Origin of the sequence: Pseudomonas sp. 28 E 9 (assembly GCF_900004785.1) — a bacterium.
GTDB classification, from domain to species: Bacteria; Pseudomonadota; Gammaproteobacteria; order Pseudomonadales; family Pseudomonadaceae; genus Aquipseudomonas; species Aquipseudomonas orientalis_A.
The window spans coordinates 1-56,852 of sequence record NZ_CVTK01000055.1 but is presented as its reverse complement, the minus strand read 5'-3'; the positions used below and the strand labels follow the sequence as shown (position 1 = coordinate 56,852).

Below are 56,852 nucleotides of genomic sequence, written 5' to 3'. Positions count from 1 at the left end.
TTCTGGCGCAGGATATAAATCGTCACCAGCACCGCGCTGGTCAGCATGAACCCGCGTGCCCACGGCAACGGCACCAGGTAGCAGGACACGGTAATGCTCAGCCACATCAAGCCGATGGCGTAGACCTTGCCCTTGAGCGGGATGCCGTTGCCGTCCAGGTAATCACGGATCCAGGGGCCCAGGCGCGGGTGTTCCACCAGCCAGTGGTAGAAGCGCGGGGAGCTTCGAGCGAAGCAGGCGGCAGCCAGCAGGAGAAAGGGGGTCGTCGGCAATACCGGCAGGAAAATGCCGATCACCCCGAGCGCTACGCTCAGCCAGCCGATGGCCAGCAGCGCGTAACGCAGGAGCGGCGAGCGCTTGCCCATGGGGTCCACGGGCTAGCGACTCAGTGGTGACGTGGCTTGAGGATCGCCGGTTTTTCGTCAGGCGCGTTGCACAGCAGGTACAGCGCGGTGAGGGCTTCCGGGATCTGCACGATCATGTCGTCCATCAGGTTGGCGTCGGCGGCGATATCGGAAAACTCGGCTTCTTCTTCAAAAAGCCCCGAACCGACCATGATCGGCAGGAGCATTTCGCTGACTTCTTCCTCGGCGGTTTCGAACCAGGCGGCTTCGCGCAGGAACACGCCTTCCATGAAGCCGATGCACCAGCCGCGCAGGTCGGAGTCGTCCGGATCGTCGCCCAGGTCCAGTTCGCACGGCAGCTCGAACTCTTCATCGGAAGCCAGTTGGCGACTGATGTGGGCCTTGAGCGCCAGCAGGGTGGCTTCGATTTCTTCGCGCTGGGCGTCGTCGGCGTAATGGGGTTCTTCGGCGAACAGCGCGTCGATCCACTCACGGTCGGGGACGACTTCGGAGCAGATCGACAGCGCGGTCAGGTAGCCGTGGGCGGCCACATAGTCCAGCGCCTCGTCATGCAGCTCATCGGCGTCGAGGAAGGCTTGCAGGCGGGTTAGTTGCTCAGCGAAGGACATTGAAGAATTACCTTGGGAATAAACGATGCTGAATTCTAGGCGTTCTTGAGCGCCCAGGCCAGCCGCACGGCATATTTGCCTGGTTTTAAACAGCGGTGGTCTATTCGTCAGTCACGCCCTTTGCCGACGAACGCTCGGGTATACTGCCGCGTTTTGTGATGCCCCTGCAGGCCATGCGGCAATCCGGGAAAACTTCGCTTACGGATTATTTTCCATGAAAGCGGGTTTTTTCGGCCAGCCTGTACAGAGGGATTTGCGCACCATTTTGGAGTTTTACATGCTCGAGCAGGCTCAACGCGTCCTCAAGGACATCTTCGGCTACGACAGTTTTCGTGGCCGCCAGGGTGCGATCATTGAGCGCGTGGCCAGTGGCGGCGATGCCCTGGTCCTGATGCCTACCGGCGGCGGCAAGTCGTTGTGCTTCCAGGTGCCGGCGCTGTTGCGCAATGGCCTGGCCGTGGTGGTGTCGCCGCTGATCGCATTGATGGACGATCAGGTCGCCACCCTGGAAGAGCTGGGTGTCGCCGCCGCTGCCTTGAACTCCACCCTCAGCGCCGAGCAGCAGCGCGACCTGGCGGCGCGGATCAAGCGCGGCGAAGTGAAGATGCTCTACCTGGCGCCGGAGCGGCTGGTGCAGCCGCGCATGCTGGCGTTCCTGCAGAGCCTGGAAATCGCCCTGTTCGCCATCGACGAAGCCCACTGTGTGTCGCAATGGGGCCACGATTTCCGCCGCGAATACCTGCAGCTCGGTCAACTGGCGGAGCTGTTCCCCGATGTGCCGCGTATCGCCCTGACCGCCACCGCCGACAAGCGTACCCGCGAAGAAATCGTCGAGCGCCTGCATTTGCAGAACGCCGAGCGCTTCCTGTCGAGCTTTGACCGCCCGAATATTTTCTACCGCATCGTGCCCAAGGAGCAGCCGCGCAAGCAGTTGCTCGCGTTTCTCTCCGAGCGGCGCAGCGATGCGGGCATCGTTTATTGCCTGTCACGCAAGAAGGTCGATGAAGTCGCCGCGTTCCTCTGTGAGCAAGGTTATCCGGCGCTGCCTTATCACGCCGGCCTGCCCAATGAAACACGCTCGGCGCACCAGAAGCGCTTCCTCAACGAGGAAGGCCTGATCATGGTGGCGACCATCGCCTTCGGCATGGGTATCGACAAATCCAACGTGCGTTTCGTGGCGCACATGGACCTGCCCAAGTCCCTCGAGGCCTATTACCAGGAAACCGGCCGCGCCGGCCGTGACGGCCTGCCGGCGGATGCCTGGATGGTCTACGGCCTGCAGGACGTGGTGATGCTCAAGCAGATGCTGCAGAACTCCGAAGGCGATGAGCGCCACAAGCGCCTGGAGCAGCACAAGCTCGACGCGATGCTCTCGCTGTGTGAAGAGACCCGCTGCCGCCGCCAGACGCTGCTGGCGTATTTCGATGAAGACATGCCGCAACCCTGCGGTCACTGCGATAACTGCATCGATGGCGTGCAGACCTGGGACGCCACCGAGCCGGCGCGCCAGGCGTTGTCGACGATCTACCGCACCGGCCAGCGCTATGGCGTCGGTCACTTGGTGGATGTATTGCTGGGCAAGGACAACGAAAAGGTCCGCAGCTTCGGCCATGAGAAACTCTCGGTCTACGGCGTCGGCAAGGCCCGCGCCGAAGGCGAATGGCGTTCGCTGTTCCGCCAGATGGTCGCGCGCGGGCTGGTCGACATCGATATCGAGGGCTACGGTGGCCTGCGCCTTAACGACAGCTGCCGGCCCTTGCTCAAGGGCGAAGTCAGCCTGGAACTGCGCCGCGACCTCAAGCCGCAGACCACCGCCAAGAGCAGCACCAGCCAGGCCAGCCAGCTGGTGCGTGGCGAGGAGCGCGAACAGTGGGAGGCCTTGCGGACCCTGCGGCGCAAGCTGGCGCAGGAGCACAGCGTGCCGCCCTACGTCATCTTCCCCGACTCGACCTTGCTCGAGATGCTGCGCGAGCAGCCCACCAGCATGGCCGAAATGGCCAGGGTCAGCGGCGTGGGCGCACGCAAGCTGGAGCGTTATGGCCAGGCCTTCCTCGAGGTGCTCGGCGGTCAGGCCGAAGCACCGAAGGAAATCGCCGATATCCGCCACGAACTGATCAGCCTGGCCCGCGCTGGCATGACTCCGATACAGATCGCCGGCCAGCTGCAATGCTCGGAAAAGAATGTGTATACGTTGCTGGCCGAAGCCATCGGCAAGCAGCAATTGTCCCTGGAGCAGGCCCTTGATTTGCCGGAGGATTTGCTCGGCGAAATCCAGGATGCCTTTCTCGACGGAGAGGGCGAATTGCCACCTGTCGCGGAGATCGCGCCCCTGTTTGCCGGACGGGTTCCCGAGGGTGTTTTGTACTGTGTACGGGCCGCTTTGCAGTCGGAATTCGAAATTTAGTGTGGCGATTACGACAATGTAACGAATCAGTACATACCGGGCCTTGCCTCCTGGCATGGCTCATGCTTAGCTGACTAATAATTAGCCACACTTTATTTTCAGTCTAAATCATGAGTTTTTTATGCCGTTAACCGATCAACACCGTTTTGGCATGCAGTTGGCGCAAATGTCCCGAGGTTGGCGCGCCGAGCTGGACCGCCGCTTGGCGGGGCTGGGCTTGTCCCAGGCGCGATGGCTGGTGCTGCTGCACCTGGCCCGTTTTACCGAAGCACCCACCCAGCGTGAACTGGCACAAAGTGTCGGCGTGGAAGGGCCGACCCTGGCGCGTCTGCTCGACAGCCTGGAAGGTCAGGGCCTGGTGCAACGCCAGGCCGTGGTGGAAGACCGCCGCGCCAAACGTATCCTGCTGTGTGACACGGCGCGCCCGTTGATCGACCAGATCGAGACCATCGCCACGGCGTTGCGCCATGAACTGTTCGTGGGGGTGGACGAAGAGGATCTGCGCGTATGCATGCGCGTCCATGGGCACATCCTGGCGAATCTGGAAAAGTCCTGATTCCAGGTTCAGTGAAGATCAAAAATGTGGGAGGGGGGCAGTTGGAGCATTTTTGACTGATACACCGCCATCGGGGGCAAGCCCCCTCCCACATTTACTGTGCGTTGTGTCAGAAAGTTTGGCCCAGGTTCAGGTACACCGCCTTCTGGTTGTCATCATTGAACCCATAGCTGAAATTCAACGGCCCCAGCGGCGTATCAAAGCCGAGGAATATGCTCGCCGCGTTGATGTAGCCGCTGTCGAACGCATTGTCGTTGTTCCACGCCCGGCCCCGTTCCACCGAGGCCCCGAGGTACAGCGGAAAATCCAGCGGCAGGTACGAGCGCGGCGTCAGGCGGCGGTAGTACACCGCGCGCATCAGGCTGATGTTCTGGGCCGAGATCGCATCCTCGCGAAAGCCTGACAATTGTCGTGCGCCGCCCAGCAGGAAGCTGGACACCACCACATCCGAATCATCCAGGGTGCGTCCGTAGCGGCCACCGAGGATCAGGGTGTCGGGGCCGTGGCTCATGGCTTTGTCCAGCTTGAACTCCCATTGGCGGTAGCGCTGGTCCGAACCCAGTCCGGGTGCGAACTCACGGAAGGCCAGTCCGATGTCTTCGCCGGTGTGCGGGAAGTAGACGTTATCGAAAGAGTCGAACGAGTATTTCAACTCATAGAAACCCTCGCTGAAGCTCATGCTCGGCAGGTTGCGATCGCCGATGCGCACGTCCGCCTTGCCCCAGGCTTCTCCCACGCCGAAGCGGATTTCACCGCTGTTGCCGATCTGCCGTCCGACGTTCAGGCCGAAACCGTAGCGCTCCAGCCGGTATTCAGAAACGGGGTCGTTGTCCAGGGTCAGCTCGACGTTCTGCGCCTGAGCCCTGATATAGGGCGCGACAAAATAGCGCGAACCGGTGTCCATCGGTTGATAGAACTCGCTGTACAACTCCTGGCGATCACCGATCTGCACCCGCGTCAGCCATTCGGCGCCGAGGCGGTTGATACCGTTCACCCGGTAGCTGGCGCCAAGGTTGAAGGCGCTGTCGCCGCGCATGTCATCCGACAGGTTCAGCCCCAGGCGCAGGTAGTCGGTACCGCTGCGCTTGCCGCGCGCGCTGATGACCAGGGTATTGTCCTTGCCCTTTTTCACCACGCGGTATTGCACCTGCTCGAAGTAGTCCAGGCCGTACAGCGTACCCATGTCCGATTGCAGGCGGCCCAGGTTGAGCGGTTCGCCCAGCGTCTGGCGGATGTAATAGCGGATTACGTCGTCGCTGACCTTGGAGTCGTTTTCCACGTCGATCGCGGTAATGATCGGCGTGCGTTCGCCCGGCGTGCGGGCGGCGGTCAGTTGCGCATCGACCGGCTCAGCGGGGCGCAGGTGTGCCAGGCGCAGGTCGAGGGCGCGGGTGGCGCGGTAGCCGGCATCGATCATGTCCCTGGCGCGTCCGAAGTCCGTCACGCCGTAGGCGGCCAGGGGCGGTTGGATCAAGACGTCCCTGGGGTGCAAGGCCTTGAGTTGTTCCTCGGAATTGCGCCGGGTCATCAGGGTGATGGACTGATTGAGCACATCGACCACGGTCGCCAATTGCTTGCGTGAGCGCAGCGGTGTGCCGATGTCCACCACGATGGCGATGTCCACGCCCATGTCCCGTGCCACATCCAGGGGAATGTTGTCGGTCATGCCGCCGTCGACCAGCAGCCGCCCATCCAGCTCCACCGGCGCGAACACCGCGGGGATCGACATGCTGGCGCGTATCACCTGGGGCAGGTGGCCCTTGCTGAACACGACTTTTTCGCCGGTGGTGATGTCGGTGGCCACGGCGCGGAACGGAATCGGCAGTTTGTCGAAGTTACGCGTGTTGCTGCTGTGGGCGAACATGCTTTCCAGCAGCAGCGCCAGGTTCTGGCCCTGGATCACCCCCAACGGCAGGCCGAGGCTGCCGTCGTCGCGGAAGCTGAGTTTCTGCTTGACCAGGAAATCGCGGTCATCCTGCTTGCGCCTGAACGGCACGTCTTCCCGGGGCGGTGCGTCGGACAGGGCCTGTTGCCAGTCGATACTGAGGGCGAGTTTTTCCAGCTCGTCGATCTTGTAGCCCGAGGCGTACAGCCCGCCGATCACCGCGCCCATGCTGGTGCCGGCAATCGCGTCGACCTGGATGCCTTGTTCTTCCAGCGCCTTGAGCACGCCGATATGCGCCAGGCCACGGGCGGCGCCGCCGGACAGCACCAGGCCGATTTTCGGGCGCGGGCTTTCAACGGCGTCGGCGAGAAGGGGAAGCAGGCACAGGAACAGGCAGGACAACAAGCGGCGCATCATGAATCTCGAGGCTGGGCGATAAAGGCCGGTATTATAGCCACTCGATCCACTGACGCCGTCACCCAGGAGCCTTTCACGTTATGTCCGCCAGCAAACCCGAGATCGTGATCACCTATTGCACCCAGTGCCAGTGGCTGTTGCGTGCCGCGTGGCTGGCCCAGGAATTGTTGAGTACGTTTGCCGAGGACCTGGGCAGGGTGTCGCTGGAACCGTCAACCGGCGGCGCGTTTCGTATCACCTGCGACGCTGTACAGATCTGGGAGCGCAAGGCCGATGGCGGTTTTCCGGAAGCCAAGGTGCTCAAGCAGCGTGTGCGCGATCAGATCGACCCGCAGCGCGACCTGGGGCATAACGACCGCACGCAGTGACGTCAGGTCGCCACAGGCTGTTTGGCCTGGCTCGCGCTGCCCATCAGGCCGGACAGCACGATGGCGACGATGATCAATGCGCCACCCAGCAGCATGCGCAGGGTGGGCGTTTCGGCAAACAGCAGCCAAGCCACGGTGATGCCGTAGACCGGTTCCATGGCAAACACCACCGAGGCGGTGCGCGCCTTGATCACGGCCAGGCTGGCGACGAACAGGCTGTGGGCCAGGCCGGTACAGAACACCCCGAGCAGGCCGATCCACAGCCAGTCCAGTGCGCGCACATCCGCCAGCCCCGGCGCCGCCACGGGCAACAGGCAGACCGCGACCACCACGTTCTGGCACAGCGCGGCCTGTACCGCCGGAATACGTCCGGAGCTGGCGCGGTTGTTCAGTGACAACAAGGCGAACAGCAGCCCCGATGCGATGCCCCAGAGCAAGCCGCCCGTGGCGTCGCTGGCCAGGTTGAAGTCCGGGGTCACCAGCACCAGGCCGATGCTGACCAGCGCTACCAGCACCATTTCATTGGCGCGAATCCGCTCGCGGAAGATCAGCCCTTCAAGGATTACCGTAAAGGCCGGGAAGGCGGCGAACCCCAGGGTCGCCACCGCCACCCCGGCGACCTTGACGGCGATGAAGAAGGTCACCCAGTGCGTGGCAAGCAGCACGCCGCTGACCAGCAAGCGGCGCCAGTCGCGCATCTGCAGGTGTTTCCACGGCGCATTGCTGGCAAAGCGCGCGAACACCGCCAGGGCAATCACCGCGAACGCGGCACGCCCGAATACGATGATGGACGGTGAGGCGGCCGCCAGTTTGCCGAACACGCCGGTAAGGCCGAACATCAATGCGCCGATATGCAGGGCGCCGAGGGCTGAGCGGGGAGTCATTACGATGCCTACCAACGAAAGTGACCACCAGTCTAGAGGTTGGGTGAAAGGGATGTCTGTCGTGCGGCTCGCGATGTTTAGCGCGAAACTCTTCCTATGACGTTCGCCGCATTGTGCCCGGCGAGGCGCCAAACTCGCGCAACATGGCGGCAGCGAAGGCACTTTGCGAGCGGTAGCCCACGCGGGCGGCGATCTCACCCACGGGCAGCGGCGTCTCGCGCAGCAGCGTCAATGCCATTTGCAGGCGCTGGTGGCGCACGTAATCCATGGGGGTCTGCCCGCATTCGAGCATGAAGCGCGCGTGCAGGCGCGCCACCGACAGGCAGGCAATCCGGGCCAGGTCCGCGACATGCAGCGGATGAGCGGCGTGGCGTTCGATATGCGCGTTGAACGCGGCGAAAGGCAGGCGCCGCCCCGGTGGTGGCATCGCCTGCGGATGATTGAGGCTGGCGAGCAGCAGCAGCGCGCCTTGCCGGGCGATCAATGGATCCTGTATCGGGCTGCCGGCCAGCCATTGCACCAACTGGTGCTGGCGCGAATCCAGCGCCAGCCGGGCCGGCCGGTCGAGCAGGCGGCGACTGGCATCGGCGTGGTCACCCAGTGTCTGCAGCAGCCAATGCTCGGTTGGCACATCCAGCACCAGGCAGCGGCTACCGTCGCGGCTGCCGCAGGCGTGGTGAGCGGCAAACGGCAGGATCATCACGCTGCTTTCCTGCACCTGATCAGCGCAGCCATCCACTTCGAAATCCAGGCGCCCGGACAGGCCAAACACCAATTGTGCATGGTCATGGCTGTGGGCGATGGGGGCATCGGTGTACTGGCGAAGCGTAAGACTGGGGCTCATTGCGCTCTCCTGGGCGGCAAGTCCCCAGTCTACATCGCTCAGGGGCGGCCAAGCGTTGTCATCAGACTGACGCGCAGTTGTCATGGGCTATTAACCGCCAGGGCGCAAGCTCGCGAAAACAGCGTCGAGGGACCCCCATGACCCGTGCCGAATTCGCCAAACCCAGCCGCAAGCAACGGGTGCGAACCCTGTGGATTTCCGACGTGCATCTGGGCACTCGGGACTGCCAGGCCGAGCATCTATCGCAGTTTCTCAAGGGTTACCACGCCGACAAGGTGTACCTGGTGGGCGACATTATCGATGGTTGGAAAATGCGTGGCGGCATGTACTGGCCCCAGGCTCACACCAACGTGATTCGTCGCCTGCTGACCATGGCCAAGCGCGGCACCGAGGTGATTTATGTCACCGGTAACCATGACGAATTTCTCAGGCGCTATTCCAAGCTGATCCTGGGCAATATCCAGCTGGTGGACGAGGCGGTGCATGTCACGGCGGACGGTCGTCATCTGCTGGTGATTCACGGCGATCAGTTCGACGTGATCACCCGTTACCACCGCTGGCTCGCCTTCCTGGGGGACTCGGCCTACGAATTCACCCTGACCCTGAACCGCTGGCTCAATCATTGGCGGGCGCGCTATGGCTACGGTTATTGGTCGCTGTCGGCGTACTTGAAGCACAAGGTGAAAACCGCGGTGAGTTTTATCAGCGATTTCGAAGAGGCCATCGCCCACGAGGTGACCAAGCGTGAGCTGCACGGGGTGGTGTGCGGGCATATCCATCATGCGGAGATCCGCAAGGTGGGCGAGGTGGATTACCTGAACTGCGGGGATTGGGTGGAATCGTGCACGGCGTTGATCGAGCACTGGGATGGGCATATCGAGTTGTATCGGTTGGCGGATGCGCAGGCCAAAGAGGCGCTGCTTAAGGCTGAGATGGTCACAACCTGAAGTCTTGACTGGGTCAAATGTGGGAGGGGGCAAGCCCTGATGCCTGTAGGAGCGAGCTTGCTCGCGAAAAACGTCAACGACAACGCGTGCTTCCTGAATGAACGCGTTGCCTGTGAGTTTTTCGCGAGCAAGCTCGCTCCTACACATGTTAGGGCAAGCCCCCTCCCACATTTGGCCTCGGTTTCGTCAGCTTGAGACGTCGGCGATGGCTTGGGCCAGTAGCGTCAGCCGTGTGGCATCAACCCCGGCCACATTGGCCCGGCCCGAACTGACCATGTACACACTGTGCTTCTCCCGCAGTTGCCTGACCTGCTCGGCACTCAAGCCGGTGTAGGAGAACATCCCGCGCTGGGTGCCGATATGGGCAAACTGCTCGGCCAGGCCGTGGGGCGCCAGCGCTTCCACCAGTCCGGCGCGCAGTTGCGCAATGCGTGAACGCATGGCTTCGACTTCGTCGCTCCACTGCTGCTTGAGCTCGGCGTCGCCAAGGATGGTCGCCACCACGGCTGCACCATGATCCGGCGGCGTCGACCACAGGTTGCGCGCCGTATTGGCGAGCTGGCTGCGCACGTCCGTGAGCTTCTCGGCATCCGCCGCACACACGATCAGTGCACCCACGCGGTCGCAATACAAACCGAAGTTCTTCGAGCACGAACTGGTGATCAATACTTCCGGCAGCTCGGCGGCAAACAGGCGCACCGCCCAGGCGTCCTGCTCCAGGCCGTCGCCGAAGCCCTGGTAGGCGAAGTCGATCAGCGGCAGCAATTGGCGCTCGCGCACAATCTGCAGCACCTGGCGCCAGTCATCCCGGGACAGGTCGAACCCGGTCGGGTTGTGGCAGCAGGCGTGCAGCAGCACCACATCGCCCTTGGGCACAGTGTTCAGGGTGGCGAGCATCGCGGCTACGTCCAGGCGATTGTCGCTGCCCACGTACGGGTAATGGCTGACCTTGAGCCCGGCCTTGGCGAAAATGGATTCGTGGATCGGCCAGGTCGGATTGCTCAGCCACACGCCACGGCCAGGCAGGCTGTGGGCGATAAAGTCGGCGCTCAGGCGCAGGGCGCCGGTGCCCCCTGGCGTCTGGGTGGCGCCGGCACGGCGTTCGGCGATCAATGCCGAATCGGCGCCCAGCACCAGTTCGCTGATCAGTGCGCCGAAGGCGGCATTGCCGTGCCCGCCAATGTAAGTCTTGGTGGCCTGGGTATCGACCAGGCGCTGCTCGGCACGTTTTACCGAGTCAGGGATCGGTGTCAGGCCCTGGTCGTCCTTATAGACGCCCACGCCCAGGTCGAATTTGTGCGGGTTGGTATCCTGGGCGAACAGGTCCATCAGCCCGAGAATCGGGTCGCCGGGCACGCGGCCAATCGCGTCAAAGTGCATTACTTGCGGCCCTCGGCGCTCTTGGCCACTTCATCGGTGCGTGCGGCCATGATGAAGTCGTTGCGGTGCAGGCCCTTGATGGAGTGGCTCCACCAGGTCACGGTGACCTTGCCCCATTCGGTGAGCAGGCCCGGGTGATGGCCTTCGGCTTCGGCGATGTCACCCACGGCGTTGGTGAAGGCCAGGGCGAACTTGAAGTTCTTGAACAGGAAAACCTTTTCCAATTGCATCACGCCGTCGCGCACTTCGATGTTCCAGTCGGGGATCTGTTTGATCAGCACCGGCAGTTCTTCATCGCTGACTTGCGGGGCGTCGGCGCGGCAGGCTTCGCAATGGGCTTGGTTCAAGGTGGTCATGAAGGTGTCCTGAATTCGAATGATTGAAGGTCAGTGGCGCTACCCTAAAGCAACGCGGGGCCGGGGAACAGACTCACTTGGCCTAAAAAAGCACAGCTCAAGCAGCCTTGGGCTTTGGCGGAAATTTCGGTGCGTGCAGGCCCAACTGCATACCACGCTCGACCATGCCCATGATGTCTTCCTGCGCCACGTCGAACAGGCGCTTGAGCTCGGGCAAAACGAAGTACAACGGCTGCAGGATGTCGATGCGATAGGGCGTGCGCATCGCCTCCAGCGGATCGAACGCCTGGCGTTCAGGCTCATCCGACAGGCAATACACACTTTCCTTGGGCGAAGACAGAATGCCGCCACCGTAGATGCGCAGGCCTTCGGGTGTGTTCACCAGGCCGAACTCGATGGTCATCCAGTACAGGCGCGCCAGGTACACCCGTTGCTCCTTGGTGGCCGCCAGGCCGAGCTTGCCGTAGGTGTGGGTGAATTCGGCGAACCAGGGGTTGGTCAGCAGCGGGCAGTGACCAAAAATCTCGTGGAAAATATCCGGCTCTTGCAGGTAGTCCAGTTCTTCGCGGGTACGAATAAAGGTCGCCACCGGAAACTGCTTGCTGGCGAGTAATTCGAAGAAGGTCTGGAAGGGGATCAGCGCCGGCACGCGGGCGACTTGCCAGCCGGTGGTGTCGGCCAACACTTTGTTTATTTCGCCCAGTTGCGGGATGCGATCCAAGGGCAGGCCGAGTTTGTCGATGCCGTCCAGGTATTCCTGGCAGGCACGGCCCTCAATCACTTTCAACTGGCGCGTGATCAGGGTATTCCACACCGCGTGTTCTTCCGGCGGGTAGTGGATAAAACCTTGCGCATCGGGCTCGCGGGCCACGTAGTGCGTCTGCTTCATACGGCTCTCCTGCTAGGCATTCGTTCTTGTTATGTCCTGCTGTGTCTCTATTGATAACCCGCGCGCGACGGGTTTCCACCGGGTTCAAAAGCCTTTGCGTAGGAAAAGTTACTGCATTTCGTAAACTATTCGTTACGTATCCGGGGCTCGCCGCAGCCATGGGCTGGGAAAACCCTGCGTACTGTCACATAATCTTGACGACTTTCTGCGCCCGGCGACAAAAAAGGCGCGGCGCCTTACTCACTTTCGGGCCTTTTCATGCGTATCAAAGTGCATTGCCAGAACCGCATTGGCATCCTGCGGGACATTCTCAACCTGCTGGTGGAGTACGGCGTCAACGTGGCCAAGGGCGAGGTCGGCGGCGAGCATGGCAACGCCATCTACCTGTTCTGCCCGAACCTGGTGAACATGCAGTTCCAGGCGTTGCGCCCGCAGTTCGAGGCGATAGCCGGGGTGTTCGGCGTTAAAAGGGTAGGGCTGATGCCCAGCGAGCGTCGGCATATGGAGCTCAATGCGCTGCTGGGGGCCCTCGAGTTTCCGGTGCTGTCCATCGACATGGGCGGCTCGATCGTCGCCGCTAACCGGGCGGCGGCGCAGTTGCTGGGTGTGCGCGTGGACGAAGTGCCGGGCATTCCGCTGTCGCGCTACGCCGAAGACTTCGACTTGCCGGAGTTGGTGCGCGCGAGCAAGTCGCGGATCAACGGCCTGCGGGTCAAGGTCAAGGGCGATGTGTTCCTGGCCGATATCGCGCCGCTGCAATCCTCTGAACACGACGACAGCGAAGCCATGGCCGGCGCGGTATTGACCCTGCACCGCGCCGACCGTGTAGGCGAGCGTATCTACAATGTACGCAAGCAGGAACTGCGCGGCTTCGACAGCATTTTTCAAAGCTCCAAAGTCATGGCGGCGGTGGTGCGTGAGGCGCGGCGCATGGCGCCGTTGGATGCGCCTCTATTAATAGAAGGCGAAACCGGCACCGGCAAAGAGTTGCTGGCGCGGGCCTGCCACCTGGCGAGCCCGCGTGGGCAATCGCCCTTGATGGCGCTCAACTGTGCGGGCTTGCCGGAGTCGATGGCCGAGACCGAGCTGTTCGGCTACGGCCCCGGCGCGTTCGAAGGCGCGCGGGCCGAAGGCAAGCTGGGGCTGCTGGAGCTGACGGCGGGCGGTACGTTGTTTCTCGACGGCGTAGGGGAAATGAGCGCACGCCTGCAGGTGAAGCTGCTGGGCTTTTTGCAGGATGGATGCTTTCGTCGCGTGGGCAGTGATGAAGAGGTGTACCTCGACGTTCGGGTGATCTGTGCGACCCAGGTCGATTTGTCCGAACTGTGCGCACGTGGCGAATTCCGCCAGGACCTGTATCACCGCTTGAACGTGCTTTCGCTGCATATCCCGCCGTTGCGCGAATGCCTTGATGGGCTGGCGCCATTGGTCGAGCATTTTCTCGACCAGGCCAGCCGGCAGATCGGTTGCCCGCTGCCCAAATTGGCGCCTGCCGCGATGGACAAGCTCAGCCACTATCACTGGCCGGGCAATGTGCGTCAGTTGGAAAATGTGCTGTTCCAGGCCGTTTCGTTGTGCGAAGGCGGGACGGTCAAGGTTGAGCATATTCGCCTGCCCGATTATGGCGTGCGCCAGCCGCTTGGCGATTTTTCGCTGGAGGGCGGGTTGGAAGACATCGTCGGGCGGTTTGAAAAGGCCGTGCTCGAAGCGCTGTACGCCGAGCATCCGAGCAGCCGGCAATTGGGCAAGCGCCTGGGGGTTTCCCACACCACCGTCGCCAACAAACTGCGCGATTACGAAATCCTCAAGACCGACAAATAACCAATGTGGGAGGGGCGGTGCGACGATTCGACTTGCCCCCGATAGCGGTGTGTCAGCAAGAGTGATCTGACTGACAGACTGCCATCGGGGGCAAGCCTCCTCCCACATTTAATCTGCGCCGTTGCCGAAAGCGGCAGTAGTCCGCCGTTTTTTCGACTATCCCTCCCTCGCTATTTTCAGACGCCTTCGCGCAAACCCCCGCCGTTGCTGGGCTCCGACCTGTTTTTAAAAGTTGGTTCGCAAATTGCTTAAGTCTCCTCAGTACATCGGTGGACGGCAAGCGTCCGTCAGAAAGAGGATAGAGCGTGGACAAGTACCTTTATGTGGCAATGACCGGCGCCAGCCAGAATGCTCTGGCGCAGAAGGCCCATGCCAACAATCTGGCGAACATTTCCACCAATGGTTTCCAGCGCGACCTGGAGCAGGCGCGGTCGATGCCGGTGTTCGGTGACAGCTTTCCGGCGCGGGCCTTTGCCCTGACCGAGCGGCCGGCCACGGACTTCACCCCCGGCGCGATGATCGAAACCGGGCGTGACCTGGATGTGGCCGTCAACGGCGACGGCTGGATGGCCGTGCAAACGCCCGATGGCGGCGAAGCCTACGTGCGCAGCGCCAGCATGAACGTGGATGCGCTGGGCGTACTGCGCGCCGGCAACGGCATGCCGATCATGGGCAACGGCGGCCCGATTGCCGTGCCGCCCCAGCAGAAAATCGAAGTGGGTTCGGACGGCACCATCAGCATCCGCTCCATGGGCGAAGGCCCACGGGTAATGGCGGAGGTGGACCGCATCAAGATGGTCCAGCCCGACCTCAAGAACATGACCAAGGGTCTGGACGGCACCATCCACACCATGGATGGCAGGCCGGCCCAGGCTGATGCGAACGTCAAGCTGACCTCGGGCTTCCTCCAGGCGAGCAACGTCAATGCCGTTGAGGAAATGACCGCGGTGCTGGCGCTCTCCAAGCAGTTCGAGCTGCACATCAAGATGATGAACAGCGCTAAAGAAGGCGACCAGGCCATGACGCGCGTCATGCAGATGAGCTAAGCGCCCTGGTCGGCTTTTAAACAAACAACGCAGCACCGCGCCAACAAACAGGCGCACAGAGGAGAACAGCATGCTTCCGGCTCTATGGGTTGCCAAAACAGGTCTGTCCGCCCAGGACACCAACCTGACCACCATTTCCAACAACTTGGCCAACGTGTCGACCACGGGCTTCAAACGTGACCGTGCCGAGTTCCAGGACTTGCTCTATCAGATCAAGAAACAGCCAGGCGCCCAGTCGACCCAGGACAGCCAGCTGCCGTCGGGCCTGCAACTGGGTACCGGTGTGCAGATCGTCGGCACCCAGAAGAATTTCAGCGCCGGTAACCTGCAGCAGACGGGCCAGCCGCTGGACATGGCGATCAACGGCCGTGGTTTCTTCCAGATCCTGCAACCGGATGGCACCACGTCCTACACCCGTGATGGCACCTTCCACCTGGACTCCAACGGCCAGATCGTGACATCCAACGGTTTCGCCCTGCAGCCTGCCGTTGTGGTTCCGGCGGACGCCAAGACCTTCACGGTCGGCAACGACGGCACCGTGTCCATCACCGTGGCCGGTAACCCCGCGTCGCAAGTGATCGGCAACCTGCAAACCGCCGACTTCATCAACCCGGCCGGCCTGCAGGCCATGGGCAACAACCTGTTCCTGGAAACCGCCTCCAGCGGCGCGCCGCAAATCGGCACGCCGGGCCTGAACGGTTTCGGCACCACGCTGCAGAGCACCCTGGAAACGTCCAACGTCAGCACGGTTGAGGAGATGGTCAACATGATCACCACCCAGCGTGCCTACGAGATGAACTCCAAGGTGATCTCCACCGCCGACAAGATGCTTTCGTTCGTCACGCAGAATTTGTAATCAGTCTATGGGGCGCCCTTAAAGCGCCTGTAACACCGTGAGGTTAGGGTCATGAATCGCTTTGTTTCTGTTCTGGCATTGAGTGGGATCGCCGTGCTTGCGGGCTGTGTCGCCCCGTCGCCGAAACCCAATGACCCGTACTACGCGCCGGTGTTGCCGCGCACGCCGTTGCCGGCGGCGGCCAACAATGGCTCGATCTACCAGGCCGGTTTCGAGCAGAACCTGTACAGCGACCGCAAGGCGTTCCGGGTCGGGGACATCATCACTATCACCCTGAACGAGCGCACCCAGGCCAGCAAGAATGCCAACTCGCAGATCGGCAAGACCAGCAAAGCCAAACTTGGCCTGACATCGTTGTTCGGCGGCGTGCCCAACACCAATAACCCGTTGGGCAGTGGCGACCTGAGCCTCGACGCCGGTTACAGCGGCGACCGTGCCACCAACGGCAAGAGTGCGGCGGCCCAGGGCAACACCCTGACCGGTTCGATCACCGTGACCGTGGCCGACGTGTTGCCCAACGGCATCATTGCCATACGCGGTGAAAAATGGATGACCCTCAACACCGGCGACGAACTGGTGCGCATTGCCGGCATGGTCCGCGCCGATGACATTGCCACCGACAACACCGTGCCGTCGACGCGGATTGCCGATGCGCGCATTACCTACTCGGGTACGGGTTCGTTTGCCGATGCAAGCCAGCCGGGCTGGTTCGACCGTTTCTTCCTTAGCCCGTTGTTCCCTTTCTAGGTGGCCATTTTGAACGTCAAGCAACTGATGGCGGCGGTAGTGTTGCTGTCCCTGAGCGCCGTCGCCCAGGCCGAACGCCTGAAAGACATCGCCAGCATTTCCGGCGTGCGCTCCAACCAGTTGATCGGCTACGGGTTGGTGGTCGGCCTCAGCGGCACGGGTGACCAGACCACCCAGACCCCGTTCACCCTGCAAACCTTCAACAACATGCTGTCGCAGTTCGGCATCAAGGTGCCTGCGGGTTCGGGCAACGTGCAGCTGAAAAACGTCGCGGCGGTGTCGATCAGTGCCGATTTGCCGGCGTTCGCCAAGCCGGGCCAGGTGGTGGACATCACCGTTGCGTCCATCGGTAACTCCAAAAGCCTGCGGGGCGGCACCTTGCTGATGACCCCGCTCAAAGGGATCGACGGCAACGTCTACGCCATTGCCCAGGGCAACCTGGTGGTGGGCGGGTTCGACGCCGAAGGCCGCGACGGTTCGAAGATCACCGTCAACGTGCCGTCGGCCGGTCGCATTCCCGGTGGTGCCAGTGTTGAACGCACCGTGCCGAGCGGCTTCAATCAGGGCAACAGCCTGACCCTGAACCTCAACCGTTCCGACTTCACCACCGCCAAGCGTGTGGTCGACAAGATCAACGACATGCTTGGCCCTGGCGTGGCCCAGGCCATCGACGGCGGCTCGATCCGCGTCACCGCGCCGCTGGACCCAAGCCAGCGCGTCGACTACTTGTCGATCCTGGAAAACCTTGAGGTCGACCCAGGTCAGGCCATCGCCAAAGTCATCATCAACTCGCGCACCGGCACCATCGTGATCGGGCAAAACGTCAAGGTCTCGCCGGCGGCGGTGACCCACGGCAGCCTGACCGTGACCATTACCGAAGACCCGATCGTCAGCCAGCCTGGGCCCTTGTCCAACGGTCAGACCGCCGTGGTCCCGCGTTCGCGGGTCAATGCACAGCAAGAAGCCAAGCCAATGTTCAAGTTCGGCCCCGGCACCACCCTGGATGAGATTGTCCGCGCGGTGAACCAGGTGGGCGCGGCCCCCGGCGACTTGATGGCGATCCTCGAAGCCCTGAAACAGGCCGGTGCCCTGCAAGCCGACCTGATTGTGATCTGAGGCCATGGTCATGGATATGCGCAAGAGCGGTCTTATCAGTTCGGCGGACTCGGGGGCTTACTCCGACTTGAACCGGCTGAACCAGCTCAAGGTCGGCGACGGCAAAAACAGCGAAGGCAATATGCGCAAGGTCGCGCAGGAGTTCGAGTCGCTGTTTTTGAACGAAATGCTCAAGTCCATGCGTTCGGCCACCGACGCCGTGGGCGAGGACAACCCGCTGAACACGTCGGCGGCCAAGCAGTACCAGGAAATGTATGACCAGCAATTGGCGGTGTCGATGTCCCGCGAAGGCGGGGGTATTGGCCTGGCGGACGTGCTGATGCGCCAGATGCAGAAGAATAAGCCGGTGGACGCCCAGGCGGCCACCTTGCAGGGCCCCGCCACGGCGGAGACGGTGAAGAAGGTCGATGTGCCGACTGAAATTGCCGCCGGCACCCAGGCTGAGGGGCCGTTGGGGCGCTCCAATGGACAGCGTCCGTTGTGGGCTTACCGCGTCGCCGAGCCCAAGGCCGGTGCCGTTGCGTCCCACAGCAACGACATGGAACTGATGAACCAGCGCCGCATCGCCTTGCCAAGCAAACTGACCGACCGCCTGCTCGCGGGCATCGTGCCGAGCACCCAGGTTGAAGCCAAGGTCGCGCCACTGCGCAACAGCGCCGCCGATGACAACGTGATCAACAGCAGCGCGCGCAGCGTTGCCGTACCGAGCGGGAAGATGCAAGTCTACGGCCGCGCCATTGCCCAGCCACCGCTGGCACCGGCGAAGAAGGCCTTCAGCTCGCAGGATGAGTTCGTCGCCACCATGCTGCCGATGGCCAAGGCCGCCGCCGCGCGTATCGGTATCGATCCGAAGTACCTGGTGGCCCAGGCCGCCCTGGAAACCGGTTGGGGTAAATCGGTGATGCGCGCCGAAGACGGCAGCAGCAGTCACAACCTGTTCGGCATCAAGGCCGGCCAGAGCTGGCAGGGCGGCCAGGCCCGGGCGATCACCAGCGAGTTTCGCGACGGCGCGATGGTCAAGGAGACGGCGCAGTTCCGCTCCTACAGCTCCTATCAGGACAGCTTCCATGACCTCGTTACGCTGCTGCAAAGCAATGATCGCTATAAAGAAGTTGTGAAATCAGCCGACAACCCGGAACAGTTTGTACGCGAGTTGCAAAAAGCCGGTTATGCAACCGATCCGGCCTACGCCAGCAAGATTTCGCAGATCGCCAAAAACATGAACAGTTACCAGAACTACGCTGCCGCTGGCGCAACCACACATTTATAAGGTCTGAACCATGAGTTTGCTCAGTATCGGGATGTCAGGGCTCAATGCCGCTCAAGGATCGCTGTCGGTCTTGAGTAATAACATCGCCAACGCCAATACCTCGGGTTATTCGCGTCAGCAGACCACGCAGAATGCCAATGCCAACAACCCCTACGGCGGTGTGTACATCGGCAGCGGCACCACCCTGTCGGATGTGCGCCGGGTGTATAACGAGTTCCTCGATGCGGCCTACCAGAACAGCACGGCGCTGAGCAACGACGCCAAGGCGTATGCCGGCCAGGCCAGCGCCATCGATAAGACCCTGTCGGACAAGACCACCGGCATGTCCTCGGTACTCAGTGCGTTTTTCGCCGCTGTGCAGACGTCGGCGGCCACCCCCAGCGATGTCTCCGCCCGGCAAGTGCTGTTGAGCAGCGCCCAGACCCTGAGCAACCGTTTCAATTCGATTTCCAGCCAGTTGAACGAGCAGAAACAGTCGATCAACGGCCAGTTGGGCACCCTGAGCGGCCAGGTCAACCAGTTGACCTCCTCGATTGCGTCGCTGAACAAGCAGATCACCCTGGCCCAGGGCTCCAGCAGCAGCGCCCCGGCCAACCTGCTCGATGCACGCAACGAAGCGGTACGTTCGCTCAATGAACTGGTGGGCGTGACCACCAGTGAAAAAAATGGCGTGTTCAGCGTCAGCACCGGCACCGGCCAATCCCTGGTGCTGGGCGATCAGGCCAATACGATTTCGGCGGTACCCGGCACCAGCGATCCAAGCCAGTACACTATCGCGCTCAATGCCGGCGGCGGCACGGCGATCGACCTGGGCAACGTGCTCAGCGGCGGCAGCATCGGCGGCCTGCTGCGCTATCGCAGTGACGCATTGATGCCGGCCATCAATGACCTGGGGCGCATCGCCCTGGCGACTGCCGATACCGTCAACAGCCAGCTGGGCCAGGGCCTGGACCTGAACGGCGACTTCGGTTCGTCGCTGTTCAAGGACATCAACAGCGCGGCCGCCATCGCCCAGCGCAGTCAGGGCGCGATGGGCAACAGCAGCGGCTCCGGCAACTTGAACGTGAGCATCAGCGACACCAGCAAGCTGTCGACCTACGACTACAAAGTGACCTTTACCAGCGGCAACAACTACAACGTCGTGCGTTCCGACGGCAAGGCCATGGGCGCGTTCGACACCAACACCGCGCCGCCTCCGGTGATCGACGGTTTCACGCTGGCCCTGGATGGCAAGGGGCCGATAGCGGCGGGGGACAGTTTCAAGGTCAGTCCCACCGCCAGTGGCGCGGCAAACATCGGCACCGCGCTGACCGACGCCAACAAAATCGCGTTCGCCGGGCCGTTGCTGGGCGAGGGCAGCAAGACCAATCAAGGCACCGGCAGCTTTACTCCGCCGACGCTGACCCTGCCGATCGATATTCACGGTGGCGCCGACACGGCGCAACTGCGTACCGGCATCGAACACTCGATGCCGGTGAAGATGGTGTTCGGCAAGCCTGCGGCTGACGGCACTCAGAGCTACACGCTCAGCAATGCCCAGGGCAATCCGATCGGCACTGGCACCATCGTGCCCGGCCAAAGCAACAAGATCACCGTCGACGTACCGATGCGCGATGCCAACGGCGCACTGCTGGTGCCGGCCAAGAGCTTCAAGTTCGATACCACCGTTGGCGGTTTGCCCGCCGCCGGCGACAGCACCACGTTTTCCTTCAACGCCTCGGGCAAGTCCGATAACCGCAACGCCCAGGCGCTGCTCGACCTGCAAACCAAGCCGACGCTCGGCTTGTCCGATGGCAGTGGCGGCGGCGTGAGCCTGGTGGCGGCCAACAGCCGCCTGGTCTCGACCGTCGGCGCCAAGGCCGCCTCCGCCATCACTGACACCACCGCAACCGGCGCATTGCTCAAGGCCAACCAGGATGCGCGCAACTCGGTGTCCCAGGTCAACCTGGATGAAGAGGCGGGCGATATGATCAAGTTCCAGCAGTACTACACCGCGTCGTCGCAGATCATCAAGGCTGCGCAAGAAACCTTCAGCACGCTGATCAATAGTCTTTAAGGGAGTCTGGGACGATGCGTATTTCAACTGCTCAATATTTCGAAACCAGCTCGGCCAAGTATTCGGATAATTATTCCAGTGTGGTGAAGGCTCAGGATCAGGCGTCCACCGGCGTGCGCGTGCAGACCGCTTCCGATGACCCGGTCGCTGCGGCGCGTTTGCTGATGCTGCAGCAGCAGAAAGACATGTTGGGCCAGTTCAACGGCAACATCACCAGCTTGAAGAACTCGCTGACCAACGAAGAAAGCGTGCTGGGCTCGATCACCGACGCGCTGCAGAAAGCCAGTGAGCTGGCCTTGCGTGCGGGCGGCTCGCTGAGCGATGCCGATCGCAAGTCGATTGCCGGGGAAATCGGCGCGATAGAGGATCAGGTGCTGGGCTTGCTCAACAGCAAGGACGCAGCGGGCAGCTATCTTTTTTCCGGGTCCAAGACGGCGACCCCACCGTATAGCCGCAACAGCGATGGTTCCTACAGTTACCAGGGCGACGAGACCCCGCTCAGCCTGCAGGTGTCGGACACGCTGAAGATCCAGGCGGGCGATACCGGCAAGAGCATCATGGGGGGAGCGGCGAATTCGGGACGCACCCAGTCTACCTGGATAGCACCTGCGATCGTTCCGCCTGCGACGGCGCCGGTGCCGAACGACAATAAAGTCGCGCTGTCGGCAGGCCTGGTGACATCGGGCACTGACTACACCAAGCAATTTGCCGACGGCCAGCCTTACACGTTGACCTTTACCAGCAGCACCCAATACAAGATCTCCGACAAGAGCGGTAACGACATCACGTCGCAAATTCCGGGTAACGGTACTTTCGACTCCACCAAGGAAGGCGGTTCCAGCGTGAACCTGCGCGGCGTGAAGTTCGATATCACCCTGGACCTCAAGGATATCGCGCCGGGGCCGAACGCCGATGCCCTGGTCAAGGATCGTTCCTTCAGTCTGGCCGCCAAGCCGGACACCTTCAGTGTGTCGCGTACCCCAAGCAACCCATCCACTGCGCAGTTGACCAATGCCTCGGTGACCAATCAGGCGGCGTATGCCAGCACATTCCCGGCGAACAGCGGTGCGGTGGTCAAATTCACCTCCGGTACTGCGTACGAGGTGTATGCCCAGCCCTACACGGTTGACAGTAAAGCCATTGCCACAGGTGACACGGGCGGCGGCACCACGGTCACGGCTGCCGGGGTGACCTTTGATGTCAGCGGTACGCCCCAAAATGGGGACCAGTTCGCAGTCGCTGCAACGACACAGAAGACACAGAATGCGTTGGATAGCCTCAGCCAGCTGCGCCATGCCCTGGAGCAACCGGCCGACGGTAATCCAGCGGCGATGGTCAAGCTCAAGGATGTACTGGACGCTTCCATCGCCAACTTTGGCAATACCCGTACACAGGTCGATAACGTACGCGGATCGATTGGTGCGCGGCAGAACGCACTGGACATTCAGACCAGCGAGAACACCAGCATCGGCCTGGCTAACACCAGCACCATGAGTGATCTGGGCAATATCGATACGGCTCAAGCCGCAATCAACCTGACCTTGCAGCAAACCATGCTGCAAGCCTCCCAGCTGGCTTTCGTGAAAATCTCGCAGTTGAGTCTCTTCAGCAAGATGTAAGTGGCGCTGCGTCAAGCGGCCCGCTCTGGAAACAGGGCGGGCCGTTGTCGTTTTTGGGGCTTAATTGTTTGGAAGTTTTGCACAAAGCGCACAAAATTGAGTGACCTGTGAGTCATAAAGCGCATCTTCACTGTATCGTGTGAAAAGGATAAGTCGTCACAGGGTCCTTGCGAGGCGGCTTTCAGCGAATTTTTTTGGGGTTATCCCCTTTTATTGTCAGCACTTCGGGCGCAGGCCCTGGGGTGTTCTCCAGCTATTTTGTATTGGGAAGCCACAATGATTGGCATTAAAAGCATCGCCAGTTACGTGCCGGCGGACGGTATCGATAACTACGCCCAGGGTGCCAAATTCGCCAAGGATGAGGAATTCATCATTGGCAAGATCGGCTCGGCGTTCCTGCCGCGCAAGGATGCCGCGCAGGAAACCTCCGATCTGTGTGTCGAAGCGGTCAACGCGTTGTTTGCCGGCAACCCGGACTTGAAGCGCGAGTCCATCGACGCGGTGATTGTCGTCACCCAGAACGGCGATGAAGAAGGGCTGCCCCACACCGCAGCCATCGTCCAGGACAAACTGGGCCTGCCGACCCACGTGGCCGCGTTCGATATCTCCCTGGGCTGCTCCGGCTATGTCTACGGCATCTATGCGATGAAGGGCTTCATGGAAGCCACCGGCCTGAAAAACGGCCTGCTGATCACTGCCGACCCGTATTCGAAAATCGTCGACCCGGAGGACCGCAACACCACCATGCTGTTCGGCGACGCCGCCACCGCCACCTGGATGGGCGAAGACCCGCAGTGGTTGCTCGGCAAATCCAAGTTCGGCACCGACGGTTCCGGCGCGCCGCACCTGAAGGTCAGCGACGGCGTGTTTTTCATGAATGGCCGCCAAGTGTTCAACTTCGCCTTGCTCAAGGTGCCGGCGCATTTGCACGAGTTGCTCGATGAGTCAGACCTCAAGGCCGATGACATCGATGCGTTCTGCATTCACCAGGGCAGTGCCGCCATTGTTGACGCGGTGGCGCGCCGTTTTGAAGATGCGCCGGTGGACAAGTTCATCAAGGACATGGTCGAGACCGGCAATACCGTATCGTCGAGCATTCCCTTGCTGCTGGAAAAACATGTGATGAATGCCGCCTGGCAGCGTGTGGCAATCAGCGGTTTTGGTGTAGGCCTGTCCTGGGGCTCGGCGATTCTGTATCGCCCATGACCCTTTGAGGGGCGCGTAAAAAAAACGCCGATGATCGAAAGATCATCGGCGTTTTTTATTTGACGCCAGAAAAGCCAACAAAACCGGGGTTTTCAATAGCAGTAACTGCTTGAATTGCAAGGGCTGGCACAGGGCTAGTAAAAAAAATCAAAAAAAACCTCAAGCAACCGGCTACCACGACGATAACTATTACGTAGGTTCTCAGGCCACACCCGGCGGTTGCCAGGGCCGGAAGCCGCAGTATCCATCCATCGAGGATTTCGTCATGGCTTTAACAGTAAACACCAACATTGCTTCCATCACTACCCAGAACGGCCTTGGCAAAGCGGCCAACTCGCTGCAAACCTCCATGCAGCGTCTGTCCACTGGTCTGAGCATCAACAGCGCTAAAGACAACGCCTCGGGCCTGCAGATTTCCAACCGCCTGACCAGCCAAATCAACGGCCTGGGCCAAGCTGTAAAGAACGCCAACGATGGTATCTCCATCGCGCAGACCGCTGAAGGCGCAATGCAGGCTTCGACCGACATTCTGCAAAAAATGCGTACCCTGGCGCTGTCCTCGGCTACCGGCTCCCTGAGCGACGCTGACCGTACTTCCAACCAGGAAGAATACCAGGCGCTGACTTCGGAACTGACCCGTATCTCGCAAACCACTACTTTCGGTGGCCAGAAGCTGCTCGACGGTTCGTACGGTACCAAAGCCATCCAGGTTGGCGCCAACGCCAACGAAACCATCAACCTGTCCCTGGACAACGTTGCTGCCAACAACATCGGTTCGCAGCAGATCAAGAGCGTCGGCGTTGCACCTAGCACCTCCGGTGTTGCGGGTGGCGTGATCGGCCTGACCGGTAATGGCCAGACCGCCAGTGTCACTGTTGCTGCAGGCGCATCGGCCAAAACCATCGCCAGCCAACTGAACGGTGCTGTAGGTGGCCTGAGCGCTACGGCCAGCACTGAAGCTCAATTCACCGTCGGTGCTGCCGCCAAGACCACGCCTGCCAGCTTCACCATGACTGTTGGCGGTCAAGCCACCACCTTCACCGGTGTAACCGATACCGCCAGCCTGGCTGACCAACTGAAATCCAACTCCGCCAAGCTGGGCATCAGCGTCAACTACGACCAGTCCAAAGGCACCCTGTCGGTCAAGTCCGATTCCGGTGAGAACCTGAGCTTCAGTGCCTCCACTGCCGCCGGTTCGATCACTGTCGCTACCAAAGACGGTGCTGGTGCCTACGGTACCGGCGTCGCGCTGGCCGACGGCCTGATCGCTACCGGTGCAGTGAACCTGGACTCGTCCAAAGGCTACGCGCTGAACGGTGCCGGTGTAACCGGTCTGTTCGCCGCAACAGGTACTGCCGCAGCTTCCACCAAGACCACGGTTGCACAGACCGACATCAGCAGCGCTTTCAACGCACAATCGGCCATCGCGGTACTGGACAAGGCTATCGGCGGCATCGACAGCACACGTTCGGGCCTGGGTGCTGTTCAGAACCGTCTGACGACTACCGTAGACAACCTGACCAACATTCAGAAAAACTCCACCGCTGCACGTTCCACCGTTCAAGACACCGACTTCGCTGCTGAAACAGCTGAGTTGACCAAGCAACAAACCCTGCAGTCGGCTGCTACCGCGATCCTGTCGCAGGCCAACCAACTGCCATCCGCTGTACTGAAGCTGCTTCAGTAATAGCGTCGCTTGGTAAATGACGGAAGGGCGCGTTTACGTGCCCTTTCGTCTTTTTCGGTTGTAGAGGAGATTGGACATGGACATGAGTGTAAAGCTGGCCTCGTCTTATCCACCGGTAGCCCCTCAAGGCCCGGCCACTGCGGTGGTTGCGGACAAAGACAACGCCAAGGTCGAGGCGATCGCGCCGACCGCCGGTGAGCCGAAACGGGCTGACCTGGAAAAGGCAGTCACCGATATTCGAGAATTCGTACAAGCGGCCCAGCGCAAACTGGATTTTTCCATTGATGATTCCACCCATCGGGTCGTGGTCAAGGTCATCGCCACTGAAAGTGGCGAGGTGATCCGCCAGATTCCGTCGGAAACGGCCTTGAAGCTTGCACAGAACCTGGCTACCGCCAGTCATGTGCTGTTCGATGAAAAGGTCTGAACTGGCATGAAACTTGTTGCGTTGCTTTCTTGAAGTGCGGTTCGTCAAGAAAACGCCAACAGCCGTATTAGGAGAAAGACGATGGCGAGTACAACGGTAAACGGTGTGGGTTCGGGTATCGACATCCAGGGCATCGTCAAAGCCCTGGTCGACGCCGATCGGGCGCCGAAGCAGACCCAGATCAACACCCAGTCACAGAAAGCGACTACCCAGTTGTCGTCGATCGGCAAGATCCAGTCGGCGTTGGACGCCTTCCGTGGCGCCATCAAGAGCATGACCGACGACAATAGCTTCAGTGGTCTGACCGGCACTTCGTCAAATGAAAAGGTCGCGACCATGACCACCGCTCAGGGCGCTGCCAACGGCAGTTTCAACCTGGTGGTGAATAAGCTCGCCCAGCCTTCCAAACTGTCCACGGTCACCCTGGCCGGCGGCGCTTCGACAGTGGTCAACAAGGGCACTGCCGCCACCACCCTGACCATCTCCCAGTCGGGCAAGAAGTTCGACCTGAGCGTGGCGCCGGGCGCAACCCTGCAGCAAGTGCGTGACTCGATCAACACCCAGTTCGGCACCGTCGGGCTCAGTGCCAACATCGTCACCGACTCCACCGGTTCGCGCATGGTGTTGACGTCCACCACGGGCGGCGTCGGCTCGGACCTGACATTGTCGGGCAACTCGGGTATCGATACCGGCTACACCGTGATCGATACGCCGCAGAACGCCGAGTACACCATCGATAACGTGGCGTATACGTCCAAGACCAACAACATCTCGGAAGCGGTGAGTGGGGTCAGCATCAAGCTGCTGTCGGTTTCACCGCCCGTGGATACCAAGGACCCGGACGGGCCGAAGGCCATCACGACGATTTCCGTGACTACCAGCACCGCGGCCCTCAAGTCCGGGGTCAAAGGCTTTGTCGACAGCTATAACGCGTTGCTCAAGGCGATGAATGCCGAAACCAAGGTGACCAAGGACGCGGCGGGTAACTCGGTATCGGCGACCTTGACCGGTGACGCCAACATGCGCTCGCTGCAAAGCGCCTTGCGCGCCGAGTTCAACGCGTTGTCCGGGAACGGCACCATCAAGTCCCTGGCACAATTTGGCATCGGTACCGACTCCGGTACCGGTCTGTTGACCATGGACGACAAAACCTTCGACAAGGTAGCGCTCACCAACTCCGCAGATATCAACAGTATGTTCAGCGGCAAGACCGGGTTGCTGGCGCGCATGACCAATGCCACTGAAGGTTATGCCAAGGCGACCACCGGTATCTTCGCGACGCGCACGACCGCGCTCTCCGATAGCCTCAAGACCTTGAGCAAGGACCAGGCGGATCTGGACGTGCATGTGGCGGATCTGCAGGCCAGCCTGGTACGTAAATACGCGGCGATGGATTCGCTGGTCGCCCAGTTACGCCAGCAAAGTAACAACATCATGGGCACGCTCAACGCGCTGAACAACCAGAAAAATAATTGATGTTGATGCATGAAAAAGCCCGGGCTGCCTGCCGGGCTTCGTTTTTTTGGGGACCATCGGGGTTAAAGTTTTCTGCGATCCCGTCGACATATTGGTTACTGAAATCCTTTTCGCTGTCGCCTGTTACGAGGTAGAACCATGAATCCCATGAGAGCCCTTCGCCAATACCAGAAGGTCAATTCCCATGCCCAGATCTCCGAAGCCAGCCCGCATCGTCTGGTGCAGATGCTCATGGAGGGCGGCCTCGACCGCATGGCACAGGCCAAGGGCGCATTGGCTCGTGGGGACATCGCTCAAAAAGGCCTGATGCTCGGTAAGGCCATCGACATCATCATCGGCCTGCGTGATGGTCTGGATGCGCAGAAGAGTGAAGATCCGGCTTACGTCCAGCAATTGGAAAGTCTGTACGCCTACATGACCAACCGTTTGATGGAGGCCAATCTGCACAACGATGCCGACATGATCGACGAAGTCGCTCGTCTGCTGATCACCGTCAAAGAAGGCTGGGATGCCATCGCCGCACCCCAGGGCGCCGCACAGTAAGGCCACTGGGCCTTGAGGAATACGTCATGAGCCACGCACTGCAACGCATCGATGAAACCCGTGAAGCCCTGGTTGACGCGCTCGCTGCGCGCAACTGGGACGCCATCGGCGAACTGGACCTGGGCTGTCGCAACGTGATTGATGACGTGCTCAGCCAGGCACCGGTGGACGAGGATGCGCTGCGCGAAAAGCTGGAGAGCCTGTTGGCGGTTTACCAGCAGTTGCTTGAGGTGACGACCGGCGAGCGCCAGGCGATTTTCGAAGAGATGTCGCAGATCAACCAAGCTAAAAATGCGTCAAAGGTTTACCATCTGTTCGGCTGATAGAAGCTCAGTTGGTCCGAACGGTGCGTCATATATTTGACTGTGCCAGCATTTTTGACTTAACTAGTGTTGTTTTCAGATTTCAGACGTCTAGTAAGTAATAAGTCTTACAGGCGTCTTGATTGCCCTGATTCCGGGGCAGGAAGTTTTACTAGGGAAGTTGCTATTGCATGTGGCGTGAAACCAAAATTCTGCTGATCGATGACGATAGCGTCCGCCGCCGCGATTTGGCGGTGATTTTGAATTTTCTTGGTGAAGAAAATTTGCCCTGCGGTAGCCACGATTGGCAGCAGGCTGTCAGCTCGTTGTCATCGAGCCGCGAAGTCATTTGTGTGCTGATCGGGACGGTAAACGCTCCTGGCGCTGTTTTGGGCTTGTTAAAGACACTGTCAACCTGGGATGAGTTCCTTCCCGTGTTGCTGATGGGCGATATTTCTTCCGTGGACCTGCCGGAAGACCAGCGCCGCCGCGTGCTTTCCACCCTGGAAATGCCGCCCAGCTACAGCAAATTGCTCGACTCCCTGCACCGTGCCCAGGTCTATCGCGAGATGTATGACCAGGCCCGCGAGCGCGGCCGTCACCGTGAACCCAACCTGTTCCGCAGCCTGGTCGGCACCAGCCGGGCGATCCAGCACGTACGCCAGATGATGCAGCAAGTGGCCGACACCGACGCCAGCGTGTTGATCCTCGGCGAGTCGGGCACCGGCAAGGAAGTGGTCGCGCGCAACCTGCACTATCACTCCAAGCGCCGCGACGGGCCGTTCGTGCCGGTCAACTGCGGGGCGATCCCGGCAGAGCTGCTGGAAAGCGAATTGTTCGGCCACGAGAAGGGCGCCTTTACCGGGGCGATCACCAGCCGTGCCGGGCGTTTCGAGCTGGCCAACGGCGGCACGCTGTTTCTCGACGAAATCGGCGACATGCCGCTGCCGATGCAAGTCAAATTGCTGCGCGTGTTGCAGGAGCGCACCTTCGAGCGTGTGGGCAGTAACAAGACCCAGAGCGTGGACGTGCGCATCATCGCCGCCACCCACAAGAACCTCGAAAGCATGATCGAGGTCGGCAGCTTCCGCGAAGACCTGTACTACCGCCTCAACGTCTTCCCGATCGAGATGGCGCCGCTGCGTGAGCGCGTGGAAGACATCCCGTTGCTGATGAACGAATTGATTTCACGCATGGAGCACGAAAAACGCGGCTCCATCCGTTTCAACTCCGCCGCCATCATGTCGCTGTGCCGTCATGGTTGGCCGGGCAACGTTCGTGAGCTGGCCAACCTGGTGGAGCGCATGGCGATCATGCACCCCTACGGTGTGATCGGCGTGGTCGAGTTGCCGAAGAAATTCCGCTACGTCGACGATGAAGACGAGCAGATGGTCGACAGCCTGCGCAGCGACATGGAAGAGCGCGTGGCGATCAACGGCCATACACCGGACTTCGGCGCCACGGCCATGCTGCCGCCCGAAGGCCTCGACCTGAAAGACTACCTCGGCAACCTGGAGCAAGGCCTGATCCAACAGGCCCTGGACGACGCCAATGGCATCGTCGCCCGTGCCGCCGAGCGCCTGCGCATTCGCCGCACCACCCTGGTGGAGAAGATGCGCAAGTACGGTATGAGCCGCAAAGAAGGTGATGAACAGGCGGATGATTGACGCGTGTTTTTCAGCATCTTGATTTATAAGTAGTTTTTTTTCGGCACGGGTATTGCTATAGCCCTCGCAACGTTCCGTTTAACTGACGGTCAGCCAAGCGAGAGAGCACCATGCCCCACGCCGCCCAACTATCTGCAGCCCCTGCCATTCCGGGGCTGGTTTCGCCTGTAGAACCGCCGATCCGCCAGGGTCTGGAGCAGGCGTTCTCGCAGTTCAACCAGATGTCGAGCCAGCTGACCGATTCCTACAGTCTGCTTGAAGCCCGGGTGTCCGAGCTCAAAGGCGAACTGGCGGTGGTCAGTGCCCAGCGCATGCAGGAATTGGCCGAGAAAGAACGCCTGGCCAACCGCCTGCAGAACCTGCTCTCGCTGTTGCCCGGTGGCGTGATCGTCATCGACGACCAGGGCCGTGTGCGCGAAGCCAACCCGGCCGCCTGCGACCTGCTCGGCCTGCCGCTGGAGGGCGAGCTGTGGCGCCACGTCATCACCCGTTGCTTCGCGCCGCGTGACGATGACGGCCACGAAGTGTCCCTCAAGGATGGGCGTCGCCTGTCCATCGCCACCCGGTCCCTGGATGCCGAACCGGGCCAGTTGGTGCTGCTCAACGACCTGACGGAAACCCGTCACCTGCAGGATCAACTGGCGCGCCATGAGCGTTTGTCGTCGTTGGGGCGGATGGTCGCTTCCCTGGCGCATCAGATTCGTACGCCGCTGTCGGCGGCATTGATCTACGCCAGTCATTTGACTGATGAGCAACTGCCCGCAGCCACCCACCAGCGCTTTGCCGGGCGCCTCAAGGAGCGCCTGCACGAGCTGGAGCATCAGGTCCGCGACATGCTGGTGTTTGCCCGTGGCGAACTGCCGTTGACCGACCGCGTGACCCCGGCCGCGTTGATGCAAGCCCTGCAAGCGGCGGCGGCCACGCATACCGAGGGCGCCAGCCTGCGCTGGCAATGCGACAGCCACCAGGGCGAGTTGCTGTGCAATCGCGACACCCTGGTCGGCGCGCTGCTCAACCTGATCGAAAACGCCACCCAGGCCAGCGGCCCGGGGGCGCGCCTCAAGGTGCACCTGTACCGCCGCGAGCAAACCCTGCGCCTGTGCATCAGCGACAGCGGCAGTGGTATAGCGCCGGCCGTGCTGCAGCGCCTGGGCGAGCCCTTTTTCACCACCAAGACCAACGGCACCGGCCTGGGCCTGACCGTGGTCAAGGCAGTGGCACGTGCGCATCAGGGAGAATTGCAACTGCGTTCCCGGTTGGGGCGCGGCACCTGTGCATTGATGACCTTGCCGCTGTTTTCCAGCGCGGCAAGCGCGGAGTAAAAGGATCATGACTATCAAGGTTTTACTGGTTGAAGACGATCGCGCCCTGCGTGAAGCATTGGCTGATACGCTGCTGTTGGCGGGCCATGACTACCGTGCGGTCGGCTCTGCCGAGGAAGCCTTGGAGGCCGTGGAGCGGGAAACCTTCAGCCTGGTGGTCAGCGATGTGAACATGCCCGGCATGGACGGCCATCAGTTGCTCGGCCTGCTGCGCGCGCGCCAGCCGCAATTGCCGGTGCTGCTGATGACCGCCCATGGCGCCGTGGAGCGGGCCGTGGACGCCATGCGCCAGGGTGCGGCGGATTATCTGGTCAAACCGTTCGAACCCAAGGCGTTGATCGAACTGGTGGCGCGGCATGCGCTTGGCGTTATTTCGACGGTTGAGGGCGATGGCCCGATTGCCTTCGAGCCGGCCAGCGCGCAGTTGCTGGAACTGGCGGCCCGGGTGGCGCGCAGCGATTCCACCGTATTGATCTCGGGGGAGTCCGGCACCGGCAAGGAAGTGTTGGCGCGCTATATCCACCAGCAATCCAGTCGGGCCGGGCAGCCCTTCATTGCGATCAACTGTGCGGCGATTCCGGACAACATGCTTGAAGCCACCCTGTTCGGCCACGAAAAGGGCTCGTTCACCGGCGCCATCGCGGCCCAGGCCGGCAAGTTCGAACAGGCCGACGGGGGCACCATTTTGCTCGACGAAATCTCGGAAATGCCCCTGGGCCTGCAAGCCAAGTTGCTGCGCGTGTTGCAGGAGCGCGAAGTGGAGCGGGTGGGCGCGCGCAAGCCGATCCAGTTGGATATCCGCGTGGTCGCCACCACCAACCGCGACCTGGCGGGCGAAGTGGCGGCGGGGCGCTTTCGCGAAGACCTGTTCTACCGCCTGTCGGTGTTCCCGCTGGCCTGGCGGCCGTTGCGCGAACGCCCGGCCGATATCATTCCCCTGGCCGAGCGCCTGCTGAACAACCACGTCAAAAAAATGAAGCACGCCCAGGCGCGGCTGTCGGCCGAGGCCGAGGCTTGCCTGGTTGCTTATCCATGGCCGGGTAATGTGCGCGAACTGGACAACGCGATCCAGCGTGCGCTGATCCTGCAGCAGGGTGGCTTGATCCAGCCCCAGGATTTCTGCCTGGCCATGGGCAGTGGCGTCGCGCCGTTGCCGAGCCTTGCGCCGGCACCGCTCGTCGCCGAAACCGAATCGGCCGGCGCCCTGGGCGATGACCTGCGCCGCCGCGAATTCCAGATGATCATCGACACCCTGCGCGCCGAGCGCGGCCGCCGCAAGGAAGCGGCCGAGCGCCTCGGCATCAGCCCGCGCACCCTGCGCTACAAGCTGGCGCAGATGCGCGACGCCGGGATGGACGTGGAAGCGTACCTGTTCGCCACCTGACTTCGCGCCAATGCCGTTTGTAGGAGCGAGCTTGCTCGCGAAGCACTCATAGGCGCCGCCTGCATCCAGTAAACATGCGTTATCGTTGACGTTTTTCGCGAGCAAGCTCGCTCCTACAAAAACCGTGCAGTAACAAGGTCGACAAGCTTTGTCGCCTTTTCTTACGAGTCGCAACGAAGCTGGCACCCTTGTTGCACCTCCCCTGATAACCGCTGCGTAGTGTCAAAAAATTGCGGGTCGTCGGAGAGAGAAGTTCATGAGCCAGGGTATTGAGTTCAATCGGTTGATGTTGGATATGCGCTCCATGCAAATGGATGCCATGGCTCAACCGAAATCCGTCGCGCCAGCGCCGGAATTGGGCCAAAGCAGTTTTGCCGACATGCTCGGTCAGGCAATCAATAAAGTCAGTGATACCCAGCAGGCGTCCAGCCAGTTGTCGACGGCGTTCGAGATCGGTAAAAGCGGCGTGGACCTCACCGATGTGATGGTCGCCTCGCAAAAGGCCAGTGTGTCCTTCCAGGCCTTGACCCAAGTGCGTAACAAGCTGGTCCAGGCTTATCAAGACATCATGCAGATGCCGGTTTAAGGGCGAGATTTAACTCATGGCAGAAGCAATCGACAACGTACCCGCCAAGACAGACGGCAAACCGCCGCTGTTTGGCCTGTCGTTCCTGGAAAATCTCTCCGAAATGACCATGTTGCGTCAGGTGGGCCTGTTGGTCGGCCTGGCTGCCAGCGTGGCGATTGGTTTTGCCGTGGTGTTGTGGTCGCAGCAACCTGATTACCGGCCGCTGTACGGCAGCCTGGCGGGCATGGATTCCAAGCAGATCATGGAAACCCTCGCCGCCGCCGACATCGCCTACACCGTGGAGCCCAACTCCGGCGCCCTGCTGGTCAAGGCCGATGACGTGGCGCGTGCGCGGATGAAGCTGGCCGCCGCCGGCGTGACGCCGTCCGACAGCAATATCGGTTTTGAAATCCTCGACAAGGACCAGGGCCTGGGCACCAGCCAGTTCATGGAAGCCACCCGCTACCGCCGCGGCCTGGAAGGTGAACTGGCGCGTACCATCTCCAGCCTGAATAACGTCAAGGGTGCCCGTGTGCACCTGGCGATTCCGAAAAGCTCGGTGTTCGTGCGCGACGAGCGCAAGCCCAGCGCCTCGGTGTTGGTCGAACTGTTTTCCGGCCGTTCCCTGGAGCCCGGCCAGGTGCTGGCAATCATCAACCTGGTGGCCACCAGCGTTCCCGAACTGAGCAAGTCGCAGATCACTGTGGTCGACCAGAAGGGCAACCTGCTCTCCGACATGGCCGAAAACTCCGCGCTGACCCAGGCCGGCAAGCAGTTCGATTACAGCCGCCGCATGGAAAGCATGCTGACCCAGCGCGTGCACAACATCCTGCAACCGGTATTGGGCAACGACCGCTACAAGGCTGAAGTGTCCGCCGACGTGGATTTCAGCGCCGTAGAGTCGACATCCGAGCAATTCAACCCGGACCAGCCCGCCCTGCGCAGCGAGCAGTCCACCAGCGAACAACGCACCGCCAGCAATGGTCCGCAAGGCGTGCCGGGTGCCCTGAGCAACCAGCCGCCGTCCCCGGCGTCGGCCCCGCAAACCACCGGTGGCGCCGCTGCCACCGCTGGCGCGATTGCGGCGGGTCAACCGCTGCTGGACGCCAACGGCCAGCAGATCATGGACCCGGCCACCGGCCAGCCGATGCTCGCGCCTTACCCGGCGGACAAGCGTAACCAGTCCACCAAGAACTTCGAGCTCGACCGTTCCATCAGCCACACCAAGCAGCAGCAGGGCAAGATCAATCGCCTGTCGGTGTCGGTGGTGGTCGATGACCAGGTCAAGGTCAACGCCGCTGACGGTGCCATCACCCGCGCGCCATGGAGCGCCGATGAATTGGCGCGCTTTACCCGCCTGGTGCAGGACGCCGTCGGTTTCGACGCCAGCCGTGGCGACAGCGTCAGCGTGATCAACATGCCGTTCTCCGTCGAGCGCGGCGAAGTGATCGCCGACCCGGCGTTCTACACCCAGCCGTGGTTCTGGGACATCGTCAAGCAAGTGCTGGGGGTGTTGTTCATCCTGGTGCTGGTGTTCGGCGTGCTGCGCCCGGTGCTCAACAACATCACCGGTGGCAGCAAGAAACAGCTGGCCCTGGCCGGTGGCGACGTCGAGTTGGGCGGCATGGGCGGCCTGGACGGCGAGTTGGCCAACGACCGCGTCAGCCTGGGCGGCCCGCAAAGCATCCTGTTGCCAAGCCCGAGCGAAGGCTATGACGCTCAGTTGAACGCAATCAAGAGTTTGGTGGCAGAAGACCCGGGCCGTGTGGCCCAGGTCGTGAAAGAGTGGATTAACGCTGATGAATGATCGAGTCGCTGTGGCCAAGCTTTCCCGGGTCGACAAAGCCGCCGTGCTGCTGCTGTCGCTGGGCGAAACCGACGCTGCCCAAGTGCTGCGCCACATGGGCCCCAAAGAGGTCCAGCGCGTGGGCGTGGCCATGGCGCAGATGCGCAATGTGCACCGCGAGCAAGTCGAGCAGGTGATGAGCGAGTTCGTCGAGATCGTCGGCGACCAGACCAGCCTGGGCGTCGGCTCCGACAGCTACATCCGCAAAATGCTCACCTCGGCCCTGGGCGAAGACAAGGCCAACGGCCTGATCGACCGCATCCTGCTGGGTGGCAACACCAGCGGTCTGGACAGCCTCAAATGGATGGAGCCGCGCGCCGTCGCCGACGTGATCCGCTACGAGCACCCGCAGATCCAGGCCATTGTCGTCGCCTACCTGGACCCGGACCAGGCCGGTGAAGTGCTCGGCCACTTCGACCATAAAGTGCGCCTGGACATCATCCTGCGCGTGTCGTCGCTGAACACCGTGCAGCCGGCGGCGCTCAAGGAACTCAACACGATTCTCGAGAAACAGTTCTCGGGCAACTCGAATGCCTCGCGCACCACCCTGGGTGGCATCAAGCGGGCGGCCGACATCATGAACTTCCTCGACAGCTCGGTCGAAGGCCAACTGATGGACTCGATCCGCGAGATCGACGACACCCTGTCCGGCCAGATCGAAGACCTGATGTTCGTGTTCAACAACCTGGCCGATGTCGACGACCGTGGCATCCAGGCGTTGCTGCGCGAAGTGTCGTCCGACGTGCTGGTGCTGGCGCTCAAGGGCTCGGACGAGGGCGTCAAGGAAAAGATCTTCAAGAACATGTCCAAGCGTGCCTCCGAACTGCTGCGCGACGACCTCGAAGCCAAGGGCCCGGTACGCGTCAGCGACGTGGAAACCGCGCAGAAAGAAATCCTCACCATTGCCCGCCGTATGGCCGAAGCCGGAGAAATCGTTCTCGGCGGGAAGGGCGGCGAAGAAATGATCTAAGGCGCCCCGCATGTCGAACAAAGATGAGACGCCCAGCGATCTGATTCGCGCGCGGGATGTCGGCGGGTTCGACATCTGGTCGTTGCCCAGCTTCGACCCCCACGTGCCGCAGCCAGAGCCTGAACCGGTGCAGGAAGCGCCGGCACAGATGGAAGAAGTGCCGCTGGACGAAGTCCAGCCACTGACCCTCGAAGAATTGGAAGCCATCCGTCAGGAGGCTTACAACGAAGGCTTTGCGGCGGGTGAAAAAGATGGTTTTCGCAGCACCACCCTCAAGGTCCGTCAGGAGGCTCAAGAGGCCCTCAGCGTCAAGCTGGGCAGCCTGGAGCGTTTGATGGGCAACCTGTTCGACCCCATCGCCGAACAGGACTCGCAGCTGGAAAAATCCATGGTCGGCCTGGTGCAGCACATCACCCGCCAGGTGATCCAGCGTGAACTGGTGCTCGATTCCAGCCAGATCGAAAGCGTGATGCGCGAAGCCCTCAAGCTGCTGCCCCTGGGCGTGGGCAATGTGCGGCTGTACATCAACCCGCAGGATTTCGAGCAGGTCAAAGCCTTGCGCGAGCGCCATGAAGAAACCTGGCGCATCGTCGAGGACGCCGCGCTGCTGCCTGGCGGTTGCCGCGTCGAGACCGAGCACAGCCGCATCGATGCCACGGTGGAAACCCGCATCAGCCAGATCATGGCCAAGCTGTTCGACCAGTTGCATGAACAGGCGCTGCACCCGGCCGAGCCTGACCTGAGCGTTGACCTGGACGCCACCGATGCGCCTTGATCGCACCAGCTTCGCCAAGCGCCTGGACAGCTACGCCGAGGCCACGCAGTTGCCCGGCCAGCCGGTCCTCGAAGGGCGCCTGTTGCGCATGGTCGGCCTGACGCTTGAGGCCGAGGGCTTGCGCGCCGCCATGGGCAGCCGCTGCATGGTGATCAACGACGACAGCTACCACCCGGTGCAGGTCGAAGCCGAAGTGATGGGGTTTTCCGGTAACAAGATTTTCCTGATGCCGGTGGGTAGCCTCGCCGGTATCGCTCCGGGTGCCCGTGTGGTGCCCCTGGCCGACACCGGGCGCTTGCCGATGGGCATGAGCATGCTGGGCCGGGTACTCGATGGCGCCGGGCGTGCGCTGGATGGCAAGGGCGGCATGAAGGCCGAGGACTGGGTGCCGATGGACGGCCCCACCATCAACCCGCTCAACCGCAACCCCATCAGCGTGCCGCTGGATGTGGGCATTCGCAGCATCAACGGTTTATTGACGGTCGGTCGCGGCCAGCGCCTGGGCCTGTTCGCCGGTACCGGTGTGGGCAAGTCGGTGTTGCTGGGCATGATGACGCGCTTTACCGAGGCCGACATCATCGTGGTCGGGCTGATCGGCGAGCGGGGCCGTGAGGTCAAGGAATTCATCGAGCACAGCCTGGGTGAAGAAGGCCTCAAGCGTTCCGTCGTCGTCGCCTCTCCGGCGGATGACGCACCGCTGATGCGCCTGCGCGCCGCGATGTACTGCACGCGCATCGCCGAATATTTTCGCGACAAGGGCAAGAATGTCCTGTTGCTGATGGACTCGCTCACCCGTTTCGCCCAGGCCCAGCGCGAGATCGCCCTGGCCATCGGCGAGCCACCCGCGACCAAGGGTTATCCGCCGTCGGTGTTCGCCAAACTGCCCAAGCTGGTGGAGCGTGCCGGTAACGCCGAAGCCGGCGGGGGCTCGATCACCGCGTTCTACACGGTGTTGTCCGAAGGCGATGACCAGCAGGACCCGATTGCCGACTCGGCGCGGGGCGTGCTCGATGGGCACATCGTGCTGTCGCGACGCCTGGCGGAAGAGGGGCACTACCCGGCCATCGATATCGAAGCGTCCATCAGCCGGGTGATGCCGGCGGTGGTCACGCCGGAACACATGGCCCGCGCGCAATACTTCAAGCAGCTGTGGTCGCGTTACCAGCAAAGCCGCGACCTGATCAGCGTCGGCGCCTACGTGGCCGGGGGCGATCGCGAGACCGACCTGGCCATCGCCCTGCAGCCGCAATTGGTGACCTACCTGCGCCAGGGGCTTAACGACAAGATCAGCATGGGCGAAAGCGAAGCGCATCTGCAGTCCATCTTCGCCCCCGCGCCGGGCGGCTAACCCATGGCCAACAGCCGCGCCGCGCGCCTGGCCCCGGTGGTGGAAATGGCCGAAAAGGCCGAAAAAACCGCCGTGCAGCGCCTGGGGTATTTCCAGGGCCAGGTGCGCCTGGCGGAGAGCAAACTGGGCGACCTGGAGCGCTTTCGCCTCGAATATCAGCAACAGTGGATCGAACGCGGCAGCAAGGGCGTGTCGGGCCAGTGGCTGATGGGGTACCAGGGCTTTCTCAATCAGTTGGAAACCGCCGTCGGCCAACAGCGCCAGAGCCTGGCCTGGCACCAGAACAACCTCGACAAGGCCCGCGAAAGCTGGCAACAGGCATTTGCCCGCGTCGAAGGGTTGCGCAAGCTGGTGCAGCGCTATATCGATGAAGCGCGGGCGATTGAAGACAAGCGCGAGCAGAAGTTGCTCGATGAACTGTCCCAGCGCCTTCCGCGCCAGGAACCGTTCTAACCAACGCAGCAGGAAAAAATGTGGGAGGGGGCTTGCCCCCGATGGTGGTGTGTCAGTCAAAAGATGCAGTGACTGACACTCGGCAATCGGGGGCATAGGTATCTACACAACTCAGCAGCGCCCAACCGTAACCACGATGCGAAGCGAGCCGCTCTTGATCTTGATCTGCTTGTGATCTTGATCTCAGGCGCCCCGTTAAACCACGCTGGCCGAACGCAGGCTTGAATCCGTGGGTAACCCGGCAGGACGCCGGGTTAGCCGCACTGGGCCAGGGATGGCCCATTGCGGCGGCCCACGGATTCAAGCCTGCGTTCGGGCACACCGAGCCCAAGCGAGGTGCCGAGTGGTGGGGCAAGAGCGTTTTGCTTACTTTTGCGCTTTTCAAAAGTGAGCCGCCGTAAGGGCGGAACCCTAAGCAGCCGTTACCGCAGAAACGGATATGTACTCGGTCCAATCCAACATCCCGGCCAGCCCCGAGGCCGCCATCGGGGGCAAGCCCCCTCCCACATTTGGACCGGGATCGACACCAAAATCCTGGTCGCCCCGGAGGCAAGCCCCCTCCCACATTTGAACGGCTGTGTTGCTCAGATCGGGTTCGCCTGCTACACCTTGTTGCACAGACCCATGACAAGGAAGCAGTCACATGTCAATCGAGTCAGAAGTATCCCTGGACGGGAAGAAGTTGACGATCGCAATCAAGGGCCGGTTCGATTTCGGCAGCCACCAGGCATTTCGCGATGCCTATGAGCGTTACTACAAGGTACCCGAGTTGTATGTGGTCGATCTTAAAGAAACCACCTACATGGACAGCTCGGCCCTGGGCATGCTCCTGCTGCTCCGGGACCATGCCGGTGGCGATGAGTCTCAAGTGCACGTCAGCAACAGCAGCCACGACGTGCGCAAAATCCTCGCCATTTCCAATTTCGACAAGCTGTTCGATATATCGTGAGAGTCCTGGCCCCCTTATCCGAGCCGCTGACCATCCTGATTGCCGAAGACAGCGCCGCCGACTTGCTGTTGTTGTCGACCATCGTGCGGCGTCAGGGTCACCATGTGCTCACCGCGACCAATGGCGAGCAGGCCGTTGAAGTGTTTGCGCGCGAGCGCCCGCAGCTGGTGCTGATGGACGCAATGATGCCGGTGATGGATGGTTTTCTCGCCGCGCGCTGGATCAAGCAATTGGCGGGCGAGCAGTTGGTCCCCATCATCTTCCTGACCTCGCTGCGCGAAAGCGCCGCCCTGGCCGAGTGCCTGGACGCCGGCGGCGACGATTTCCTGCCCAAGCCCTACAACCAGCTAATTCTGGCCGCCAAGATCAACGCCATGGACCGCCTGCGGCGGCTACAAGCCACGGTGCTGCAGCAGCGTGACCAGATCGCCCGGCACAATGATCATCTGTTACATGAGCAACGCGCCGCCAAGGCCGTGTTCGACAAGGTCGCGCATTCGGGTTGCATCAACGCGGCGCCGAATATCCGCTACCTGCAATCGCCCTATGCACTGTTCAACGGGGACTTGTTGCTGGCGGCCTATACGCCGTCCGGCGACATGCACGTGCTGCTCGGCGATTTCACCGGCCACGGCCTGCCGGCGGCGATCGGTGCCATGCCGCTGGCCGAAGTGTTCTACGGCATGACCGCCAAGGGCTATGGGCTGACGCAGACCCTGCGCGAGATGAACGCCAAGCTCAAGCGCATCCTGCCGGTGGACATGTTCTGCTGCGCCACACTGTTGTGCCTGAGCACCGAGCGGCGCGTGGTGGAGGTGTGGAACGGCGGCATGCCCGAGGGCTATGTGCACGAGGTCGCCACCGGCAAGCGCACGCCGTTGATGTCGCGGCATCTGCCGTTGGGCGTGCTGTCGGCCCAGGCATTCGATGACAGCACTGAAGTCTGGCCCATGGCCCTGGGCGATCGGGTGTTCCTGCTCTCCGATGGCGTGCTGGACACCGCCGACGCCAATGACCAGTTGTTCGGCGCCGAGCGTTTGCAGCAGGTGTTTGCCGCCAACCGCGAGCCCGACCGCCTGTTCGAGGATATCGAGCAAGCGCTGGCGGCCTTTCGCGGTGAGGCGCGGGACGACGTCAGCATGGTTGAAATCAGCTTGCTGGCCGGCCAACCGCTGCGCGTGGCCGAACCTATGTATTCCGACAGCGGCCAGTCGTGCCCGCTGAATTGGTCGGTGAGTTTCGAGTTTCGCGCGCAGACCCTCAGGCGCTACAACCCGTTGCCGTATCTGCTGCAATTGCTGTTGGAGGTCCACGGCCTGCGTGAGCAGAGTGGGGCGCTCTACACGGTCATGGCCGAGTTGTATGCCAATGCCCTCGAGCATGGCGTACTGGGCCTGGATTCACAGCTCAAGCGCGATGCCGAAGGGTTTGCGCAGTATTATCGCCTGCGCAACGAGCGGCTGGCGCAATTGAACAGCGGCCATATCCGGGTGCATGTGCAGGTGTCCCCGACTGCGCAGGGCGGCAAGATGACGTTGCGTGTCGAGGACAGCGGGCCTGGCTTCGATGTTGACGAGGTGCTGGCGCGGCCGCTGGATGCTGACCGTCTGTCCGGCCGCGGCTTGAACCTGGTGCGTCAACTGAGCGGCGACGTACGCTGGTCCGATGGCGGGCGCTGCGTCTGCGTGGAGTTTTGCTGGAAGGCTCTGGCATAATCCGTCAATTCTTGATCAAGGAGCGAGCAAGTGGTCGATATACATCTGGATCCGGACGTGTTGTCGGGTTTGAAGGAAGTCATGGAGGGCGAATACCCGAAACTGCTGGATACCTTCCTTCATGACTCTCAGGAGCGTGTCACTGCGTTGCGCAAGGCGCGCGACGATGCCAAGGCGTTGGGCCGCATAGCGCATAGTTTCAAGGGCAGCAGTGGCAACCTGGGGGCGGTGCGCTTGGCGCAGTTGTGTCAGCGATTGGAGGCTGAGTCCGCTGAGTCCGCATCGGATCTGGGCGCGCTGGTTGACCAGATTGATCATGAGTTCGCGCTGGTCAAGCCGATGTACGAATCGGAGCGCCAGCGTTTCAGTGCGTGAGCCTTCGCTGCAAACCTGGCCCGACTCTTGCTCTATCTCCTGATACTGCATCCCCGACCCCCATGCAGTGGAGACCTTTACCTATGCCAGTCGCCCCCAATTCGCTCCTTCAGGCTGCCCCCGCGGCCAAGCCTCAAGCGCCTGCCGCCACCCCTGCGGTGGCGGCTGCGGACCCACGGGACAAAGGCCCTGGCTTCTCTCAAGTGTTCGCCAACCAGGGCGCCAAACCGGCGCTGAAAACCGACAGCGCGCCGGGCAAATCGGTGCCTGCAACCGCCGACAAAACACCTGCCGCCAGCACGCCTGCGGTTGCCGATAGCGGCAATCCCTTGCCTGCCAAGCCGTCCGATGCCGACAAAGCGGCCAAGGACACACCCGCCGATCCGTCCCTGGCGCAACAGCCCCCGACCGATACGCCGCCGGTCGATCCGGCCTTGATCGTCACGGTCACCCCCGGCGCCGTCCCACCGCAAACGCCGGCACCTGCGGTAGCGGTAGCGGATGACACGCCCCAACCGGTGGCGACCGCCGCCGCCGTGGTCGATAAGGCCAAGCCGCCGGCCTTCGACCCTGCAGCCGACCCGCTGGACGCGATGCCTGCCGTGCGCCTGGCAATGGAGCAGGGCGGTCATGTGTCGGCCGGCAGCCAGGCAACCCAGAAAGCGGCGCCAGCCACGGTCCAGGATCAACCGACCGCCGCGCAGAATTTTGCCGCCGGCCTGGCCACGATGGTCGATCAACAAGCCACCAGGGACAGCACCCATAACGGCGGCGACAAGGCCTTTGGCGCGCTGATCGATGACGGCCTCAAGGACCTCAAGCGTGCCGACAGCGACACCCGCGTGGATGACTTCGCCAACCGCCTGGCCGCGCTGACCCAGGCCGCCACGCCGAAAACCGCCAACGCCTTGCCACCGGTGATCAACGCCCCGCTGGCCATGCACCAGAGCGGCTGGACCGAAGAAGTGGTCAACCGCGTGATGTACCTCTCCAGCGCCAGCCTCAAGTCGGCCGAAATCCAATTGCAGCCGGCCGAACTGGGGCGCCTGGATATCAAGGTCAGCATGACGCCCGACCAACAGGCCCAGGTCAGCTTCATGAGCGGCCATGCGGTGGTGCGTGAAGCGCTGGAAAGCCAGTCCGGCCGCTTGCGCGAGATGTTCGCCCAGCAGGGCATGGGGCAGGTGGATGTGAACGTGTCCGACCAGTCCCGGGGGCAGGAGCAGCAGCAACAGCAAAACCAGGCGCGGGGTGTGAGCAGTGGCGGCCGGCGAGGTGATAGCGCTGACACCGGCAGTCACGTTGACGTGGCTGAAGCGGTCAAGCCCGTGACCTCGACCGTGATCGGCTCCAGCGCCGTCGACTACTACGCCTGACCCAAGTCAAATAGAGATCCAACGGTGGGAGGGGGCTTGCCCCCGATTGCGGTGTATCAGCAACCGATTTGTTGACTGAAACACTGCTATCGGCGGCAAGCCCCTTCCCACATTTGATTTGTGTTGCCCTGGCGCCAGACAACTCTGGCATAACACTTGCTCTTGCCTATCCGTATATCTATGAATTCCCGAATAGTGACGGATTATTGGCATGGCGAACAGCGACGACGCAGCAACTCCCCCGGCAGGCAAAGGCAAAGGCAAGCTCAAGCTGATCCTGCTGATTGTGCTGGGCCTGCTCCTGGCCATTGGCGCCTCGATTGGCGGCACCTGGTACATCATGCACAGCAGTGCCAGCAAACCTGCCCCTGCCGCCGACACCGCCACTAACGTCAAGCAACCGGCAATCTTCGAACCGATGCTGCCGGCCTTTGTCGCCAACTACAATCAGAACGGTCGCCAACGCTACTTGCAGGTGAGCATCACCTTGCTGGCGCGCAACCAGGCGGACCTGGACGCGCTCAAGGTGCACATGCCGGTGATCCGCAACAACCTGGTGATGCTGTTCTCGGGCCAGAGCTTCGACAGCCTGGCCACCCCGGTGGGCCAGGAAATGCTGCGCCAGAAGGTCACTGCCAGCGTGCAGGAAGTGGCCCAGAAAGAGCTCGGCAAAGTCGTGATAGAGCAGGCGCTCTTCACTAACTTCGTATTGCAGTAGGATCACGACATGGCCGTGCAAGACCTGCTGTCCCAGGATGAAATCGACGCGCTGTTGCATGGCGTGGACGATGGTCTGGTGCAGACCGAAATGGCTGCCGAGCCCGGCAGTGTCAAAAGTTATGACCTGACCAGCCAGGATCGCATCGTCCGTGGACGCATGCCGACCCTGGAAATGATCAACGAACGTTTCGCCCGTTATACCCGCATCAGTATGTTCAACATGCTGCGCCGCTCGGCGGACGTCGCCGTGGGTGGCGTGCAGGTGATGAAGTTCGGTGAATACGTGCACTCGCTGTACGTGCCCACCAGCCTCAACCTGGTCAAGATCAAGCCGTTGCGCGGCACCGCGCTGTTCATCCTTGACGCCAAACTGGTGTTCAAGCTGGTGGACAACTTCTTCGGCGGCGACGGCCGTCACGCCAAGATCGAAGGCCGTGAGTTCACGCCCACCGAACTGCGCGTGGTGCGCATGGTGCTGGAGCAGGCTTTCATCGACTTGAAGGAAGCGTGGCAGGCGGTCATGGAAGTCAATTTCGAGTACATCAACTCGGAAGTGAACCCGGCCATGGCCAACATCGTCGGGCCGAGCGAAGCCATTGTGGTGTCCACGTTCCACATCGAACTCGATGGCGGCGGCGGCGATCTGCACGTGACCATGCCGTACTCGATGATCGAGCCGGTGCGCGAAATGCTCGACGCCGGTTTCCAGTCCGACCTCGACGACCAGGACGAGCGCTGGGTCAAGGCCCTGCGCGAAGACCTGCTGGACGTCGATGTGCCCCTGAGCGCCACCGTGGCCCGTCGCCAGCTGCGCCTGCGCGACATTCTGCACATGCAGCCGGGGGACGTGATCCCCGTCGAATTGCCGGAAGAACTGATCATGCGCGCCAACGGTGTGCCGTCGTTCAAGGTCAAGCTCGGCTCTCACAAAGGCAACCTGGCGTTGCAAGTGATCGAACCGATCAACCGCCGCTGATCAACATTCATTTTTGCTACGCCGAGGACATGTAATGGCTACCGAACACGAAAACACTTCCGCCGAAGACCAGGCCCTGGCTGACGAGTGGGCTGCGGCCCTGGAAGAGACCGGCGATGTCGGCCAGGACGACATCGACGCGCTGCTGGCCGCCGACGCCGCGTCCGCACCGGCCGGCAAGCGCCTGCCGATGGAAGAATTCGGCAGCGTGCCGAAAAACAACGACCCGGTGACCCTCGACGGCCCCAACCTGGATGTGATCCTGGACATCCCAGTGTCGATTTCCATGGAAGTGGGCAGCACCGAAATCAACATCCGCAACCTGCTGCAGCTCAACCAGGGCTCGGTGATCGAGCTGGACCGCCTGGCCGGCGAGCCGCTGGACGTGCTGGTCAACGGCACGCTGATCGCCCATGGCGAGGTGGTGGTGGTCAACGAGAAGTTCGGCATTCGCCTGACGGACGTGATCAGCCCGAGCGAACGCATCAAGAAGTTGCGCTGAAATGAAGTACTCGATGGCGGGACTGTGGCTGGCGCTGCCGTTGAGCGCGCTGGCGGCCGAGCCGGTCGCGCAAGCGGCGGCGGCACCGGCGGTCGGCAGCGTCGGCGGGCAGTTGACGCAGTTGCTGCTCGGCCTGTTGCTGGTGATCGGCTTGATCTTCGTACTGGCCTGGCTGATGCGCCGCGTGCAGCGCATCGGCCCGGGCAATGCCCAGGTGATCGAACTGGTCGGCTCGCGTGCCCTCGGCCCGCGGGACCGATTGGTGCTGGTGCAGGTGGGCGAGGAGCAGATCCTGCTCGGCATCACCCCTGGCCGCATTACTCCGTTGCACGTACTCAAAACCCCCGTGGACGCGGCCAGCAGCGAGACCGCCACGCCAGAATTCGCCCAGCGCCTGATGGAATTGCTGGGCAAGGACCAGAAGGATAAGAAGTAATGCGCGTGTTCCTGACGCTCATGCTGTTGCTGGCCGCGCCGATGGCACTGGGCGCCGACCCGTTGTCGATCCCGGCGATTACCCTGGGCACCAATGCGGCCGGCGCGCAGGAATACTCGGTCAGCCTGCAGATCCTGCTGATCATGACCGCGCTGAGTTTTATCCCGGCGTTCGTCATGCTGATGACCAGCTTTACGCGGATCATCATCGTGTTCTCGATCCTGCGCCAGGCCCTGGGCCTGCAGCAGACGCCGTCGAACCAGATCCTCACCGGCATGGCGCTGTTTTTGACCCTGTTCATCATGGCGCCGGTCTTCGACAAGGTGAACCAGCAAGCCCTGCAGCCGTACCTGGCGGAAAAGCTCACGGCCCAGGACGCGATCGACAAGGCCCAGGGCCCGATCAAGGACTTCATGCTGTCGCAGACCCGCTCCAGCGATCTCGAGTTGTTCATGCGCCTGTCCAAGCGTACCGACATTGCCACCCCGGACCAGGCGCCGCTGACGATTCTGGTGCCCGCCTTCGTTACCTCGGAATTGAAGACCGCGTTCCAGATCGGCTTCATGATCTTCATCCCGTTCCTGATCATCGACCTGGTGGTGGCGAGCGTGCTGATGGCGATGGGCATGATGATGCTATCGCCGCTGATCATCTCGCTGCCGTTCAAGATCATGCTGTTTGTGCTGGTGGACGGCTGGGCGCTGATTATCGGCACCCTGGCCGGCAGTTTCGGGGGGGTATAGCGCCATGACCCCGGAAGTTGCCGTCGACCTGTTCCGTGAAGCACTGTGGCTGACCACCGTGATGGTCGCCGTGCTGGTGGTGCCGAGCCTGCTGGTCGGCCTGCTGGTGGCGATGTTCCAGGCCGCCACCCAAATCAACGAACAGACCCTGAGCTTCCTGCCGCGCCTGCTGGTGATGCTGATCACCCTGATCGTCGCCGGCCCGTGGCTGGTGCAAACCTTCATGGAATACATCCTGCAGCTGTACGGCAGTATTCCGCAGTTGATCGGCTGAGCCGATGCAATCCTTATTGGCCCTGACCGACACCCAGATCAGTACCTGGGTGGCCTCGTTCATCCTGCCGATGTTTCGCGTCACGGCCATGTTGATGGCCATGCCGGTGTTCGGCACAACCCTCGTGCCACGGCGTGTGCGCCTGTATTTCGCGGTAGCCATTACGGTCGTGATCGTGCCTGGCCTGCCGCCGATGCCGCCGGTCAATGCCCTCGACCTCAGTGCGCTGCTGCTGATTGCCGAACAGATCCTGATCGGCGCCATGCTGGGTTTTTCCCTGAGCCTGTTCTTCCAGGCGTTTGTGGTGGCCGGCCAAATCATCTCGGTCCAGATGGGCATGGGCTTTGCGTCCATGGTCGACCCCACCAACGGTGTGTCGGCGGCGGTAATCGGGCAATTTTTGACCATGTTGGTGACCTTGCTGTTCCTGGCCATGAACGGCCATTTGGTGGCGTTCGAGGTGCTGACCGAAAGCTTCACCACCTTGCCGGTGGGCTCGGGGCTGGTGGTCAACCATTTCTGGGAACTGGTGGGGCGCCTCGGCTGGGTGCTGGGCGCGTCCTTGCTGCTGGTGTTGCCGGCCATCACCGCGCTGCTGGTGGTCAACATCGCGTTTGGCGTGATGACCCGCGCAGCCCCGCAACTGAACATTTTCTCGATCGGCTTCCCTTTGACCCTGGTGATGGGCATGGGGATTTTCTGGATCGGCCTGGCCGACATTCTCAATCAGTATCAACCGCTGGCAACCGACGCCCTGCAGTTCCTACGTGACCTGGCACGGGCGCGCTGAGCCATGGCCGAGAGCGAGAGTGGTCAGGACAAGACAGAAGACCCCACGGAGAAACGTAAAAAGGACTCCAGGGAAAAGGGCGAGATCGCACGCTCCAAAGAGCTCAATACCGTTGCGACCATGATGGCCGGCGCCGGTGCCCTGCTGATCTACGGCGGTGGCCTGGCGCTGGATTTGCTGGAGCTGATGAAGCACAACTTCACTCTGCCCCGGGAGGTGTTGCTCAACCCCGACTCCATGGGCCAGTACCTGCTGCATTCGGGCACGATCGCGCTGCTGGCGGTGCAGCCGATTCTGATCACGTTGCTGCTGGCCGCGCTGATCGGCCCGGTCGCCCTGGGCGGCTGGCTATTTGCTGCCAGCAGCATGGCGCCCAAGTTCAGCCGCATGAACCCGGCGGCCGGCCTCAAGCGCATGTTTTCCACCAAGGCCCTGGTGGAACTGCTCAAGGCGCTGGCCAAATTCATCCTGATTCTGTTCGTGGCGGTGACGGTATTGTCGTCCGACATCGACGATCTGCTGCGCATCGCCCATGAACCGCTGGAGTCGGCGATCATCCACAGCCTGCAAGTGGTGGGCTGGAGCGCGTTGTGGATGTCCGCCGGGTTGATCATCATCGCGGCGGTGGACGCGCCGATCCAGTTGTGGGAAAGCCACAAGAAACTGCTGATGACCAAGCAGGAAGTGCGCGACGAACACAAGGACCAGGAAGGGCGCCCGGAGGTCAAGCAACGCATCCGCCAACTGCAGCGCGAAATGTCCCAGCGCAAGATGATGGCCTCGGTGCCCGACGCCGACGTGATCATCACCAACCCGACCCACTATGCCGTGGCCCTCAAGTACGACCCGGAAAAGGGCGGCGCGCCGATGTTGCTGGCCAAGGGCAGCGACTTTACCGCGTTGAAAATCCGCGAAATCGCCGTGGCCAACGACATCCTGCTGCTGGAATCCCCGGCGCTGGCACGGTCGATCTTCTATTCCACGGATCTGGACCAGGAAATCCCGGCCGGGTTGTACCTGGCGGTAGCCCAGGTGCTGGCCTACGTCTACCAGATCCGCCAATACCGGGCAGGCAAGGGCAAGCGGCCTGATCCGCTCAAGGACCTGCCGATCCCGCCGGATTTGCGTCGCGACTCCTGAACGCTGCGGCTCACTGCAGGAGCGAGCTTGCTCGCGAAAAACTCACCGTCGCCGCGTTCATCCTGACTCCCCGCGTTATCGTTACCCACCTTCGCGAGCAAGCTCGCTCCTACAGGAGGGTGGCCATTACCTGTCAACTTTGACAGTAGCCAATACGCCGCCTTCACTGTTTGATACAGCGATGAGCCACGCAGCCATGCGCGGCTCGGGAGGCGGTGATGGACAGGGGCACGGTCAGGTGGTGCGATGCGGTCAAGGGCATTTGCTTCAAGGCTCTGGATCGCGATGGCAATGAGGTTGCCGTTCAGTCGACAGCCATTGAAAGTGTTGAATCCCCACAGACGCCTCCCAGGCAACGACCCTCCCGCAGGCGCAAAAAGCCCTCGCAGGCATGATCCACGCTATCACCTGCTTACCATCCGCCATCGACCCGCGTCTACCTGTCAACTTTGACAGTAGCCAGGCGAAGCTTTCCCACGGTTTCATTACCCATCAGCACTGCGCGCAGGTAGTAAACGAGATGCAGGGAGAGCGGTATTGAAAGTGGCGATGGGGACTGTCAAATCCTATGACTGGATCAGGGGCGACTGGCTGATCGAGCTGGATGACCGGGCAGAGCACGTGTTCATCAATCATAAGGATTGGCGCTGGACGGCGCTGTCGGAGGGTAAGCATCTGAAGTTTCAAATGGTCCATCGGCCCGAGGGCATCTATGCGTTGCCCATCCAGGCAGGCAACTGTGGTGAATCGGGTTGCAAGTGAAGGTGATCGTGCCGGGATACACCCGCAAATGTGGGAGGGGGCTTGCCCCCGATTGCAGTCTGTCAGTCAATAAATTCATCACTGATCCACCGCTATCGGGGGCAAGCCCCCTCCCACAGTTGAATTGATTTACACCCAGTAGATCCGGTCGCTGGCAGAGTCATCCTGGCCGTGGGGCAAAAGTTGGAAGGCTTCTTGCAATACCGCCTTCAGGACGCCTCCCGGCGTCAAAACTTTGCTTCAAGGACACGAGGAATACCGGTGGTAGATCGCTCTCAAATGCTCAGCACGGCCCGTGGCACCCTGACTGACCTGTCGCGGGGCAATCTGGGTGTGCCGTTGTTGTTGCTGGTGATGCTGGCAATGATGATGTTGCCGATGCCGCCGTTCCTGCTCGACGTGTTTTTCACCTTCAACATCGCCCTGTCGGTGGTGGTGCTGCTGGTCTGTGTGTACGCCCTGCGGCCTTTGGATTTCGCGGTATTTCCCACCATCCTGCTGGTGGCGACCCTGTTGCGCCTGGCGCTGAACGTGGCGTCCACCCGCGTAGTGATGCTCCACGGCCAGGACGGTCACGCCGCCGCCGGTAAGGTGATCCAGGCCTTCGGTGAGGTGGTGATCGGCGGTAACTACGTGGTCGGTATCGTGGTGTTCGCGATCCTGATGATTATCAACTTCGTGGTGGTGACCAAGGGCGCCGGGCGGATTTCCGAGGTGAGCGCACGCTTTACCCTGGATGCGATGCCCGGTAAGCAGATGGCCATCGACGCCGACCTCAACGCCGGCCTGATCGACCAGAACCAGGCAAAATCCCGGCGCCTGGAAGTGGCCCAGGAGGCCGAGTTCTACGGCTCCATGGACGGCGCCAGCAAATTCGTGCGCGGTGACGCCATCGCCGGCCTGTTGATCCTGTTCATCAACCTGATCGGCGGCATGGCCGTGGGGATCTTCCAGCACGGCATGACCTTTGGCGATGCGGGCAAGGTGTACGCCTTGCTGACCATCGGTGACGGTTTAGTGGCGCAATTGCCATCACTGTTGTTATCCACAGCGGCAGCGATCATGGTGACCCGTGCTTCGGGCTCCGAAGACATGGGCAAGCAGATCAGCCGCCAGATGTTCGCCTCGCCCAAGGCGCTGGCCGTGGCCGCCGGTATCATGGCCGTCATGGGCATCGTGCCGGGCATGCCTCACGTTTCGTTCCTGAGCATGGCGGCCATGGCCGGCGGCGCGGCCTATCTGTTCTGGAAAAAGCAGAATGCAGTCAAGGTCCAGGCCCAGCAGGAAATCGCGCGCCAGCAGGAATTGCTGCCATCCCCGACCCGCGCCCAGGAAACCAAGGAGTTGGGCTGGGACGACGTGACCCCGATCGACATGATCGGCCTGGAAGTCGGCTACCGCCTGATTCCGCTGGTGGACCGCAACCAGGGCGGCCAGCTGCTGGCGCGGATCAAGGGTGTGCGCAAGAAGCTGTCCCAGGACCTGGGCTTCCTGATGCCCACCGTGCATATCCGCGACAACCTCGACCTGGCCCCCAGCGCCTACCGGCTGACCCTGATGGGCGTGATCCTGGCCGAAGCCGAGATCTACCCGGACCGCGAACTTGCGATCAACCCGGGGCAGGTGTTCGGTACGCTCAACGGCATTACCGCCAAAGATCCGGCTTTCGGCCTGGAGGCGGTGTGGATCGAAGTCAGCCAGCGCAGTCAGGCGCAATCGCTGGGTTACACCGTGGTCGACGCCAGCACCGTGGTCGCCACCCACCTCAACCAGATCCTCTACAAGCACTCCCACGAGCTGATCGGCCACGAGGAAGTCCAGCAATTGATGGGTTTGCTGGCCAAGGCCTCGCCGAAACTGGCCGAAGAGCTGGTGCCGGGCGTGCTGTCGCTGTCGCAGTTGCTCAAGGTGCTGCAAGCCTTGCTCGCCGAACAAGTGCCGGTTCGCGACATTCGCAGCATTGCCGAAGCCATCGCCAACAACGCCGCCAAGAGTCAAGATACTGCCGCGCTGGTGGCCGCCGTGCGCGTCGGTTTGTCCCGCGCAATCGTGCAAAGCATTGTAGGCGTTGAGTCTGAGCTGCCTGTTATCACCTTGGAGCCAAGGTTGGAACAGATATTGCTCAATAGTATTCAGAAGGCAGGGCAAGGCCAGGAAGAAGGGGTTTTGCTGGAGCCAAGCATGGCTGAAAAGCTGCAGCGTTCGTTGATCGAAGCCGCGCAGCGCCAGGAAATGCAGGGCCAGCCGGTGATTCTGCTGGTGGCCGGTCCGGTCCGCGCGATGTTGTCGCGCTTTGGACGCCTGGCAGTACCGAATTTGCACGTGTTGGCTTACCAGGAAATTCCTGACAATAAGCAAGTGACTATCGTCGCGACAGTAGGGCCCAACGGCTGAGGGTAGTGGGTTATGCAAGTAAAGCGTTTTTTCGCCGCCGATATGCGTCAGGCCATGAAGTTGGTCCGCGATGAGCTGGGCGCCGATGCCGCGATTATCGGTAACCGCCGTATTGCCGGCGGTGTCGAGCTGACGGCTGCCCTGGATTACACCCCCCAGGCCCTGGCCCCGCGCGTGCCGAACATGGAGCTTGAAGACGAGCTGCGCAAGACCGCTTCGCGCATCGTCTCGGCCCAGGCCGAATTGAGCATGCGCGGCGACAGCGACGCCACCACCAATCGCCAGTTGTTCGCCGGCCTGCCGCTGACCGCTTCCGAGCCGCTGGTGGAACCTACGTTTGTCGAACCGCCACGTCCCGCCGCGCCAGCCCCGGCCGCCGCAGTCGATCAGCGCGTGTTCGATTCGATGCGCTTTGAACTCAACGGCCTGCGCGAGCTGCTCGAAGTGCAACTGGGCTCTTTGGCCTGGACGCAACTGCAAGGCAGCAAGCCGCAGCAGGCCAACCTGTGGCGTCGCCTGCAACGCATCGGCCTGTCCGGCCCGTTGTCCCGTGACCTGCTGGCGCTGACCGCCGAGGTCGAGGAACCGCGCCAGGCCTGGCGCATGCTGCTGGCGCACCTGGCGCGCATGATCGCCACCCCGGAGATCGAACCCCTGGAAGAGGGCGGGGTGATCGCCATGGTCGGTCCTGCCGGCATGGGCAAGACCACCACCCTGGCCAAGCTGGCAGCGCGCTACGTGCTCAAGTACGGCGCGCAGAACATCGCGCTGGTGAGCATGGACAGCTACCGCATCGGCGCCCAGGAACAGCTCAAGACCCTGGGCCGCATCCTCAATGTGCCGGTGACCCACGTCGACCCGGGCCAGTCCCTGGCCAACGCCCTCGACCCGCTGCTGCGCAAGCGCGTGGTGTTGATCGATACCGCCGGCCTGCAAGCCAGCGACCCGGCCCTGCGCATGCAGCTCGAAAGCCTGGCCGGGCGTGGCATCAAGTCGAAAAATTACCTGGTGCTTGCAACCACCAGCCAGAAACAGGTTCTTACCGCTGCCTACCACAGCTATAAGCGCTGCGGCCTGGCCGGTTGTATCCTGACCAAACTGGATGAAACCGCCAGCCTGGGCGAAGTGCTGAGCCTGGCAATCAGTCATGAACTACCGGTCGCCTACCTGACCGACGGGCCGCGGATTCCGGATGATTTGCATCTGCCGCGCCGTCATCAGTTGGTCAGCCGTGCTGTCAGCGTGCAAATGCAAGACGAGCCTAGCGAGGAAGCGATGGCTGATATGTTCGCCGACCTTTATCACAACCCGGCAAAACGGGTGGGATGAGGCAGGATGAACACCGTGAAATGTACCTACATCGATGGTCTGCAAGCGATACACGCGGCCAAGCCATGTAGCCTGCGTCTAAGCAAGACAAGGTAAAGAAATAAAATGGGCAGCATGCATCCCGTACAGGTGATCGCGGTGACCGGCGGCAAAGGTGGCGTCGGCAAAACTAACGTGTCAGTGAATTTGTCCCTGGCCCTGGCAGAGCTTGGCCGTCGCGTCATGCTGCTGGATGCTGACCTGGGCCTGGCCAACGTGGACGTTCTGTTGGGGCTGACCCCCAAACACACGCTGGCCGATGTGATCGAAGGCCGCTGTGAGCTGCGCGACGTGCTGCTGCAGGGGCCCGGTGGGATCCGCATCGTACCGGCCGCCTCCGGCACCCAGAGCATGGTGCACTTGAGTCCGGCGCAGCATGCCGGCCTGATCCAGGCCTTCAGCGATATCGGCGACAACCTTGACGTGCTGGTGATCGACACCGCCGCCGGGATCGGCGAGTCGGTGGTCAGCTTTGTCCGCGCAGCGCAGGAAGTACTGCTGGTGGTGTGCGACGAGCCCACCTCGATTACCGATGCCTACGCCCTGATCAAACTGCTCAACCGTGACTACGGCATGAACCGCTTTCGCGTGCTGGCCAACATGGCCCAGAGCCCGCAGGAAGGGCGCAACCTGTTCGCCAAGTTGACCAAGGTCACGGATCGTTTCCTCGATGTGGCTTTACAATACGTCGGCGCCGTTCCCTACGACGAGTGTGTGCGCAAGGCCGTGCAAAAGCAGCGTGCGGTCTACGAAGCGTTCCCTCGTTCGAAGTGCGCACTGGCATTCAAGGCCATTGCCCAGAAGGTCGATACCTGGCCGTTGCCTGCCAACCCTCGGGGGCATCTGGAGTTTTTCGTCGAGCGACTGGTGCATCAGACGAGCGCGGGACCTGTGCTATGACATCAAGCGGCTACAACCTTTACAAAAAGTCGGCACGTGACAGCCAGGGCGAATTGATCGAGCGCTATGCGCCCCTGGTCAAGCGCATTGCCTACCACCTGCTGGCGCGCCTGCCTGCCAGCGTGCAGGTTGAAGACCTGATCCAGGCCGGCATGATCGGCCTGCTCGAAGTGTCGACCAAATATGACGCGAGCAAGGGCGCGAGTTTCGAGACGTATGCGGGTATCCGTATCCGTGGCGCGATGCTCGATGAGGTGCGTAAAGGGGACTGGGCGCCGCGTTCGGTACACCGCAATACGCGCATGGTCAGTGACGCAATTCGCGCAATTGAAGCAAAAACCGGTCGTGACGCTAAAGATCATGAAGTTGCGGCCGAACTCCAATTGAGTCTCGACGATTATTACGGGATTTTGAACGATACCTTGGGCAGCCGCCTGTTCAGTTTCGACGACCTGTTACAGGACGGCGAACACGAAGGGCTGCACGAGGACGGCGCGAGTGCGCATATGGAACCGTCGCGCGATCTGGAAGATGAGCGTTTCCAGGGAGCATTGGCGGACGCCATTGCCAATTTGCCGGAGCGAGAGCGCCTGGTGCTGGCGCTGTACTACGACGAAGAGCTGAACCTCAAGGAAATCGGTGAGGTCCTGGGGGTCAGCGAATCGCGTGTCAGCCAGTTGCATAGCCAGTGCGCGGCCCGCTTGCGGGGGCGGTTGGGAGAGTGGCGCGCGCGCTGACAGGCAGTGTGGGGACACTGCAGATGCTACCGCGAAGGTTTCGGCCTTCGCGGATTCGCTCCGTGGTGCCCTGGGCAGTCCTTTTTGTGTAACGCCTGTTGATTGAAGTGGCGCGTCCAGGTGCTGGGCGCGTTTAAGACTGCTTGGAGGTCGAATTGGACAAGAACATGAAAATCCTCATCGTTGATGACTTCTCAACGATGCGGCGGATCATAAAAAACCTGTTGCGTGACCTTGGGTTCACTAACACGGTCGAGGCGGATGACGGCATTACGGCGATTCCGATCCTCAACAGCGGCAGCATCGACTTTCTGGTAACCGACTGGAACATGCCGGGCATGACCGGTATCGATTTGCTGCGCCATGTGCGCGCCGATGAAAAACTGCGCAGCCTGCCGGTGTTGATGGTGACCGCCGAAGCCAAGCGTGAACAGATCATCGAAGCTGCCCAAGCCGGGGTCAACGGTTACGTGGTCAAGCCATTCACAGCATTGGCCTTGAAAGAGAAGATCGAAAAAATCTTCGAACGCATCCACGGCTAATGCCATCGCGGGGGAGCTATGGAGCATAAAGAAACAACACTGGGCGACTTTGAGTCGACCCTGAAAAAACATGCTCACCAGTTGGTCGACAGCCTGGAAAAAGGCCATTTCGCCGACGCGGTGCAGTTGATCCATGAGCTTAACCAGACCCGTGACCGCGGCCTGTACCAGGAAGTGGGCAAGCTCACACGCGAGCTGCACAGTGCGATCGTCAATTTCCAGATTGACCCGCGCATGCCCCAGGCCGAAGAGATTTCGCAGATCACCGATGCCACTGAACGCTTGTCCTATGTGGTCAGGCTGACCGAGGCGGCGGCCAACCGCACCATGGACCTGGTGGAAAACGCCACGCCCCTGGTCAACGGCATGGCCAGCGAAGCCCACGCCCTGAGCGTGGACTGGGGCCGCTTCATGCGCCGCGAAGTGGGGGCTGAAGAGTTCCGTGAGCTGGCGCGTCGCGTCGACGGTTTTCTGTCGCGCAGCGAACAGGAAAACCGCACGGTGGCCAGCAACCTCAACGATATTCTGCTGGCCCAGGATTACCAGGACCTCACAGGCCAGGTGATCAAGCGGGTGACCCAACTGGTCACCGAAGTGGAAAGCAACCTGCTCAAACTGGTGCTCATGGCCGGCCAGGTCGACCGTTTTGCCGGCATCGAACATGACCGCGAAGCGATCCTCTCGGAAAAAGATCCACAAAAACATCTCGCCAAGGGTGAAGGTCCGCAGATTCATGCCGATAAACGTGAAGACGTCGTATCCGGTCAAGATGACGTAGACGATTTGCTGTCCAGTTTAGGCTTCTAAGGAGCACCCACATGAGCTTCGGCGCCGATGAAGAAATCCTTCAGGATTTCCTTGTAGAGGCCGGCGAAATTTTAGAGCAACTGTCCGAACAACTGGTCGAGCTGGAAAGCCGCCCGGATGATGCGAACCTGCTCAATGCAATTTTTCGCGGTTTTCACACTGTAAAAGGGGGCGCCGGCTTCCTCCAGCTCCATGAGCTGGTGGAGTGCTGCCACATCGCCGAGAACGTGTTCGACATCCTGCGCAAGGGTGAGCGCAAGGTTGACTCGGAATTGATGGACGTGATTCTCGAAGCACTGGATGCGGTCAACGGCATGTTCAGTGAAGTGCGCGAACGTGCGCCGATCACTGCCGCCACCCCGGAACTGCTGGCCGCCCTGGCGCGCCTGGCCGAACCGGCTGCCGAGGCGCCTGCGGTGCAAGCCGAGCCTGAGCCGGTGGCGCCAGCCGAGCCGGATGTGACCGACAGCGAATTCGAGCAACTGCTCGACTCGCTCAATGCGGTCAAGGCTCAAGCTGAAGCGCCGGTTGCGGCTGCGCCGGTCGCCACGCCGACCAGCGAAGACATTACCGACGCAGAATTCGAATCCCTGCTCGACCAGTTGCATGGCAAAGGCCAGTTCGCGGCCGATGCCGTGGCCCCGGCGCCGTCGGATGCTGCGCCCGCTGCACCGGCAGCGCCGGCAGCCAATGCCAGCACCGACATTACCGACGACGAATTCGAGGCACTGCTCGACCAACTGCACGGCAAAGGCACATTTGCCGCCGAAGCCTTGCCGCAAGTCGCGGCCACCGCCGCTGCTCCAGCTGCTCCAGCCGCCAAGGCCGAACCGGCTGAACCGGCCGGCGACGGGTTGATCTCCGACCACGAATTCGAAGCGTTGCTCGACGAGTTGCACGGCAAGGGCAAGTTCACTGAGGTAGCTCCGGCCGCCGCT

At 61.6% G+C, this 56,852-nt stretch carries 55 protein-coding genes (1 of these 55 running past the window's edge); 47 read left to right on the top strand and 8 right to left on the bottom strand.

Going from position 1 to position 56,852, the window contains the following annotated elements; all coding sequences use genetic code 11:
- Both BFQ00_RS23815 and BFQ00_RS23810 read right to left on the bottom strand, forming a co-directional pair.
- Nucleotides 1–365, bottom strand: partial view of a YbaN family protein gene (locus BFQ00_RS23815; protein ID WP_065893780.1) — the 5' portion only. Its footprint begins 19 nt before the window's first position; only the first 365 of its 384 coding nucleotides appear in the window; it begins with the start codon at nt 363–365; the stop codon falls past the left edge of the window.
- 20 nt (nt 366–385) lie between these two features.
- Complete coding sequence (locus tag BFQ00_RS23810; RefSeq protein WP_057721316.1) at nt 386–973, bottom strand: UPF0149 family protein; 588 nt, start codon at nt 971–973, stop codon at nt 386–388.
- A gap of 277 nt (nt 974–1,250) precedes the next feature.
- On the opposite strand from BFQ00_RS23810, the gene recQ reads away from it, so the two are divergent.
- Nucleotides 1,251–3,377 (top strand): DNA helicase RecQ, encoded by a 2,127-nt coding sequence (recQ, locus tag BFQ00_RS23805; protein WP_065893782.1) that lies wholly within the window; start codon nt 1,251–1,253, stop codon nt 3,375–3,377.
- A 121-nt stretch (nt 3,378–3,498) separates the two neighbouring features.
- On the top strand, nt 3,499–3,933 hold the full coding sequence (locus BFQ00_RS23800) for a MarR family transcriptional regulator (RefSeq protein WP_065884521.1): 435 nt from the start codon (nt 3,499–3,501) through the stop codon (nt 3,931–3,933).
- Between the two features lie 109 nt (nt 3,934–4,042).
- Here the strand turns inward: BFQ00_RS23800 and BFQ00_RS23795 are convergent, their stop codons facing one another.
- Nucleotides 4,043–6,232 (bottom strand): patatin-like phospholipase family protein, encoded by a 2,190-nt coding sequence (locus BFQ00_RS23795; RefSeq protein ID WP_065884522.1) that lies wholly within the window; start codon nt 6,230–6,232, stop codon nt 4,043–4,045.
- Nucleotides 6,233–6,315: 83 nt separating this feature from the next.
- Here BFQ00_RS23795 and BFQ00_RS23790 point away from each other — a divergent pair, with 83 nt between their 5' ends.
- Nucleotides 6,316–6,603, top strand: a complete 288-nt coding sequence (locus BFQ00_RS23790) for a SelT/SelW/SelH family protein (RefSeq protein WP_065893778.1) — start codon at nt 6,316–6,318, stop codon at nt 6,601–6,603.
- Between the two features lie 2 nt (nt 6,604–6,605).
- Here BFQ00_RS23790 and BFQ00_RS23785 read toward each other — a convergent pair whose 3' ends face one another.
- Both BFQ00_RS23785 and BFQ00_RS23780 read right to left on the bottom strand, forming a co-directional pair.
- Nucleotides 6,606–7,487 (bottom strand): DMT family transporter, encoded by an 882-nt coding sequence (locus BFQ00_RS23785; RefSeq protein WP_065934922.1) that lies wholly within the window; start codon nt 7,485–7,487, stop codon nt 6,606–6,608.
- A gap of 94 nt (nt 7,488–7,581) precedes the next feature.
- On the bottom strand, nt 7,582–8,331 hold the full coding sequence (locus BFQ00_RS23780; protein ID WP_065934921.1) for an AraC family transcriptional regulator: 750 nt from the start codon (nt 8,329–8,331) through the stop codon (nt 7,582–7,584).
- A 137-nt stretch (nt 8,332–8,468) separates the two neighbouring features.
- Between BFQ00_RS23780 and BFQ00_RS23775 the strand changes: the two genes are divergently transcribed.
- Nucleotides 8,469–9,278: a UDP-2,3-diacylglucosamine diphosphatase gene (locus BFQ00_RS23775; protein ID WP_065884526.1), complete on the top strand. Its 810-nt coding sequence runs from the start codon at nt 8,469–8,471 to the stop codon at nt 9,276–9,278.
- Between the two features lie 186 nt (nt 9,279–9,464).
- Here the strand turns inward: BFQ00_RS23775 and BFQ00_RS23770 are convergent, their stop codons facing one another.
- From BFQ00_RS23770 to phhA, 3 genes are all read right to left on the bottom strand, one after another.
- Nucleotides 9,465–10,658, bottom strand: a complete 1,194-nt coding sequence (locus BFQ00_RS23770) for an amino acid aminotransferase (RefSeq protein ID WP_065934920.1) — start codon at nt 10,656–10,658, stop codon at nt 9,465–9,467.
- The gene (locus BFQ00_RS23765; RefSeq protein WP_065884528.1) at nt 10,658–11,014 is read right to left on the bottom strand and encodes a 4a-hydroxytetrahydrobiopterin dehydratase; all 357 of its coding nucleotides are present in this window, start codon (nt 11,012–11,014) and stop codon (nt 10,658–10,660) included. The genes BFQ00_RS23770 and BFQ00_RS23765 overlap by 1 nt, the downstream gene beginning before the upstream one ends.
- A 97-nt stretch (nt 11,015–11,111) precedes the next feature.
- Entirely contained in the window at nt 11,112–11,903 is a 792-nt protein-coding gene (phhA, locus tag BFQ00_RS23760) for a phenylalanine 4-monooxygenase (RefSeq protein WP_065884529.1), read from the bottom strand.
- Nucleotides 11,904–12,161: 258 nt separating this feature from the next.
- Here phhA and BFQ00_RS23755 point away from each other — a divergent pair, with 258 nt between their 5' ends.
- From BFQ00_RS23755 to BFQ00_RS23545, 43 genes are all read left to right on the top strand, one after another.
- Nucleotides 12,162–13,724 (top strand): sigma-54-dependent transcriptional regulator, encoded by a 1,563-nt coding sequence (locus tag BFQ00_RS23755; protein WP_065934919.1) that lies wholly within the window; start codon nt 12,162–12,164, stop codon nt 13,722–13,724.
- A gap of 305 nt (nt 13,725–14,029) precedes the next feature.
- Nucleotides 14,030–14,770 carry a flagellar basal body rod protein FlgF gene (locus BFQ00_RS23750; RefSeq protein ID WP_065884531.1) on the top strand — a complete coding sequence of 247 codons (741 nt, stop codon included), beginning with the start codon at nt 14,030–14,032 and terminating at the stop codon, nt 14,768–14,770.
- A 70-nt stretch (nt 14,771–14,840) separates the two neighbouring features.
- Nucleotides 14,841–15,626 carry a flagellar basal-body rod protein FlgG gene (gene flgG / locus BFQ00_RS23745; protein WP_065884532.1) on the top strand — a complete coding sequence of 262 codons (786 nt, stop codon included), beginning with the start codon at nt 14,841–14,843 and terminating at the stop codon, nt 15,624–15,626.
- Between the two features lie 51 nt (nt 15,627–15,677).
- On the top strand, nt 15,678–16,373 hold the full coding sequence (flgH, locus tag BFQ00_RS23740) for a flagellar basal body L-ring protein FlgH (protein WP_065884533.1): 696 nt from the start codon (nt 15,678–15,680) through the stop codon (nt 16,371–16,373).
- Nucleotides 16,374–16,400: 27 nt separating this feature from the next.
- A complete protein-coding gene (locus tag BFQ00_RS23735; RefSeq protein WP_163001578.1) occupies nt 16,401–17,489 on the top strand; it encodes a flagellar basal body P-ring protein FlgI in 1,089 nt (362 codons plus the stop codon).
- A gap of 4 nt (nt 17,490–17,493) precedes the next feature.
- The gene (gene flgJ, locus BFQ00_RS23730) at nt 17,494–18,759 is read left to right on the top strand and encodes a flagellar assembly peptidoglycan hydrolase FlgJ (RefSeq protein ID WP_065884534.1); all 1,266 of its coding nucleotides are present in this window, start codon (nt 17,494–17,496) and stop codon (nt 18,757–18,759) included.
- Between the two features lie 10 nt (nt 18,760–18,769).
- Complete coding sequence (gene flgK / locus BFQ00_RS23725) at nt 18,770–20,815, top strand: flagellar hook-associated protein FlgK (protein WP_065934918.1); 2,046 nt, start codon at nt 18,770–18,772, stop codon at nt 20,813–20,815.
- A 14-nt stretch (nt 20,816–20,829) separates the two neighbouring features.
- A complete protein-coding gene (locus BFQ00_RS23720; protein WP_065934917.1) occupies nt 20,830–22,434 on the top strand; it encodes a flagellar hook-associated protein 3 in 1,605 nt (534 codons plus the stop codon).
- A gap of 276 nt (nt 22,435–22,710) precedes the next feature.
- Entirely contained in the window at nt 22,711–23,640 is a 930-nt protein-coding gene (locus BFQ00_RS23715) for a ketoacyl-ACP synthase III (RefSeq protein WP_065884537.1), read from the top strand.
- Between the two features lie 265 nt (nt 23,641–23,905).
- Entirely contained in the window at nt 23,906–25,327 is a 1,422-nt protein-coding gene (locus tag BFQ00_RS23710) for a flagellin N-terminal helical domain-containing protein (protein ID WP_065884538.1), read from the top strand.
- A gap of 76 nt (nt 25,328–25,403) precedes the next feature.
- Complete coding sequence (locus BFQ00_RS23705) at nt 25,404–25,754, top strand: flagellar protein FlaG (protein ID WP_065934916.1); 351 nt, start codon at nt 25,404–25,406, stop codon at nt 25,752–25,754.
- Between the two features lie 81 nt (nt 25,755–25,835).
- On the top strand, nt 25,836–27,230 hold the full coding sequence (gene fliD / locus BFQ00_RS23700) for a flagellar filament capping protein FliD (protein WP_065884540.1): 1,395 nt from the start codon (nt 25,836–25,838) through the stop codon (nt 27,228–27,230).
- Between the two features lie 138 nt (nt 27,231–27,368).
- Nucleotides 27,369–27,773, top strand: a complete 405-nt coding sequence (gene fliS / locus BFQ00_RS23695) for a flagellar export chaperone FliS (RefSeq protein WP_065884541.1) — start codon at nt 27,369–27,371, stop codon at nt 27,771–27,773.
- A gap of 26 nt (nt 27,774–27,799) precedes the next feature.
- Nucleotides 27,800–28,096, top strand: coding sequence for a flagellar protein FliT (locus tag BFQ00_RS23690; RefSeq protein WP_065884542.1), 297 nt, complete (start codon nt 27,800–27,802; stop codon nt 28,094–28,096).
- A 170-nt stretch (nt 28,097–28,266) separates the two neighbouring features.
- Nucleotides 28,267–29,742, top strand: a complete 1,476-nt coding sequence (locus BFQ00_RS23685) for a sigma-54 dependent transcriptional regulator (RefSeq protein WP_065884543.1) — start codon at nt 28,267–28,269, stop codon at nt 29,740–29,742.
- A 110-nt stretch (nt 29,743–29,852) separates the two neighbouring features.
- Nucleotides 29,853–31,064, top strand: coding sequence for a sensor histidine kinase (locus BFQ00_RS23680; RefSeq protein ID WP_065934915.1), 1,212 nt, complete (start codon nt 29,853–29,855; stop codon nt 31,062–31,064).
- Nucleotides 31,065–31,071: 7 nt separating this feature from the next.
- Nucleotides 31,072–32,448, top strand: a complete 1,377-nt coding sequence (locus tag BFQ00_RS23675; RefSeq protein WP_065934914.1) for a sigma-54-dependent transcriptional regulator — start codon at nt 31,072–31,074, stop codon at nt 32,446–32,448.
- A 256-nt stretch (nt 32,449–32,704) separates the two neighbouring features.
- Nucleotides 32,705–33,034 carry a flagellar hook-basal body complex protein FliE gene (gene fliE / locus BFQ00_RS23670; protein WP_065884546.1) on the top strand — a complete coding sequence of 110 codons (330 nt, stop codon included), beginning with the start codon at nt 32,705–32,707 and terminating at the stop codon, nt 33,032–33,034.
- Between the two features lie 16 nt (nt 33,035–33,050).
- Nucleotides 33,051–34,823: a flagellar basal-body MS-ring/collar protein FliF gene (gene fliF, locus BFQ00_RS23665; protein ID WP_065893765.1), complete on the top strand. Its 1,773-nt coding sequence runs from the start codon at nt 33,051–33,053 to the stop codon at nt 34,821–34,823.
- Complete coding sequence (gene fliG, locus BFQ00_RS23660; protein WP_057721344.1) at nt 34,816–35,832, top strand: flagellar motor switch protein FliG; 1,017 nt, start codon at nt 34,816–34,818, stop codon at nt 35,830–35,832. Before fliF ends, fliG begins: the two co-directional genes overlap by 8 nt.
- A gap of 10 nt (nt 35,833–35,842) precedes the next feature.
- Nucleotides 35,843–36,607: a flagellar assembly protein FliH gene (gene fliH / locus BFQ00_RS23655; protein WP_065934913.1), complete on the top strand. Its 765-nt coding sequence runs from the start codon at nt 35,843–35,845 to the stop codon at nt 36,605–36,607.
- Nucleotides 36,597–37,955, top strand: coding sequence for a flagellar protein export ATPase FliI (gene fliI, locus BFQ00_RS23650; RefSeq protein ID WP_065884549.1), 1,359 nt, complete (start codon nt 36,597–36,599; stop codon nt 37,953–37,955). Before fliH ends, fliI begins: the two co-directional genes overlap by 11 nt.
- A 3-nt stretch (nt 37,956–37,958) precedes the next feature.
- Nucleotides 37,959–38,408, top strand: a complete 450-nt coding sequence (fliJ, locus tag BFQ00_RS23645) for a flagellar export protein FliJ (protein ID WP_065884550.1) — start codon at nt 37,959–37,961, stop codon at nt 38,406–38,408.
- A 643-nt stretch (nt 38,409–39,051) separates the two neighbouring features.
- The gene (locus tag BFQ00_RS23640; protein ID WP_065884552.1) at nt 39,052–39,357 is read left to right on the top strand and encodes an STAS domain-containing protein; all 306 of its coding nucleotides are present in this window, start codon (nt 39,052–39,054) and stop codon (nt 39,355–39,357) included.
- Entirely contained in the window at nt 39,354–41,072 is a 1,719-nt protein-coding gene (locus tag BFQ00_RS23635) for an ATP-binding SpoIIE family protein phosphatase (protein WP_065893762.1), read from the top strand. Before BFQ00_RS23640 ends, BFQ00_RS23635 begins: the two co-directional genes overlap by 4 nt.
- Nucleotides 41,073–41,102: 30 nt before the next feature.
- A complete protein-coding gene (locus BFQ00_RS23630) occupies nt 41,103–41,447 on the top strand; it encodes an Hpt domain-containing protein (protein WP_065884554.1) in 345 nt (114 codons plus the stop codon).
- Between the two features lie 83 nt (nt 41,448–41,530).
- Nucleotides 41,531–42,823 carry a flagellar hook-length control protein FliK gene (locus BFQ00_RS23625; protein ID WP_065934912.1) on the top strand — a complete coding sequence of 431 codons (1,293 nt, stop codon included), beginning with the start codon at nt 41,531–41,533 and terminating at the stop codon, nt 42,821–42,823.
- A gap of 211 nt (nt 42,824–43,034) precedes the next feature.
- On the top strand, nt 43,035–43,541 hold the full coding sequence (fliL, locus tag BFQ00_RS23620; RefSeq protein WP_065934911.1) for a flagellar basal body-associated protein FliL: 507 nt from the start codon (nt 43,035–43,037) through the stop codon (nt 43,539–43,541).
- A gap of 9 nt (nt 43,542–43,550) precedes the next feature.
- Complete coding sequence (gene fliM, locus BFQ00_RS23615) at nt 43,551–44,519, top strand: flagellar motor switch protein FliM (RefSeq protein ID WP_065884557.1); 969 nt, start codon at nt 43,551–43,553, stop codon at nt 44,517–44,519.
- 34 nt (nt 44,520–44,553) lie between these two features.
- The gene (gene fliN / locus BFQ00_RS23610; RefSeq protein WP_053257298.1) at nt 44,554–45,021 is read left to right on the top strand and encodes a flagellar motor switch protein FliN; all 468 of its coding nucleotides are present in this window, start codon (nt 44,554–44,556) and stop codon (nt 45,019–45,021) included.
- Between the two features lies 1 nt (nt 45,022).
- Complete coding sequence (fliO, locus tag BFQ00_RS23605; protein WP_065934910.1) at nt 45,023–45,457, top strand: flagellar biosynthetic protein FliO; 435 nt, start codon at nt 45,023–45,025, stop codon at nt 45,455–45,457.
- The gene (fliP, locus tag BFQ00_RS23600) at nt 45,457–46,200 is read left to right on the top strand and encodes a flagellar type III secretion system pore protein FliP (RefSeq protein ID WP_032895954.1); all 744 of its coding nucleotides are present in this window, start codon (nt 45,457–45,459) and stop codon (nt 46,198–46,200) included. The genes fliO and fliP overlap by 1 nt, the downstream gene beginning before the upstream one ends.
- Nucleotides 46,201–46,204: 4 nt before the next feature.
- Nucleotides 46,205–46,474: a flagellar biosynthesis protein FliQ gene (gene fliQ, locus BFQ00_RS23595; protein ID WP_027603863.1), complete on the top strand. Its 270-nt coding sequence runs from the start codon at nt 46,205–46,207 to the stop codon at nt 46,472–46,474.
- 4 nt (nt 46,475–46,478) lie between these two features.
- The gene (gene fliR, locus BFQ00_RS23590) at nt 46,479–47,264 is read left to right on the top strand and encodes a flagellar biosynthetic protein FliR (RefSeq protein WP_065884559.1); all 786 of its coding nucleotides are present in this window, start codon (nt 46,479–46,481) and stop codon (nt 47,262–47,264) included.
- Between the two features lie 3 nt (nt 47,265–47,267).
- Entirely contained in the window at nt 47,268–48,404 is a 1,137-nt protein-coding gene (gene flhB, locus BFQ00_RS23585) for a flagellar biosynthesis protein FlhB (RefSeq protein WP_065884560.1), read from the top strand.
- Nucleotides 48,405–48,947: 543 nt separating this feature from the next.
- Complete coding sequence (locus BFQ00_RS23580) at nt 48,948–49,166, top strand: hypothetical protein (protein WP_241088735.1); 219 nt, start codon at nt 48,948–48,950, stop codon at nt 49,164–49,166.
- 279 nt (nt 49,167–49,445) lie between these two features.
- Nucleotides 49,446–51,560 (top strand): flagellar biosynthesis protein FlhA, encoded by a 2,115-nt coding sequence (gene flhA / locus BFQ00_RS23575; RefSeq protein WP_065884562.1) that lies wholly within the window; start codon nt 49,446–49,448, stop codon nt 51,558–51,560.
- 12 nt (nt 51,561–51,572) lie between these two features.
- Nucleotides 51,573–52,889 carry a flagellar biosynthesis protein FlhF gene (gene flhF / locus BFQ00_RS23570; protein WP_065884563.1) on the top strand — a complete coding sequence of 439 codons (1,317 nt, stop codon included), beginning with the start codon at nt 51,573–51,575 and terminating at the stop codon, nt 52,887–52,889.
- Between the two features lie 105 nt (nt 52,890–52,994).
- Complete coding sequence (fleN, locus tag BFQ00_RS23565) at nt 52,995–53,828, top strand: flagellar synthesis regulator FleN (RefSeq protein WP_003192912.1); 834 nt, start codon at nt 52,995–52,997, stop codon at nt 53,826–53,828.
- Nucleotides 53,825–54,565, top strand: a complete 741-nt coding sequence (gene fliA, locus BFQ00_RS23560; protein ID WP_065884564.1) for an RNA polymerase sigma factor FliA — start codon at nt 53,825–53,827, stop codon at nt 54,563–54,565. The genes fleN and fliA overlap by 4 nt, the downstream gene beginning before the upstream one ends.
- A gap of 167 nt (nt 54,566–54,732) precedes the next feature.
- On the top strand, nt 54,733–55,107 hold the full coding sequence (locus BFQ00_RS23555) for a chemotaxis response regulator CheY (protein WP_015885173.1): 375 nt from the start codon (nt 54,733–54,735) through the stop codon (nt 55,105–55,107).
- Nucleotides 55,108–55,125: 18 nt separating this feature from the next.
- Complete coding sequence (locus BFQ00_RS23550) at nt 55,126–55,914, top strand: protein phosphatase CheZ (RefSeq protein ID WP_065884565.1); 789 nt, start codon at nt 55,126–55,128, stop codon at nt 55,912–55,914.
- Between the two features lie 11 nt (nt 55,915–55,925).
- The coding region (locus BFQ00_RS23545; RefSeq protein WP_170827589.1) for an Hpt domain-containing protein at nt 55,926–56,852 on the top strand (927 nt) is incomplete at its 3' end.

What these genes read in the sequence shown, in the direction of transcription:
- BFQ00_RS23810 (WP_057721316.1), bottom strand. Translation starts at nt 973, where the DNA reads ATGTCCTTCGCTGAGCAACTAACCCGCCTGCAAGCCTTCCTCGACGCC.
- recQ (WP_065893782.1), top strand. Translation starts at nt 1,251, where the DNA reads ATGCTCGAGCAGGCTCAACGCGTCCTCAAGGACATCTTCGGCTACGAC.
- BFQ00_RS23800 (WP_065884521.1), top strand. Translation starts at nt 3,499, where the DNA reads ATGCCGTTAACCGATCAACACCGTTTTGGCATGCAGTTGGCGCAAATG.
- BFQ00_RS23795 (WP_065884522.1), bottom strand. Translation starts at nt 6,232, where the DNA reads ATGCGCCGCTTGTTGTCCTGCCTGTTCCTGTGCCTGCTTCCCCTTCTC.
- BFQ00_RS23790 (WP_065893778.1), top strand. Translation starts at nt 6,316, where the DNA reads ATGTCCGCCAGCAAACCCGAGATCGTGATCACCTATTGCACCCAGTGC.
- BFQ00_RS23785 (WP_065934922.1), bottom strand. Translation starts at nt 7,487, where the DNA reads ATGACTCCCCGCTCAGCCCTCGGCGCCCTGCATATCGGCGCATTGATG.
- BFQ00_RS23780 (WP_065934921.1), bottom strand. Translation starts at nt 8,331, where the DNA reads ATGAGCCCCAGTCTTACGCTTCGCCAGTACACCGATGCCCCCATCGCC.
- BFQ00_RS23775 (WP_065884526.1), top strand. Translation starts at nt 8,469, where the DNA reads ATGACCCGTGCCGAATTCGCCAAACCCAGCCGCAAGCAACGGGTGCGA.
- BFQ00_RS23770 (WP_065934920.1), bottom strand. Translation starts at nt 10,658, where the DNA reads ATGCACTTTGACGCGATTGGCCGCGTGCCCGGCGACCCGATTCTCGGG.
- BFQ00_RS23765 (WP_065884528.1), bottom strand. Translation starts at nt 11,014, where the DNA reads ATGACCACCTTGAACCAAGCCCATTGCGAAGCCTGCCGCGCCGACGCC.
- phhA (WP_065884529.1), bottom strand. Translation starts at nt 11,903, where the DNA reads ATGAAGCAGACGCACTACGTGGCCCGCGAGCCCGATGCGCAAGGTTTT.
- BFQ00_RS23755 (WP_065934919.1), top strand. Translation starts at nt 12,162, where the DNA reads ATGCGTATCAAAGTGCATTGCCAGAACCGCATTGGCATCCTGCGGGAC.
- flgG (WP_065884532.1), top strand. Translation starts at nt 14,841, where the DNA reads ATGCTTCCGGCTCTATGGGTTGCCAAAACAGGTCTGTCCGCCCAGGAC.
- flgH (WP_065884533.1), top strand. Translation starts at nt 15,678, where the DNA reads ATGAATCGCTTTGTTTCTGTTCTGGCATTGAGTGGGATCGCCGTGCTT.
- BFQ00_RS23735 (WP_163001578.1), top strand. Translation starts at nt 16,401, where the DNA reads ATGGCGGCGGTAGTGTTGCTGTCCCTGAGCGCCGTCGCCCAGGCCGAA.
- flgJ (WP_065884534.1), top strand. Translation starts at nt 17,494, where the DNA reads ATGGTCATGGATATGCGCAAGAGCGGTCTTATCAGTTCGGCGGACTCG.
- flgK (WP_065934918.1), top strand. Translation starts at nt 18,770, where the DNA reads ATGAGTTTGCTCAGTATCGGGATGTCAGGGCTCAATGCCGCTCAAGGA.
- BFQ00_RS23720 (WP_065934917.1), top strand. Translation starts at nt 20,830, where the DNA reads ATGCGTATTTCAACTGCTCAATATTTCGAAACCAGCTCGGCCAAGTAT.
- BFQ00_RS23715 (WP_065884537.1), top strand. Translation starts at nt 22,711, where the DNA reads ATGATTGGCATTAAAAGCATCGCCAGTTACGTGCCGGCGGACGGTATC.
- BFQ00_RS23710 (WP_065884538.1), top strand. Translation starts at nt 23,906, where the DNA reads ATGGCTTTAACAGTAAACACCAACATTGCTTCCATCACTACCCAGAAC.
- BFQ00_RS23705 (WP_065934916.1), top strand. Translation starts at nt 25,404, where the DNA reads ATGGACATGAGTGTAAAGCTGGCCTCGTCTTATCCACCGGTAGCCCCT.
- fliD (WP_065884540.1), top strand. Translation starts at nt 25,836, where the DNA reads ATGGCGAGTACAACGGTAAACGGTGTGGGTTCGGGTATCGACATCCAG.
- fliS (WP_065884541.1), top strand. Translation starts at nt 27,369, where the DNA reads ATGAATCCCATGAGAGCCCTTCGCCAATACCAGAAGGTCAATTCCCAT.
- BFQ00_RS23690 (WP_065884542.1), top strand. Translation starts at nt 27,800, where the DNA reads ATGAGCCACGCACTGCAACGCATCGATGAAACCCGTGAAGCCCTGGTT.
- BFQ00_RS23685 (WP_065884543.1), top strand. Translation starts at nt 28,267, where the DNA reads ATGTGGCGTGAAACCAAAATTCTGCTGATCGATGACGATAGCGTCCGC.
- BFQ00_RS23680 (WP_065934915.1), top strand. Translation starts at nt 29,853, where the DNA reads ATGCCCCACGCCGCCCAACTATCTGCAGCCCCTGCCATTCCGGGGCTG.
- BFQ00_RS23675 (WP_065934914.1), top strand. Translation starts at nt 31,072, where the DNA reads ATGACTATCAAGGTTTTACTGGTTGAAGACGATCGCGCCCTGCGTGAA.
- fliE (WP_065884546.1), top strand. Translation starts at nt 32,705, where the DNA reads ATGAGCCAGGGTATTGAGTTCAATCGGTTGATGTTGGATATGCGCTCC.
- fliF (WP_065893765.1), top strand. Translation starts at nt 33,051, where the DNA reads ATGGCAGAAGCAATCGACAACGTACCCGCCAAGACAGACGGCAAACCG.
- fliG (WP_057721344.1), top strand. Translation starts at nt 34,816, where the DNA reads ATGAATGATCGAGTCGCTGTGGCCAAGCTTTCCCGGGTCGACAAAGCC.
- fliH (WP_065934913.1), top strand. Translation starts at nt 35,843, where the DNA reads ATGTCGAACAAAGATGAGACGCCCAGCGATCTGATTCGCGCGCGGGAT.
- fliI (WP_065884549.1), top strand. Translation starts at nt 36,597, where the DNA reads ATGCGCCTTGATCGCACCAGCTTCGCCAAGCGCCTGGACAGCTACGCC.
- fliJ (WP_065884550.1), top strand. Translation starts at nt 37,959, where the DNA reads ATGGCCAACAGCCGCGCCGCGCGCCTGGCCCCGGTGGTGGAAATGGCC.
- BFQ00_RS23640 (WP_065884552.1), top strand. Translation starts at nt 39,052, where the DNA reads ATGTCAATCGAGTCAGAAGTATCCCTGGACGGGAAGAAGTTGACGATC.
- BFQ00_RS23625 (WP_065934912.1), top strand. Translation starts at nt 41,531, where the DNA reads ATGCCAGTCGCCCCCAATTCGCTCCTTCAGGCTGCCCCCGCGGCCAAG.
- fliL (WP_065934911.1), top strand. Translation starts at nt 43,035, where the DNA reads ATGGCGAACAGCGACGACGCAGCAACTCCCCCGGCAGGCAAAGGCAAA.
- fliM (WP_065884557.1), top strand. Translation starts at nt 43,551, where the DNA reads ATGGCCGTGCAAGACCTGCTGTCCCAGGATGAAATCGACGCGCTGTTG.
- fliN (WP_053257298.1), top strand. Translation starts at nt 44,554, where the DNA reads ATGGCTACCGAACACGAAAACACTTCCGCCGAAGACCAGGCCCTGGCT.
- fliO (WP_065934910.1), top strand. Translation starts at nt 45,023, where the DNA reads ATGAAGTACTCGATGGCGGGACTGTGGCTGGCGCTGCCGTTGAGCGCG.
- fliP (WP_032895954.1), top strand. Translation starts at nt 45,457, where the DNA reads ATGCGCGTGTTCCTGACGCTCATGCTGTTGCTGGCCGCGCCGATGGCA.
- fliQ (WP_027603863.1), top strand. Translation starts at nt 46,205, where the DNA reads ATGACCCCGGAAGTTGCCGTCGACCTGTTCCGTGAAGCACTGTGGCTG.
- fliR (WP_065884559.1), top strand. Translation starts at nt 46,479, where the DNA reads ATGCAATCCTTATTGGCCCTGACCGACACCCAGATCAGTACCTGGGTG.
- flhB (WP_065884560.1), top strand. Translation starts at nt 47,268, where the DNA reads ATGGCCGAGAGCGAGAGTGGTCAGGACAAGACAGAAGACCCCACGGAG.
- flhA (WP_065884562.1), top strand. Translation starts at nt 49,446, where the DNA reads ATGCTCAGCACGGCCCGTGGCACCCTGACTGACCTGTCGCGGGGCAAT.
- flhF (WP_065884563.1), top strand. Translation starts at nt 51,573, where the DNA reads ATGCAAGTAAAGCGTTTTTTCGCCGCCGATATGCGTCAGGCCATGAAG.
- fleN (WP_003192912.1), top strand. Translation starts at nt 52,995, where the DNA reads ATGGGCAGCATGCATCCCGTACAGGTGATCGCGGTGACCGGCGGCAAA.
- fliA (WP_065884564.1), top strand. Translation starts at nt 53,825, where the DNA reads ATGACATCAAGCGGCTACAACCTTTACAAAAAGTCGGCACGTGACAGC.
- BFQ00_RS23555 (WP_015885173.1), top strand. Translation starts at nt 54,733, where the DNA reads ATGAAAATCCTCATCGTTGATGACTTCTCAACGATGCGGCGGATCATA.
- BFQ00_RS23550 (WP_065884565.1), top strand. Translation starts at nt 55,126, where the DNA reads ATGGAGCATAAAGAAACAACACTGGGCGACTTTGAGTCGACCCTGAAA.